The 55,406-nt window shown below is 71.5% G+C and carries 56 protein-coding genes (1 of these 56 running past the window's edge); 27 read left to right on the top strand and 29 right to left on the bottom strand.

The window, feature by feature from the left end; translation table 11 throughout:
* Positions 1-1,048 carry the 5' portion of a GGDEF domain-containing protein gene (locus NGF19_RS24340; RefSeq protein ID WP_252427416.1) on the bottom strand. The gene continues 92 nt to the left of window position 1, outside the view, so 1,048 of the gene's 1,140 nt are visible here — the first part of the coding sequence; its start codon is at positions 1,046-1,048; the stop codon falls past the left edge of the window.
* Positions 1,049-1,151: 103 nt separating this feature from the next.
* Positions 1,152-1,958 carry an enoyl-CoA hydratase/isomerase family protein gene (locus NGF19_RS24335; protein ID WP_252427415.1) on the bottom strand — a complete coding sequence of 269 codons (807 nt, stop codon included), beginning with the start codon at positions 1,956-1,958 and terminating at the stop codon, positions 1,152-1,154.
* A 229-nt stretch (positions 1,959-2,187) separates the two neighbouring features.
* On the opposite strand from NGF19_RS24335, the gene NGF19_RS24330 reads away from it, so the two are divergent.
* Positions 2,188-2,784 (top strand): hypothetical protein, encoded by a 597-nt coding sequence (locus NGF19_RS24330; protein ID WP_252427414.1) that lies wholly within the window; start codon positions 2,188-2,190, stop codon positions 2,782-2,784.
* Between the two features lie 43 nt (positions 2,785-2,827).
* Here NGF19_RS24330 and NGF19_RS24325 read toward each other — a convergent pair whose 3' ends face one another.
* Both NGF19_RS24325 and NGF19_RS24320 read right to left on the bottom strand, forming a co-directional pair.
* Positions 2,828-3,970 carry an adenylate/guanylate cyclase domain-containing protein gene (locus NGF19_RS24325; RefSeq protein ID WP_252427413.1) on the bottom strand — a complete coding sequence of 381 codons (1,143 nt, stop codon included), beginning with the start codon at positions 3,968-3,970 and terminating at the stop codon, positions 2,828-2,830.
* 180 nt (positions 3,971-4,150) lie between these two features.
* Positions 4,151-5,029, bottom strand: coding sequence for a biotin--[acetyl-CoA-carboxylase] ligase (locus NGF19_RS24320; RefSeq protein ID WP_252427412.1), 879 nt, complete (start codon positions 5,027-5,029; stop codon positions 4,151-4,153).
* A gap of 146 nt (positions 5,030-5,175) precedes the next feature.
* Here NGF19_RS24320 and NGF19_RS24315 point away from each other — a divergent pair, with 146 nt between their 5' ends.
* From NGF19_RS24315 to NGF19_RS24305, 4 genes are all read left to right on the top strand, one after another.
* The gene (locus NGF19_RS24315) at positions 5,176-6,759 is read left to right on the top strand and encodes an acyl-CoA carboxylase subunit beta (RefSeq protein WP_252427411.1); all 1,584 of its coding nucleotides are present in this window, start codon (positions 5,176-5,178) and stop codon (positions 6,757-6,759) included.
* 24 nt (positions 6,760-6,783) lie between these two features.
* Positions 6,784-6,993 (top strand): acyl-CoA carboxylase epsilon subunit, encoded by a 210-nt coding sequence (locus tag NGF19_RS24310; protein ID WP_252427410.1) that lies wholly within the window; start codon positions 6,784-6,786, stop codon positions 6,991-6,993.
* Between the two features lie 137 nt (positions 6,994-7,130).
* Positions 7,131-7,259 (top strand): morphogenic membrane protein MmpB, encoded by a 129-nt coding sequence (gene mmpB, locus NGF19_RS30800; RefSeq protein WP_289737066.1) that lies wholly within the window; start codon positions 7,131-7,133, stop codon positions 7,257-7,259.
* A 37-nt stretch (positions 7,260-7,296) separates the two neighbouring features.
* Entirely contained in the window at positions 7,297-7,917 is a 621-nt protein-coding gene (locus NGF19_RS24305) for a Maf family protein (protein ID WP_252427409.1), read from the top strand.
* Positions 7,918-7,928: 11 nt separating this feature from the next.
* On the opposite strand, the gene NGF19_RS24300 is transcribed toward NGF19_RS24305, so the two are convergent.
* A complete protein-coding gene (locus tag NGF19_RS24300) occupies positions 7,929-8,405 on the bottom strand; it encodes a hypothetical protein (RefSeq protein ID WP_252427408.1) in 477 nt (158 codons plus the stop codon).
* Between the two features lie 353 nt (positions 8,406-8,758).
* Here NGF19_RS24300 and NGF19_RS24295 point away from each other — a divergent pair, with 353 nt between their 5' ends.
* Positions 8,759-10,531 (top strand): acetyl/propionyl/methylcrotonyl-CoA carboxylase subunit alpha, encoded by a 1,773-nt coding sequence (locus NGF19_RS24295; protein ID WP_252427407.1) that lies wholly within the window; start codon positions 8,759-8,761, stop codon positions 10,529-10,531.
* A gap of 94 nt (positions 10,532-10,625) precedes the next feature.
* On the opposite strand, the gene NGF19_RS24290 is transcribed toward NGF19_RS24295, so the two are convergent.
* Both NGF19_RS24290 and NGF19_RS24285 read right to left on the bottom strand, forming a co-directional pair.
* Positions 10,626-11,591: a DeoR/GlpR family DNA-binding transcription regulator gene (locus NGF19_RS24290; RefSeq protein WP_308288526.1), complete on the bottom strand. Its 966-nt coding sequence runs from the start codon at positions 11,589-11,591 to the stop codon at positions 10,626-10,628.
* 144 nt (positions 11,592-11,735) lie between these two features.
* Entirely contained in the window at positions 11,736-13,184 is a 1,449-nt protein-coding gene (locus NGF19_RS24285) for an NAD(P)H-quinone dehydrogenase (RefSeq protein ID WP_252427406.1), read from the bottom strand.
* 95 nt (positions 13,185-13,279) lie between these two features.
* On the opposite strand from NGF19_RS24285, the gene NGF19_RS24280 reads away from it, so the two are divergent.
* The 3 genes from NGF19_RS24280 (at position 13,280) to NGF19_RS24270 (ending at position 16,562) form a co-directional block, all read left to right on the top strand.
* Complete coding sequence (locus NGF19_RS24280) at positions 13,280-13,756, top strand: gamma-glutamylcyclotransferase family protein (protein ID WP_252427405.1); 477 nt, start codon at positions 13,280-13,282, stop codon at positions 13,754-13,756.
* 247 nt (positions 13,757-14,003) lie between these two features.
* Complete coding sequence (locus NGF19_RS24275; RefSeq protein ID WP_252427404.1) at positions 14,004-14,828, top strand: purine-nucleoside phosphorylase; 825 nt, start codon at positions 14,004-14,006, stop codon at positions 14,826-14,828.
* 87 nt (positions 14,829-14,915) lie between these two features.
* Complete coding sequence (locus NGF19_RS24270; RefSeq protein WP_252427472.1) at positions 14,916-16,562, top strand: phospho-sugar mutase; 1,647 nt, start codon at positions 14,916-14,918, stop codon at positions 16,560-16,562.
* Between the two features lie 61 nt (positions 16,563-16,623).
* Here the strand turns inward: NGF19_RS24270 and NGF19_RS24265 are convergent, their stop codons facing one another.
* Complete coding sequence (locus tag NGF19_RS24265) at positions 16,624-17,286, bottom strand: PH domain-containing protein (protein ID WP_252427403.1); 663 nt, start codon at positions 17,284-17,286, stop codon at positions 16,624-16,626.
* A 217-nt stretch (positions 17,287-17,503) separates the two neighbouring features.
* Between NGF19_RS24265 and deoC the strand changes: the two genes are divergently transcribed.
* From deoC to NGF19_RS24245, 4 genes are read left to right on the top strand one after another with little or no spacing between them, the layout of a single operon-like run.
* Positions 17,504-18,463, top strand: coding sequence for a deoxyribose-phosphate aldolase (gene deoC, locus NGF19_RS24260; RefSeq protein ID WP_252427470.1), 960 nt, complete (start codon positions 17,504-17,506; stop codon positions 18,461-18,463).
* Positions 18,464-18,468: 5 nt separating this feature from the next.
* The gene (locus NGF19_RS24255; protein WP_252427402.1) at positions 18,469-19,905 is read left to right on the top strand and encodes an aldehyde dehydrogenase family protein; all 1,437 of its coding nucleotides are present in this window, start codon (positions 18,469-18,471) and stop codon (positions 19,903-19,905) included.
* Positions 19,898-20,800, top strand: coding sequence for an aldehyde dehydrogenase family protein (locus NGF19_RS24250; protein ID WP_252427401.1), 903 nt, complete (start codon positions 19,898-19,900; stop codon positions 20,798-20,800). The genes NGF19_RS24255 and NGF19_RS24250 overlap by 8 nt, the downstream gene beginning before the upstream one ends.
* Before the next feature lie 15 nt (positions 20,801-20,815).
* The gene (locus tag NGF19_RS24245) at positions 20,816-21,082 is read left to right on the top strand and encodes a DUF397 domain-containing protein (RefSeq protein ID WP_308288525.1); all 267 of its coding nucleotides are present in this window, start codon (positions 20,816-20,818) and stop codon (positions 21,080-21,082) included.
* Here the strand turns inward: NGF19_RS24245 and NGF19_RS24240 are convergent.
* Together NGF19_RS24240 and NGF19_RS24235 are read right to left on the bottom strand one after the other, a co-directional pair.
* Complete coding sequence (locus NGF19_RS24240) at positions 21,012-21,410, bottom strand: DUF6463 family protein (RefSeq protein WP_252427400.1); 399 nt, start codon at positions 21,408-21,410, stop codon at positions 21,012-21,014. The genes NGF19_RS24245 and NGF19_RS24240 overlap by 71 nt on opposite strands.
* Before the next feature lie 2 nt (positions 21,411-21,412).
* Positions 21,413-21,907: a DUF3995 domain-containing protein gene (locus NGF19_RS24235; protein WP_252427399.1), complete on the bottom strand. Its 495-nt coding sequence runs from the start codon at positions 21,905-21,907 to the stop codon at positions 21,413-21,415.
* A 67-nt stretch (positions 21,908-21,974) separates the two neighbouring features.
* On the opposite strand from NGF19_RS24235, the gene NGF19_RS24230 reads away from it, so the two are divergent.
* A complete protein-coding gene (locus tag NGF19_RS24230; protein WP_252427398.1) occupies positions 21,975-22,571 on the top strand; it encodes a TetR/AcrR family transcriptional regulator in 597 nt (198 codons plus the stop codon).
* Between the two features lie 87 nt (positions 22,572-22,658).
* On the opposite strand, the gene NGF19_RS24225 is transcribed toward NGF19_RS24230, so the two are convergent.
* Entirely contained in the window at positions 22,659-23,045 is a 387-nt protein-coding gene (locus tag NGF19_RS24225; RefSeq protein ID WP_252427397.1) for a hypothetical protein, read from the bottom strand.
* Between the two features lie 156 nt (positions 23,046-23,201).
* Here NGF19_RS24225 and NGF19_RS24220 point away from each other — a divergent pair, with 156 nt between their 5' ends.
* Positions 23,202-23,846 carry a uridine kinase family protein gene (locus NGF19_RS24220; RefSeq protein WP_252427396.1) on the top strand — a complete coding sequence of 215 codons (645 nt, stop codon included), beginning with the start codon at positions 23,202-23,204 and terminating at the stop codon, positions 23,844-23,846.
* Positions 23,847-24,047: 201 nt separating this feature from the next.
* Here the strand turns inward: NGF19_RS24220 and NGF19_RS24215 are convergent, their stop codons facing one another.
* Complete coding sequence (locus NGF19_RS24215; protein WP_252427395.1) at positions 24,048-24,860, bottom strand: SigE family RNA polymerase sigma factor; 813 nt, start codon at positions 24,858-24,860, stop codon at positions 24,048-24,050.
* 270 nt (positions 24,861-25,130) lie between these two features.
* On the opposite strand from NGF19_RS24215, the gene afsQ1 reads away from it, so the two are divergent.
* The 5 genes from afsQ1 to NGF19_RS24190 all read left to right on the top strand — a co-directional run bounded on the left by afsQ1 (position 25,131) and on the right by NGF19_RS24190 (position 29,033).
* The gene (gene afsQ1 / locus NGF19_RS24210) at positions 25,131-25,808 is read left to right on the top strand and encodes a two-component system response regulator AfsQ1 (protein WP_252427394.1); all 678 of its coding nucleotides are present in this window, start codon (positions 25,131-25,133) and stop codon (positions 25,806-25,808) included.
* Positions 25,706-27,460 carry an ATP-binding protein gene (locus NGF19_RS24205; RefSeq protein WP_372505763.1) on the top strand — a complete coding sequence of 585 codons (1,755 nt, stop codon included), beginning with the start codon at positions 25,706-25,708 and terminating at the stop codon, positions 27,458-27,460. Before afsQ1 ends, NGF19_RS24205 begins: the two co-directional genes overlap by 103 nt.
* Complete coding sequence (locus tag NGF19_RS24200) at positions 27,457-28,062, top strand: hypothetical protein (RefSeq protein WP_252427393.1); 606 nt, start codon at positions 27,457-27,459, stop codon at positions 28,060-28,062. Before NGF19_RS24205 ends, NGF19_RS24200 begins: the two co-directional genes overlap by 4 nt.
* Positions 28,063-28,179: 117 nt before the next feature.
* Entirely contained in the window at positions 28,180-28,734 is a 555-nt protein-coding gene (locus tag NGF19_RS24195) for a VanZ family protein (RefSeq protein ID WP_252427392.1), read from the top strand.
* Positions 28,735-28,823: 89 nt separating this feature from the next.
* Positions 28,824-29,033, top strand: coding sequence for a PspC domain-containing protein (locus tag NGF19_RS24190; protein ID WP_252427391.1), 210 nt, complete (start codon positions 28,824-28,826; stop codon positions 29,031-29,033).
* A gap of 279 nt (positions 29,034-29,312) precedes the next feature.
* Here NGF19_RS24190 and NGF19_RS24185 read toward each other — a convergent pair whose 3' ends face one another.
* Complete coding sequence (locus NGF19_RS24185) at positions 29,313-29,663, bottom strand: ATP-binding protein (protein ID WP_252427390.1); 351 nt, start codon at positions 29,661-29,663, stop codon at positions 29,313-29,315.
* A gap of 129 nt (positions 29,664-29,792) precedes the next feature.
* The gene (locus NGF19_RS24180; RefSeq protein ID WP_252427389.1) at positions 29,793-30,947 is read right to left on the bottom strand and encodes an adenosine deaminase; all 1,155 of its coding nucleotides are present in this window, start codon (positions 30,945-30,947) and stop codon (positions 29,793-29,795) included.
* A gap of 204 nt (positions 30,948-31,151) precedes the next feature.
* Here NGF19_RS24180 and NGF19_RS24175 point away from each other — a divergent pair, with 204 nt between their 5' ends.
* Positions 31,152-31,913: a prolyl oligopeptidase family serine peptidase gene (locus NGF19_RS24175; protein ID WP_252427388.1), complete on the top strand. Its 762-nt coding sequence runs from the start codon at positions 31,152-31,154 to the stop codon at positions 31,911-31,913.
* A gap of 40 nt (positions 31,914-31,953) precedes the next feature.
* Here the strand turns inward: NGF19_RS24175 and NGF19_RS24170 are convergent, their stop codons facing one another.
* Positions 31,954-32,907 carry a LysR family transcriptional regulator gene (locus NGF19_RS24170; protein WP_252427387.1) on the bottom strand — a complete coding sequence of 318 codons (954 nt, stop codon included), beginning with the start codon at positions 32,905-32,907 and terminating at the stop codon, positions 31,954-31,956.
* A 62-nt stretch (positions 32,908-32,969) separates the two neighbouring features.
* Between NGF19_RS24170 and NGF19_RS24165 the strand changes: the two genes are divergently transcribed.
* From NGF19_RS24165 to NGF19_RS24155, 3 genes are all read left to right on the top strand, one after another.
* Positions 32,970-34,235, top strand: coding sequence for an MFS transporter (locus tag NGF19_RS24165; protein WP_252427386.1), 1,266 nt, complete (start codon positions 32,970-32,972; stop codon positions 34,233-34,235).
* A 110-nt stretch (positions 34,236-34,345) separates the two neighbouring features.
* Positions 34,346-35,488 carry a DNA polymerase III subunit beta gene (dnaN, locus tag NGF19_RS24160; protein ID WP_252427385.1) on the top strand — a complete coding sequence of 381 codons (1,143 nt, stop codon included), beginning with the start codon at positions 34,346-34,348 and terminating at the stop codon, positions 35,486-35,488.
* 108 nt (positions 35,489-35,596) lie between these two features.
* The gene (locus NGF19_RS24155) at positions 35,597-36,613 is read left to right on the top strand and encodes a sigma-70 family RNA polymerase sigma factor (RefSeq protein ID WP_252427384.1); all 1,017 of its coding nucleotides are present in this window, start codon (positions 35,597-35,599) and stop codon (positions 36,611-36,613) included.
* On the opposite strand, the gene NGF19_RS24150 is transcribed toward NGF19_RS24155, so the two are convergent.
* Entirely contained in the window at positions 36,497-36,883 is a 387-nt protein-coding gene (locus NGF19_RS24150) for an STAS domain-containing protein (RefSeq protein ID WP_252427383.1), read from the bottom strand. The two genes, NGF19_RS24155 and NGF19_RS24150, sit on opposite strands and share 117 nt — an antisense overlap.
* A gap of 24 nt (positions 36,884-36,907) precedes the next feature.
* Between NGF19_RS24150 and NGF19_RS24145 the strand changes: the two genes are divergently transcribed.
* On the top strand, positions 36,908-37,828 hold the full coding sequence (locus tag NGF19_RS24145) for an AEC family transporter (RefSeq protein ID WP_252427382.1): 921 nt from the start codon (positions 36,908-36,910) through the stop codon (positions 37,826-37,828).
* Between the two features lie 7 nt (positions 37,829-37,835).
* Here NGF19_RS24145 and NGF19_RS24140 read toward each other — a convergent pair whose 3' ends face one another.
* From NGF19_RS24140 to NGF19_RS24085, 12 genes are all read right to left on the bottom strand, one after another.
* A complete protein-coding gene (locus NGF19_RS24140; protein WP_252427381.1) occupies positions 37,836-38,420 on the bottom strand; it encodes a Uma2 family endonuclease in 585 nt (194 codons plus the stop codon).
* A 95-nt stretch (positions 38,421-38,515) separates the two neighbouring features.
* On the bottom strand, positions 38,516-39,793 hold the full coding sequence (locus tag NGF19_RS24135; protein ID WP_252427380.1) for a thymidine phosphorylase: 1,278 nt from the start codon (positions 39,791-39,793) through the stop codon (positions 38,516-38,518).
* 154 nt (positions 39,794-39,947) lie between these two features.
* Positions 39,948-40,328: a cytidine deaminase gene (locus NGF19_RS24130; RefSeq protein WP_252427379.1), complete on the bottom strand. Its 381-nt coding sequence runs from the start codon at positions 40,326-40,328 to the stop codon at positions 39,948-39,950.
* 26 nt (positions 40,329-40,354) lie between these two features.
* On the bottom strand, positions 40,355-41,647 hold the full coding sequence (locus NGF19_RS24125; RefSeq protein WP_252427378.1) for an ABC transporter permease: 1,293 nt from the start codon (positions 41,645-41,647) through the stop codon (positions 40,355-40,357).
* On the bottom strand, positions 41,644-42,798 hold the full coding sequence (locus NGF19_RS24120; RefSeq protein ID WP_252427377.1) for an ABC transporter permease: 1,155 nt from the start codon (positions 42,796-42,798) through the stop codon (positions 41,644-41,646). The genes NGF19_RS24125 and NGF19_RS24120 overlap by 4 nt, the downstream gene beginning before the upstream one ends.
* Entirely contained in the window at positions 42,795-44,420 is a 1,626-nt protein-coding gene (locus NGF19_RS24115) for an ABC transporter ATP-binding protein (protein ID WP_252427466.1), read from the bottom strand. The genes NGF19_RS24120 and NGF19_RS24115 overlap by 4 nt, the downstream gene beginning before the upstream one ends.
* Before the next feature lie 214 nt (positions 44,421-44,634).
* Complete coding sequence (locus NGF19_RS24110; RefSeq protein WP_252427376.1) at positions 44,635-45,696, bottom strand: BMP family lipoprotein; 1,062 nt, start codon at positions 45,694-45,696, stop codon at positions 44,635-44,637.
* 145 nt (positions 45,697-45,841) lie between these two features.
* Positions 45,842-47,098, bottom strand: a complete 1,257-nt coding sequence (locus NGF19_RS24105; RefSeq protein WP_252427464.1) for an amidohydrolase — start codon at positions 47,096-47,098, stop codon at positions 45,842-45,844.
* 160 nt (positions 47,099-47,258) lie between these two features.
* Positions 47,259-48,362, bottom strand: coding sequence for a hypothetical protein (locus NGF19_RS24100; RefSeq protein ID WP_252427375.1), 1,104 nt, complete (start codon positions 48,360-48,362; stop codon positions 47,259-47,261).
* 47 nt (positions 48,363-48,409) lie between these two features.
* On the bottom strand, positions 48,410-49,348 hold the full coding sequence (locus NGF19_RS24095; RefSeq protein ID WP_252427374.1) for an N-acetylneuraminate synthase family protein: 939 nt from the start codon (positions 49,346-49,348) through the stop codon (positions 48,410-48,412).
* Positions 49,349-49,361: 13 nt separating this feature from the next.
* Positions 49,362-50,615, bottom strand: coding sequence for an N-acylneuraminate cytidylyltransferase (locus NGF19_RS24090; protein ID WP_252427373.1), 1,254 nt, complete (start codon positions 50,613-50,615; stop codon positions 49,362-49,364).
* 44 nt (positions 50,616-50,659) lie between these two features.
* Positions 50,660-52,012 (bottom strand): DUF6716 putative glycosyltransferase, encoded by a 1,353-nt coding sequence (locus tag NGF19_RS24085; RefSeq protein ID WP_252427372.1) that lies wholly within the window; start codon positions 52,010-52,012, stop codon positions 50,660-50,662.
* A 199-nt stretch (positions 52,013-52,211) separates the two neighbouring features.
* Here NGF19_RS24085 and NGF19_RS24080 point away from each other — a divergent pair, with 199 nt between their 5' ends.
* Complete coding sequence (locus NGF19_RS24080; RefSeq protein ID WP_252427371.1) at positions 52,212-53,198, top strand: glycosyltransferase family 2 protein; 987 nt, start codon at positions 52,212-52,214, stop codon at positions 53,196-53,198.
* Positions 53,198-54,544, top strand: coding sequence for an alpha-2,8-polysialyltransferase family protein (locus tag NGF19_RS24075; protein WP_252427370.1), 1,347 nt, complete (start codon positions 53,198-53,200; stop codon positions 54,542-54,544). The genes NGF19_RS24080 and NGF19_RS24075 overlap by 1 nt, the downstream gene beginning before the upstream one ends.
* 28 nt (positions 54,545-54,572) lie before the next feature.
* On the opposite strand, the gene leuE is transcribed toward NGF19_RS24075, so the two are convergent.
* Entirely contained in the window at positions 54,573-55,226 is a 654-nt protein-coding gene (gene leuE, locus NGF19_RS24070; RefSeq protein ID WP_252427369.1) for a leucine efflux protein LeuE, read from the bottom strand.
* Positions 55,227-55,406 lie beyond the last annotated feature (180 nt).

The raw sequence follows: 55,406 nt of genomic DNA, 5'->3' as shown, positions 1-55,406 counted from the left end.
CCGCGACCACGGGCTTCGCGGCGCCCAGGGCCTTGGCCCGGTACTGGGCCGCGTCCGCGAGGCGGAACAACCGGCGGCCCGAGCGGACCGGCCCGATGGGGTCCAGGGTCGAGGCGACCCCGCAGGCGACGCCGTCGCCCAACTCCAGTTCGGCCGCGCGACGGCAGACCTCGTCGGCGATCCGGACGACCTCGTCGGCCGACGGACCGACGGCGAGGAGACAGAACTCGTCCCCGCCGAGACGGGCGACCAGGGTCTCCGGCAGCATGGCGCCGCACAGCGAGAGCACGGACCCGAAGCGCTCCAGCAGCCGGTCGCCCACGGCATGGCCCTGGGTGTCGTTGACCCGCTTGAGCCCGTTGAGGTCACAGACGACGAGCGAGACGCCGACCCCCTCCTCGCGGTGCCGCTCGATCGCCTCGTCCAGGCGGACGTCGACGGCGCGGCGGTTGGCGAGCCCGGTGAGGGAGTCGGTGAAGGCCAGCCGCCGCGCCTCCTCCAGGCGTTCGGTCTGGGCGATACCGGCGGCGACGACCGAGGCGAGGACGGTCGCGAACTCGGCGTCGGCGGGGTCGAAGACGGGCGCACCGGCCGGGCGGGCCACATACAGCTCGCCCCAGGCGCGGCCGTGCAGCACCAGCGGCGCGACGACGCAGCAGCCGCGCCGACGCCGACGCAGGGCGGCCACGCGCTGGTGGCAGTACCCGGCGTGCTCGGCGGCCTGGCCCTCCGCGGTCTCCACCCAGGCGCTCGCCCCGCCGCCGCCCGCCCAGCGCTCGTGCAGGAACTCGGTGATCTCCGGGAACTGGTGGACGGGGTACGCCTCGTGCTCCGGGAACTCCTCCTCGCCCGGCGCCAGCTCCCCCACGTTGGCCAGGACCCGCAGCCGCCCCAGGTCGCGCTCCCACACGGAGAGCGCGGCGAAGTTCCCGGCGAGCGCCCGGCACGCGCCGAGCGCGGCGGCCTGCCAGGACTCGCGCGGAGCCTGCGCGGCGGCCATCCCCTGCGCCAGCGCCACCACGGCCCTCAGCCGACTGTCCTCACCCATTCCTCCAGGCTAGGGACGTTCCGGGCGATACGGGACATCGATGCGCCGTACGGCTCTCCCGCCGCCGCACCCATGTCCGAGCGGCCTGGCGAGTGGCAGAGGGCTACTCGCCCGGCCACTGCGGGCTGCGCTTCTCGTTGAACGCCGCCACTCCCTCCGCCCGGTCCCCGGAGAACGCCACCGAGCGCCACGCCGCGTCCTCGACCTCGAGACCGGCGCGCAGGTCCAGGCCGTGCCCCAGCCGCAGGGCGCGCTTCGCGGCGCGCAGGCCCACCGGGGAGTTCGCGGCGATACGGGCCGCGAGGGCGAGCGCCTCGGCGCGGTCCCGGCCCTCCGCCACGAGGTCGTCGACCAGGCCCAGCTCCCGCGCCTCGGCGGCCTCCAGGCGCCGCGCGGTGAAGATAAGCTCCGCCGCGCGCGCCGCGCCCACCCTGCGGGGCAGCAACTGGGTGCCCCCGCCGCCGGGGATCACGCCGACGGACACCTCGGGCAGCCCGACCACCGCCGTGCGGTCCGCCACGATCAGGTCGCAGGAGAGCGCCAGTTCGAAGCCGCCGCCGAGCGCGAAGCCGTGCACGGCGGCGATCGTCGGCATCGGCAGCTCCAGGACGCCCGTGTAGGCGGCGCGCGCGAGGGGCCGCTGGCGCATCAGGTCGGCGTCCGTGAAGGAGTTGCGCTCCTTCAGGTCGGCGCCCACGCAGAAGGCCCGCTCGTGCGTCGACGTCAGCACGGTCACCCGCGCGTCCCGGTCGGCGGCCAGATGCGTGCACGCCTCCGTCAGCGAGCGCGCCATCTGCGTGGACACCGCGTTCATCGCCTTGGGCCGGTCGAGCGCCAGCTCCGCGACATACCCGTGCCGTCGTACGACGACGTGTTCGCCGAACCGCCGCTCGTCGCCCTGCTCCGCCATGACACCCTCCCGGTTAACGCGGGTTAACAACCTGTGCGTCGATCATCGCAGCCGAAGCCGCCCCGGCGGAAGCCTCCTGGAGTTCCCGTGAGAGGGAACCGCACACCCCCGTTCGGGTGATATCCGGGCCGTCTCCGCCTTCCCGGCCGCCCCCGGCTCATAGCCTGCGCACCGTCATGACCCACATGACCCGTGGCGGGGAGTGCGGACACACCGGGGAAGGGCGACCATGACGGACACGGCCACCACGCCGACGACGCACGACGCTCCTCTTCGACGCCGGTCCGCGGGCCGGCACCGCAAGCCCCGCCCCCGGCGCATGGCCCGCACCGTCGGCGGGCTGGCGCTCGCCGCCGGGGCGTTGAGCCTCGTACGCCTGGCCTCCCCGTCGGCGACGGGCGGCAGCCAGACCGTCGAGACCGAGCCCCGGATCGACCCCACCGGCGTTGCCACCAGCGCGGCGGACACGCTCGCCGCCACGCCGCCCCCGCGTCCGGCGAGCCGCTCCGCGACCGCCGTACCGGGCAAGGTGAGCGCGAGCCCGAGCCCGAGGGCTCGCACCACCCAGCGGCCCGCCTCGTCGGCCCCGCGACCGAGCGACCCCGCGACCGGTATCCCCGAGGCACCCTCGACCCCCACGGCCGCACGGACCCGCGGCCTCCCGAGCCCGACGACACCCGCGTCGCCGCGGCCCGTACCGTCCCCCACCACGACCACCCGCAACCCGGCCCCGGCGCCGGTCCCCGCCCCGCACCCGAGCACCTCGGACCTGTGCGTCCCGGTCATCGGGCTGTGCGTCACCGACCTGTCCGCGTCGAACGGTTGAGGGAGCAAGTCGAACGGTCGAGGGAGCGAGGAGGGAGGACGGGCTACGACGGCGTCCCGTCCCGCCGCGCCAGCAGCCAGGGTTCGATCACGCCGAGGCCGCGCACCGGGCGCTGCCACATGGGCTGGAGCGCGAACCGGTAGGAGGGCGGTTCCTCGCCTTCCTTCTCCGCGGTGGTCACGGCCTCGGCGGCCTCCGCCTCGGAGGCGGGCGCCTCGGCCGTACGGATCAGCTCCTCCGCGAACGCGCCGTCGACCAGGACGGCGTCCCGCGGGGCTATCGAGGTGAGCCGGCTCGCCAGGTTCACCGTCGTACCGAAGACATCGCCCATGCGGGTGGTCACCGTGCCGAAGGCTATGCCCACGCGCAGTTCCGGCATGGTCTCGTCGTGCGCCATCGTCTCGATGAGCCGCAGGGCGATCTCCCCGGCCGTACCGGCGTCGTCCGCCACGTACAGCACCTCGTCGCCCAGGGTCTTGATCAGCCGTCCGCCGTGCGCGGCGACCAGATCGGCCGCGGTCGTCTCGAACGCCTCGACGAGTTCGCCGAGTTCCTCTTCCTCCAGGCGGCGGGTCAGGCGCGTGAAGCCCACGAGGTCCGCGAAGCCGACCGCGAGCCGGCGGTCGACCATCTCCTCGTCGTCCGCGGCCTGGACGACCCTGCCGGTCGAGGCGGCGAGCTGGCGCCGCCAGACGTAGACGAGGAACTCCTCCAGCTCCGGCAGGAGCAGTTCGACCAGGGGGTACGTCACCTCGGTACGGGTCATGCCGGGCTCAGGGGGCTCGGTGAGGCCCTCCAGGAAGGAGTCGATCTGCCACTCCGCGAGCCGGGCGGTGGTCTGCCCCGTCGAACGGGCCACCTGCACCGCCATCGCCTCGCTCAGCAGGCCCGCCTCGACCAGACCGGCGAGGCGGCGCAGCGCCAGCACGTCGGCCTCCGTGAGCGCCTTGGCCTGGCCGATGTCCGCGAAGCCCATCGCCCGCCAGAACCGGGACGCCAGCTCCATCGAGACGCCCGCGCTGCGGGCCGCCTGGAAGGGGGTGTACCGGCGCTCGGCGCCCAGGATGAGCTGTTCCAGGCGGAGCGCGAGAGGGTTCTCGTCGGATTCGGCCTGTGCGTCCCGCCCCGGCTCACCGTCGGGGGCGAGGGGTCCGCCCGTGCCCGAGCCCGTGTCGTCGACGGTCACGCGTGCTGCCCTTCCGATCTGCCGCGGTCAGGTATCGACCGCGGTCAACTCTACGGCAGGTGTGCGGTAGCTCACTCCTCAACCGGTTGCCTCCGGCAGCCCTACGGCTCCCGGGCACCCGGCACCGGGGCCGCACCGTTTGCCGAGGTGGCCGCGTTCCGGGGCCGCGCCGCCGCCGGACTACGCCAGCCGCAGATGCACGATGTCCCCCGCGCCCACCGGCTGCTGCACCCCGTCCGCGGTCGCGAGCACCAGGCGGCCGTCGCCGTCGATCGCGACCGCCTCTCCGGTGAGGAAGCGGTCGCCGGGCAGCTCCGCGCGCACCTGGCGGCCCAGGGTCGCGCTGCCCGCCGCGTACGTCTCCTGGAGGCCGCTGGCCACCGGGTCGCCGCCCGCCGCGACCCAGCGGCCGTACCAGTCCTCGAGGGAGCGCAGCAGGGCCCGCAGCAGCGGGTCGCGGTCCGTGGTGCGGGCGCCCGCCAGGGCCAGCGAGCCCGCCGTGGGCACCGCGAGTTCCTCCGCGCGGACGGAGACGTTGATGCCGATGCCGATCACGATCCCGTGCTCGCCCGCGCGCTCGGCGAGGATTCCGCCCGCCTTGCGCTCCTCCCCGGCCACAGTGACGAGGAGGTCGTTGGGCCACTTGAGTGCCGTGTCCACGCCCGCGGCCCGCGCGAGCCCGGTCGCCACCGCCACCCCGGTCAGCAGCGGCAGCCAGCCCCAGCGGGCGACCGGCACCCCGGCCGGTTCGAGGAGCACCGAGAAGAAGAGACCGGAGCGGGGCGGAGCCGTCCAGACGCGGTCGAGCCTGCCGCGGGCGGCGCTCTGCTCCTCGGCGACCAGGACCGTGCCCTCGGCGGCGTCGCCGGACGCGGCGAGGGCGACGAGATCGGTGTTGGTGGAGCCCGTGCGGGGCACCACCTCGATACGGGTCCACAGTCCGCCCTCCCGCACCAGCGCCCGGCGCAGCGCGGTGGCGTTCAGGGGCGGTCGGTCCAGGTCGGACCAGCGGCCGGGGCCGCCGGATTCGTTCGCGTCAGAGGCGTCTCGGGGCGTCATGCAAGCCACCCTAGGTGTGTTGAACACCGCACTGCTGATCGGTAGGCACAGCACTACGCTACGGATGAGTAACCGTTCGCCCTTCTGAGCATTCTCCTAGCACCTCACCCCTCGTCCCCCATGAGCAAGCAGGGAGCCGCATCCCGATGGCAGAGCCGGAAGAGATCGACATCCACACCACCGCGGGCAAGCTGGCGGACCTCCAGCGCCGGGTCCAGGAAGCTACGCACGCCGGCTCACAGCGCGCCGTCGAGAAGCAGCACGCCAAGGGCAAGCTGACGGCCCGTGAGCGGATCGAACTGCTGCTGGACGAAGGCTCGTTCGTCGAGCTGGACGAGTTCGCCCGGCACCGTACGACCAACTTCGGACTGGAGAAGAACCGGCCGTACGGCGACGGGGTCGTGACCGGTTACGGCACGGTCGACGGCCGTCCGGTCGCCGTGTTCTCCCAGGACTTCACGGTCTTCGGCGGTGCCCTCGGCGAGGTCTACGGCCAGAAGATCGTCAAGGTCATGGACTTCGCGCTGAAGACGGGCTGTCCGGTCATCGGCATCAACGACTCCGGTGGCGCGCGGATCCAGGAGGGCGTCGCCTCCCTCGGCGCGTACGGCGAGATCTTCCGCCGCAACACCCATGCCTCCGGCGTGATCCCGCAGATCAGCCTGGTGGTCGGGCCGTGCGCGGGCGGCGCGGTCTACTCCCCCGCCATCACCGACTTCACGGTGATGGTCGACCAGACCTCGCACATGTTCATCACCGGCCCCGACGTGATCAAGACGGTCACCGGTGAGGACGTCGGCTTCGAGGAGCTGGGCGGCGCCCGTACCCACAACACCGCCTCCGGTGTGGCCCATCACATGGCCGGGGACGAGAAGGACGCCATCGAGTACGTCAAGCAGTTGCTGTCGTACCTGCCGTCCAACAACCTCAGCGAGCCTCTGGTCTTCCCGGAGGAGGCGGACCTGTCGGTCACCGACGAGGACCGCGAGCTGGACACGGTCGTCCCGGACAGCGCGAACCAGCCGTACAACATGCACACGGTGATCGAGCACGTCCTGGACGACGCCGAGTTCTTCGAGACGCAGCCGCTGTTCGCGCCGAACATCGTCACCGGCTTCGGCCGGGTCGAGGGCCACCCGGTGGGCATCGTCGCCAACCAGCCGATGCAGTTCGCCGGGTGCCTCGACATCGACGCCAGCGAGAAGGCCGCGCGCTTCGTGCGGACCTGCGACGCGTTCAACGTTCCCGTGCTCACCTTCGTCGACGTGCCCGGGTTCCTGCCCGGCGTCGGCCAGGAGCACACCGGCATCATCCGCCGCGGCGCCAAGCTGATCTTCGCCTACGCCGAGGCGACGGTCCCGCTGATCACGGTCATCACCCGCAAGGCCTTCGGCGGCGCCTACGACGTCATGGGCTCCAAGCACCTGGGCGCGGACCTGAACCTGGCCTGGCCGACCGCCCAGATCGCCGTCATGGGCGCGCAGGGCGCGGTCAACATCCTGCACCGCCGCGCGATCGGCGAGGCGGACGAGCCGGAGGCGACCCGCGCCCGGCTGATCCAGGAGTACGAGGACACGCTGCTCAACCCGTACATCGCGGCCGAGCGCGGCTATATCGACGCGGTGATCATGCCGTCCGACACCCGCCGCCACATCGTCCGCGGGCTGCGCGGGCTGCGGACGAAGCGCGAGAACCTGCCCCCGAAGAAGCACGGCAACATCCCCCTGTAGGCCCCCTGAGCTGTGGGAGCTGAGATGACGATCAAGGTCGTACGGGGCAATCCGACCCCGGAGGAGCTGGCCGCCGCACTGGCGGTGGTCCGAGCGCGCGCCGCGGCGGCGGCCTCCGTGCCGCCGGGCGCGGCGCGCACACCGGACGCCTGGGCCGACCCGGCGCGCATCGCGGGCCGCCGACTGCCCCAGCCGGGACCGGCGTCCTGGTCGCGCACCTACTGGCCGAGCTAGCGCCTCGGCAGGCACCAGAGCACACCGAGGGGGGCGTGGGCGGGACCGTCCGCGCCCCCTGCGCGCGCTCGGGCGCAGGTCAAGTTGAGTACGCGTACTCAGGCGCCGGGGTGCCTCGCCGGGTCACGATCGACGGCATGCTGTGGTCCGACCCCGAGAACGAGCCGCCCGACGAACTCCGTCGCGCTCAGGACATGTTGCGGCGGCTGGGGGTCCTCATGGCGCTGGCCATGGTGCTGGCGATGATCGTCATCGGCACCCGATGAGGGGCGCGCGACCGAGGGGCGCCGATACGCTGAGCACATGACCGTTCAGCCCCGCCGCCGTCTCGTGCTCGCGTCCCAGTCCCCCGCCCGGCTCGGGCTCCTCCGCCAGGCCGGATTCCGGCCCGAGGTCGTGGTGAGCGGGGTCGACGAGGACGCCGTCACCGCCCCCACCCCCGCGGAACTCGCGCTCGCGCTGGCCGAGGCGAAGGCCTCCGTCGTGGCGGCGAAGCCCGAGCTCATGGGCGCGCTGGTGATCGGCTGCGACTCGGTGCTCGAACTGGACGGCGAGGCCCTCGGCAAGCCCGCGGACGCGGAGGAGGCGACGGCCCGCTGGAAGGCGATGCGCGGCCGTGCGGGCACGCTCCAGACCGGCCACTGCGTCTACGACACGGTCAGCGGCCGGTACGCGTCCGCCACCGCGTCCACCGTGGTCCGCTTCGGCGAGCCGACGGACGAGGAGATCGCCGCGTACGTCGCCTCCGGTGAACCCCTGTACGTGGCCGGGGCGTTCACGCTCGACGGCCGCTCGGCGCCCTTCATCGACGGCATCGACGGCGACCACGGCAACGTCATCGGCATCTCGCTGCCGATGGTGCGCCGACTGCTCGCCCAACTGGGCGTCCAGATCACGGAGTTGTGGGCCACTGGCGAGGAGTGAGCCGGTAGGCGTCAGGGGGCGACCGCCTCGGTGCCGCCGCTTCCCGGGGTCTTCGGGGCGTCGCTGTCGCCCGGCTCGGCGGTGCGCGCCGGGCGGTCGTACGTCATCAGGGTAAGCAGGATCAGCCCGAGCACGAGCATCATGCACGCGAACGCGCCCCAGCCGAGCAGGCCGATCGCGAAGGCCCCGAGCAGCGCGTGCACCACGGCGGCGGTGACCAGCAGCACGCGCCAGAAGCCGGACGGAGCGCGGTCGCGCACGGCGACCAGCAGCGCGGCCAGGGCGCACAGCGCGAAGTAGAGCCCGAAGACGACACCGGCCGCCTTCGACGACACGGACATCGTGTGCGGGTCGAGCCCGGCCAGGGACATGTCCTGCCGGTCGACGACCACACCGAGGAACCAGTTCACGAACGCGAGGCCGAGCGCCTCCACGAAGAGGACGGCCGCCACGACCCCCGCCACCGGCCTGCGGACCACCGACCCCACCCACCTTCGCGCGCGCCACGTGTTACCGCGAGTAGTTTTGAGATGCTCCGAACGCTACTCATGGGTAAACCACGGGGCAAGGGGTTCGGCGAAGGCAAAGAATCGTTGGGCCATTAGTAGGGACTCCACAAAGAAACACGAGCTGCGGCGGGACTACTTCATAGAGACCTCGACCACGTCGGAGGGCTAGGGTTTTCCGCAGGATCCCCATGTGCGGCGGCGCGACAAGGGATTTCACAGCTTGAGTGAGCCTGGTTTCACGCTCCGTGTGGGCAAGCTCACCACTGGGGACGGGTCGAAACCTCGTGTCGGCAGTCCCTAAACTCGGCTTGTTTCAAGGAGAGGGAGCCATCGTGCGCAAGGTGTTGATCGCCAACCGTGGCGAAATCGCTGTCCGTGTCGCCCGGGCCTGCCGTGACGCCGGGATCGCGAGCGTGGCCGTGTACGCCGACCCGGACCGGGACGCCCTGCACGTCCGTGCCGCGGACGAGGCGTTCGCCCTGGGCGGTGACACTCCGGCCACCAGCTACCTGGACATCGAGAAGGTCCTGCAGGCCGCCAAGGACTCCGGCGCGGACGCCATCCACCCCGGCTACGGCTTCCTCTCCGAGAACGCGCACTTCGCCCAGGCGGTGCTGGACGCCGGGCTGATCTGGATCGGCCCGCCGCCGCAGGCCATCCGGGACCTCGGTGACAAGGTGGCCGCCCGGCACATCGCCCAGCGCGCCGGTGCCCCGCTGGTCGCCGGTACGCCCGACCCGGTCTCCGGTGCCGAGGAGGTCGTGGCGTTCGCCGAGGAGAACGGCCTGCCGATCGCCATCAAGGCCGCCTTCGGCGGTGGCGGGCGCGGTCTGAAGGTCGCCCGCACGCTGGAAGAGGTTCCGGAGCTGTACGAGTCGGCGGTCCGCGAGGCCGTCGCCGCCTTCGGCCGCGGTGAGTGCTTCGTCGAGCGCTACCTCGACAAGCCCCGCCATGTGGAGACCCAGTGCCTGGCCGACCAGCACGGCAACGTGGTCGTCGTCTCCACCCGTGACTGCTCGCTCCAGCGCCGCCACCAGAAGCTGGTCGAGGAGGCCCCGGCGCCGTTCCTGTCCGCCGAGCAGACCGCCGAGCTGTACCGCGCGTCGAAGGCCATCCTCAAGGAGGCCGGCTATGTGGGCGCGGGCACCGTGGAGTTCCTCGTCGGCGTGGACGGCACGATCTCCTTCCTGGAGGTCAACACCCGTCTCCAGGTGGAGCACCCGGTCACCGAGGAGGTCGCCGGTATCGACCTCGTCCGCGAGATGTTCCGTATCGCCGACGGCGAGGAACTCGGCTACGGCGACCCCGAACTGCGCGGCCACTCCTTCGAGTTCCGCATCAACGGCGAGGACCCGGGCCGTAACTTCCTGCCCGCCCCCGGCACCGTGACCACCTTCGCCCCGCCGACCGGGCCCGGTGTGCGTCTGGACGCCGGGGTGGAGTCGGGTTCGGTCATCGGCCCGGCCTGGGACTCGCTCCTCGCCAAGCTGATCGTGACCGGCCGTACCCGCGAGGAGGCTCTCCAGCGGGCCTCCCGTGCCCTGGAGGAGTTCCAGGTCGAGGGCATGGCCACCGCCATCCCGTTCCACCGCGCGGTCGTCAAGGACCCGGCCTTCGCGCCGGAACTGACCGGCTCCGCCGAGCCGTTCACGATCCACACCCGCTGGATCGAGACCGAGTTCGTCAACGAGATCAAGCCCTTCACGGCGACTGCTGAGGCGGAGGCCGAGGAGGAGGCGGGCCGCGAGACGGTCGTCGTCGAGGTCGGCGGCAAGCGGCTGGAGGTGTCCCTGCCCTCGTCGCTCGGCATGTCCCTGGCGCGTACGGGGCTGGCGGCGGGCGCCAAGCCGAAGCGGCGGGCGGCCAAGAAGTCCGGCCCCCTCGCCTCCGGTGACGCCCTCGCCTCGCCCATGCAGGGCACGATCGTCAAGGTCGCCGTGGAGGAGGGCCAGGAGGTCAAGGAGGGCGACCTGGTCGTCGTCCTGGAGGCGATGAAGATGGAGCAGCCGCTGAACGCGCACAAGACGGGCACCATCAAGGGCCTGGGCGCCGAGGTCGGCGCGTCCCTCACCTCCGGCGCGGTCATCTGCGAGATCAAGGACTGACCGAGATCAAGGACTGACGCAGACGTAGGTGGTACGAGGCGCCCGGCGGACCCGCACAGAGCGGGTGCGCCGGGCGCCTCGCGTGGTCCCGCGGTCAGCGGCGGCGCAGATCCGCCACGCGCGCGCGTTCTCCCGTGGGCGGCTCCCCGAGGACCGTCGCGCTGCGCAACTGCGGACCGCCCCCGGGACCCTGGCTGCGGCGCTGGCCGGGCAGGGGCACGTCCCGGCGCCGGCGGCGCTCCGTGGGAACGGGGTCGCCGCCGACCGTACCGCCGCCCGCCGCTCCGGCGACCGCGATCTGGACGCCCTGGTCGGCCAGGGCCTGGAGTTCGGTGGCCGCACGGTCGTCGTGCGCGGGCGGGTCGTCCGTCACCAGATGCGTGATGACGTCCGTGGGCACGGTCTGGAACATCGTGTCCGCACCGAGCTTGGTGTGGTCGGCGAGGACGACGACCTCCGCGGCGGCCTGCACCAGCGCGCGGTCGACGGACGCCGAGAGCATGTTGGACGTGGACAGGCCGCGCTCGGCGGTGAGCCCGCTCCCGGACAGGAAGGCTCTGGAGACCCTCAGCCCTTGGAGGGACTGCTCCGCACCGCTGCCGACCAGGGCGTAGTTGGAGCCGCGCAGGGTGCCGCCGGTCATCACGACCTCCACGCGGTTGGCATGGGCCAACGCCTGGGCCACCAACAGGGAGTTGGTGACCACGGTCAGCCCCGGCACCCGGGCGAGCCGGCGCGCCAGTTCCTGCGTGGTGGTACCGGCCCCGACCACGATGGCCTCGCCTTCTTCGACGAGGCTCGCGGCGAGGTCGGCGATGGCCGTCTTCTCGGCGGTCGCGAGATGCGATTTCTGCGGAAAGCCGGACTCTCGCGTGAACCCGCCCGGCAGTACCGCACCGCCATGCCGGCGGTCGAGGAGTCCTTCTGCCTCCAGTGCACGCACGTCCCGCCGTACGGTCACTTCGGAGGTCTGGACGACGCGGGCGAGCTCACGGAGCGACACGGCACCGTTCGCTCGCACCATTTCGAGGATCAATTGGCGACGTTCTGCAGCGAACACGAAACTGACAGTAACGCCGACGACCGTCTGGTTTCAGCAGTTTGCGCCGAATAACAGAAGTTGTTCGCAACGGAGGGCGGGAGATGATATAGGAGCCTCTCCCGCCCGAACGTCACCGGAACGTCACCCGGGCCGCGGCTGGACTCAGGACTCGGCCGTGAGCTTCCGGGTGTGCAACTGCCGTGCCACCTCGGCGATCGAGCCCGACAGGGACGGGTACACGGTGAAGGCGTTCGCGATCTGTTCGACCGTCAGGTTGTTGTCGACCGCGATCGAGATGGGGTGGATCAGCTCCGAGGCACGCGGCGCGACGACCACACCACCGACCACGATCCCGGTGCCGGGGCGGCAGAAGATCTTGACGAAGCCGTCGCGGATGCCCTGCATCTTGGCGCGCGGGTTGCGCAGCAGCGGCAGCTTGACGACCCGGGCGTCGATCTTGTCCGCGTCGACGTCCGCCTGCGTGTAGCCGACGGTCGCGATCTCGGGGTCGGTGAAGACGTTCGAGGAGACGGCCTTCAGGTCGAGCGGGGCCACCGCGTCGCCCAGGAAGTGGTACATGGCGATCCGGCCCTGCATGGCGGCGACGGACGCGAGGGCGAAGACGCCGGTGACGTCACCGGCCGCGTACACGCCCGGAGCCGTCGTACGGGAGACCTTGTCGGTGTAGATGTGTCCGGACTCGCGGAGCTTGACCCCGGCCTCTTCCAGGCCCATCCCGCTGCTGTTGGGGATGGCGCCGACGGCCATGAGGCAGTGCGAGCCCGTGATCACGCGGCCGTCGGAGAGGGTGACCTCGACCCGGTCGCCGACGCGCTTGACGGACTGGGCGCGCGAGCGGGCCATCACGTTCATGCCGCGCCGCCGGAAGACGTCCTCCAGGACAGCGGCGGCGTCGGGGTCCTCGCCGGGCAGCACGCGGTCGCGCGAGGAGACGAGGGTGACCTTGGAGCCGAGGGCCTGGTACGCCCCGGCGAACTCGGCGCCCGTGACACCGGATCCGACGACGATGAGTTCCTCGGGCAGCTCGTCGAGGTCGTAGACCTGGGTCCAGTTGAGGATGCGCTCGCCGTCCGGCTGGGCGTCGGGCAGCTCGCGCGGGTGACCGCCGGTCGCGATGAGCACGGCGTCGGCGGTGAGGGTCTCCTCGCTGCCGTCCGCCGCCCGGACGACGACCTTGCGCGAGCCGTCCAGGCCCTGCATGCCCTCCAGCCGGCCACGGCCGCGCAGGACGCGGGCGCCGGCGCGCGTGACGGACGCGGTGATGTCGTGGGACTGGGCGAGCGCGAGCCGCTTCACCCGACGGTTGACCTTCCCGAGGTCCACCCCGACGACGCGCGCGGTCTGCTCCAGCGGCGGGGTGTCGTCGGCGACCAGGATGCCCAGCTCTTCGTACGACGAATCGAAGGTGGTCATCACCTCGGCCGTGGCGATGAGGGTCTTCGAGGGCACGCAGTCGGTGAGCACCGACGCGCCGCCCAGACCGTCGCAGTCGACGACGGTCACCTCCGCCCCGAGCTGCGCGGCCACCAGCGCCGCTTCATATCCGCCGGGTCCGCCACCGATGATCACGATCCGAGTCACGTACCCCATTGTCCCGCACGTCCGGCGCAGTGCTCCCCCGGGGGAGGAGAGCGCCGCTTCCGACACCCCGGGGACGGGCGGGGTGCTGTCGTACCCTCGACTCCATGTCGCTCTATGCCGCGTACGCCGGCAACCTCGACGCCCGGCTGATGTCCCGCCGCGCACCCCACTCCCCGCTGCGCGCCACCGGCTGGCTGAACGGCTGGCGGCTGACCTTCGGGGGCGAGCAGTGGGGCCTGCCCTCCTCGACCGAGGTCGAGAGCGCGGGGGCCGCCTGGGACGGCGCGCTCGCGACGATCGTCGAGGACCCGCTCACCCAGGTCTTCGTCGCGCTGTACGACATCGCCCCCATGGACGAGGACTCCATGGACCGCTCGGAGGGCGTGAGCCTCGGCGTCTACCGCCGCCTGCGCGTCCGCGTGCACACGCTGGACGGCGAGGAGACGGCCTGGACGTACGCCCTGAACGGCTACGAGGGCGGCCTGCCCTCGGCCAGCTATCTGGGCGAGATCGCCGACGCCGCCGAGTCCGCGGGAGCACCGCACGACTACGTGATGGAGCTGCGCAAGCGACCCTGCTGACGGCCGGTCGTCGGTGAGCCGAAGCGGTGCCGGAAGCGGACGACGCGGAGTGGCGCCGGACAGCCGGACATCGCGGCGCGGCACCGGACAGCCGTACGACACGAGGTGGCGCCGGACAGCCGGACATCGCGAGGGGCGCCGGTCGGACGGACAACACGGGTGGCGCCGGAAACGACAACACAACGATCGCGTTGCCGTCACCTCCCTCATCTACGCGCGTAGGCACCGACCGGTTACTCTCGTGCGCGTGAACGCATCTCTTCTTCCGGACGACATCCAGGGCGACCCCTACGCCGCCGCCGACACCGCCGCCGCGCGCCTGCGCGAGCTGACGGGCGTCGAGACCCACGACGTCGCCCTCGTGATGGGCTCCGGCTGGGCCCCGGCCGTCGACGCCCTCGGCGCACCCGAGGCCGAGTTCCAGGTCACCGAGCTGCCCGGCTTCCCGCCCCCGGCCGTCGAGGGCCACGGCGGCAAGATCCGCTCGTACCGGATCGGTGAGAAGCGGGCCCTGGTCTTCCTCGGGCGTACGCACTACTACGAGGGCCGCGGGGTCGCCGCCGTGGCGCACGGCGTCCGCACCGCCGTCGCCGCCGGGGCCAAGACCATCGTCCTCACCAACGGCTGCGGCGGTCTGGGCGAGACCATGCGCCCCGGCCAGCCGGTCCTGATCAGCGACCACATCAACCTGACCGCGACCTCCCCGATCGTGGGCGCCAACTTCGTCGACCTGACGAACCTGTACTCGCCGCGCCTGCGCGCCCTGTGCAAGGAGGTCGACCCCTCCCTGGAGGAGGGCGTCTACGCGCAGTTCACCGGCCCGCACTACGAGACCCCGGCGGAGATCCGCATGGCCCGGGTCCTCGGCGCCGACCTGGTGGGCATGTCGACGGTCCTGGAGGCGATCGCCGCACGCGAGGCGGGCGCCGAGGTCCTCGGCATCTCCCTGGTGACGAACCTGGCCGCCGGGATGACCGGTGAGCCGCTGAACCACGAGGAGGTCCTCCAGGCGGGCCGCGACAGCGCGACGCGGATGGGCGGGCTGCTGGCGCAGGTGCTGGAGCGGATCTAGGGCCTCTCGTTCAAGGCCGCCGAGGACACCGAGACGGTCGTCGAAGACATCGAGCGTCTCTGACCACACAAGGAGAGGTTGACCCACGTGCACGACGAACTCATCGCACGGGCCAAGGCGTGGCTGGCCGAGGACCCCGACGCGGAGACCCGTGAGGAACTCGCCCAGCTCCTCGACGCCGGGGACCACGAGGAGCTCGCCGCGCGCTTCGGCGGCACCCTCCAGTTCGGCACCGCCGGGCTGCGCGGCGAACTCGGCGCCGGGCCCATGCGGATGAACCGCTCCGTGGTCATCCGCGCCGCCGCCGGGCTCGCCGCATATCTGAAGTCGAAGGGCCGGGGCGACGGCCTCGTGGTCATCGGCTACGACGCCCGCCACAAGTCGGCCGACTTCGCGCGGGACACCGCCGCCGTGATGACCGGCGCGGGCCTCAAGGCCGCCGTCCTCCCGCGTCCCCTGCCCACGCCCGTCCTCGCCTTCGCCATCCGGCACCTCGGCGCGGTCGCCGGTGTGGAGGTCACCGCCAGCCACAACCCGCCCCGGGACAACGGCTACAAGGTCTACCTCGGCGACGGCAGCCAGATCGTGCCCCCCGCGGACGCCGAGATCGCGGCCGAGATCGACGCCCTCACCACCCTCGACGCGATCCCCCGCCCGGACTCCGGCTGGGAGACGCTGGACGACAGCGTGCTCGACGCGTACCTCGCGCGGACGGACGCGGTCCTCGCGCCGGGCTCCCCGCGCACCGCCCGCACCGTCTACACGGCGATGCACGGTGTCGGCAAGGACGTCCTCCTCGCCGCCTTCGCCCGCGCCGGGTTCCCGGAGCCGGTCCTCGTCCCCGAACAGGCCGAGCCGGACCCCGACTTCCCCACCGTCGCCTTCCCCAACCCGGAAGAGCCCGGCGCCATGGACCTCGCCTTCGCGACGGCCCGTGCGGCGGACCCCGACCTGGTGATCGCCAACGATCCGGACGCCGACCGCTGCGCGGTGGCCGTCAAGGACGGCGGGAGCTGGCGGATGCTGCGGGGCGACGAGGTCGGCGCGCTGCTCGCCGCCCACCTGGTCGGGCGCGACGCGCGCGGCACCTTCGCCGAGTCGATCGTCTCCTCCTCCCTCCTCGGCCGGATCGCCGAGAAGGCGGGCCTGCCGTACGAGGAGACGCTGACCGGCTTCAAGTGGATCGCCCGGGTCGAGGGGCTGCGCTACGGCTACGAAGAGGCGCTCGGCTACTGCGTCGACCCCGAGGGTGTGCGCGACAAGGACGGCATCACGGCCGCGCTGCTGATCACCGAACTGGCCTCCGTGCTCAAGGAGTCGGGCGCGGCAGGGGGCGGCCGTACCCTCCTCGACCTCCTCGACGACCTCGCCGTGGAGCACGGGCTGCACGCCACGGACCAACTCTCGGTCCGGGTCGAGGACCTGTCGGTCATCGCGAACGCGATGCGCCGCCTGCGCGAGCAGCCCCCGGCCCGGCTCGCGGGCCTGGCGGTCACCCGCTGCGAGGACCTCAGCGCGGGCACGGACCGGCTGCCGCCCACGGACGGGCTGCGCTACACGCTCAACGGCGCCCGCGTGATCGTCCGCCCCAGCGGTACGGAGCCGAAGCTGAAGTGCTACCTGGAGGTCGTACTCCCGGTCGCCTCGCACGCCGACCTCCCGGCGGCCCGCACGCGGGCGACCGAGCTGCTGACGTCGATCAAGCGCGACCTGTCGGCGGCGGCGGGCATCTGACCTCCAGGCCTCTGGCCGAGGAACCGGCCGCCCCCGTTCTTCGACGGCGGCGGCGGCCGGTTCAGCCCACCGCGAGCAGGATCGCCAGGACCACCGCACCCGCCGCCGCGGGCCCCATCACCTCGTACGCCCAGCGCACCGTCGGCTCGCCCTGGGCGCGCTCGGACTTCTGGTGGAGGTCGGCCAGTTCACGCAGGTCGTGCATGATCTTGTCGCTCTGCGCGCGGATGGGCGCGTCCGAGGCCGCGGCGGACGAGCCCGAACGGCCCTTCTTCCCTGCCTGAGCGGCCTCCGCGGCGGCTCGGCTCTGCCGCCGCGCCGCCTTCTTGCGGGCGCGCAGCGAGACGGGGACCGCCCAGATCTGGAACTTGGCGCCGCTCGTGGTGATGACCTCGTTCGAGTAGCCGGAGCGGAGCGAGGCGACCGAGGACCAGGGCAGCACGATCACGCGGAACGGGTTGCGGATGCGCAGCCGCTCCTCGTTCGCGTACACCGCCGGGCGCAGGGTGAAGGCCATGATCAGCGGGATCAGCAGGATCAGCGCGGCGAGCGCCAGCCAGGGGGTGCGGCCGTGCCCCGAGACCAGCGCGTCGATGCCGAGCCAGAGCACGAGGCCGAGCAGCAGCACGCCGCCCACGATTCCGGCGGGCGACCGGTAGATGCGGTCCCGGGACTCGGGTGCCGAGGTGTCCGGCGCGGGCGACTGGCGATCGGGGGTCGTCATGGACTGATTCTGCACGACGGGTGCGAGGCGCTCCCCGGCCGGTCCGGTGCGAGGTGCTTCCGGGCTGGTCCCGGCTGGTACGCGACCGTGGCCCGCGCGGTGCCCGGCCGTGTCCGGTCACGCCCGCCCCCGTCCGGCGCCCGTCCGACGCCCCCTCCACGAGACCCTCCCCGGGGTGTACAGCCGCTACGCGCGTAGATATGCTCGCCTGGTGACCATGCCCCCTTCTGCACCCACTGCTGCACACGCACTCACGGACGTCACCGCGTCCGACAGCTCGCTGCGCCGCTTCCTCCATGGGCTGCCCGGCGTCGACGCGGTCGGCCTGGAGGCGCGCGCCGCCTCCCTCGGTACCCGTTCCATCAAGACCACCGCGAAGGCGTACGCCATCGACCTCGCCATCTCGATGGTCGACCTGACGACGCTGGAAGGCGCGGACACCCCGGGCAAGGTCCGGGCGCTCGGCGCCAAGGCGGTGCACCCCGACCCGACGGACCGTACGACCCCGACGACCGCGGCCGTCTGCGTCTACCCCGACATGGTGGCCGTCGCCAAGGAGGCCGTCGCGGGCTCCGGCGTGAAGGTCGCCTCGGTCGCCACCGCCTTCCCGGCGGGCCGCGTCGCGCTCGACGTGAAGCTGGCCGACGTGCGGGACGCCGTGGCCGCGGGCGCCGACGAGATCGACATGGTCATCGACCGCGGGGCGTTCCTCGCGGGCAGGTACATGAAGGTGTACGACGAGATCGTCGCCGTCAAGGAGGCCTGCGGGTCGGCCCGGCTGAAGGTCATCTTCGAGACCGGCGAGCTGTCGACGTACGACAACATCCGGCGCGCGAGCTGGCTCGGCATGCTCGCGGGCGCCGACTTCATCAAGACCTCGACCGGCAAGGTCGCCGTCAACGCGACCCCGGCCAACACCCTGCTCATGCTGGAGGCCGTACGCGACTTCCGCGCGCAGACCGGCATCCAGATCGGTGTGAAGCCCGCGGGCGGTATCCGTACCTCCAAGGACGCCGTGAAGTTCCTGGTCCTCGTCAACGAGACGGCGGGCGAGGACTGGCTGGACAACCACTGGTTCCGCTTCGGCGCCTCCTCGCTGCTGAACGATCTGCTGATGCAGCGTCAGAAGCTGGCCACCGGCCGCTACTCCGGCCCCGACTACGTGACGGTGGACTGATCACCATGGCATCCGCATTCGAGTACGCCCCCGCGCCCGAGTCCCGCTCGGTCGTCGACATCGCGCCGTCCTACGGCCTGTTCATCGACGGCGAGTTCACCGAGGCCGCGGGCGGCAAGGTCTTCAAGTCGATCAGCCCGTCCACCGAGGAGGTGCTCTCCGAGGTCGCCCAGGCCACCTCGGAGGACGTCGACCGGGCGGTCAAGGCCGCGCGCAAGGCGTTCGAGAAGTGGTCGGCGCTGCCCGGCTCCGAGCGCGCCAAGTACCTGTTCCGTATCGCCCGCATCATCCAGGAGCGCAGCCGCGAGCTGGCCGTCCTGGAGACGCTGGACAACGGCAAGCCGATCAAGGAGACCCGCGACGCGGACCTCCCGCTGGTCGCCGCGCACTTCTTCTACTACGCGGGCTGGGCCGACAAGCTGGATCACGCCGGCTTCGGGGCGAACCCCCGGCCGCTCGGTGTCGCGGGCCAGGTCATCCCCTGGAACTTCCCGCTGCTGATGCTGGCGTGGAAGATCGCCCCGGCGCTCGCCACCGGCAACACGGTCGTCCTCAAGCCTGCCGAGACCACGCCCCTGTCGGCGCTGTTCTTCGCGGACATCTGCCGCCAGGCGGGCCTGCCCAAGGGTGTCGTCAACATCCTTCCGGGCTACGGCGACACGGGCGCCGCGCTCGTCGCGCACCCGGACGTGAACAAGGTCGCGTTCACCGGCTCGACCGCCGTGGGCAAGGAGATCGCCCGTACGGTCGCGGGGACGAAGAAGAAGCTCACGCTCGAACTGGGCGGCAAGGGCGCGAACATCGTCTTCGACGACGCACCCGTGGACCAGGCCGTCGAGGGCATCGTGACCGGCATCTTCTTCAACCAGGGCCAGGTCTGCTGCGCGGGCTCCCGGCTGCTGGTCCAGGAGTCGATCCAGGACGAGCTGCTGGAGGCCCTGAAGCGGCGGCTCGGCACGCTCCGGCTGGGCGACCCGCTCGACAAGAACACGGACATCGGCGCGATCAACTCGGCCGAGCAGTTGGCCCGGATCACCGCGCTCGCCGACCAGGGCGAGGCGGAGGGCGCCGAGCGCTGGTCGCCGACCTGTGAACTGCCCACGTCCGGCTACTGGTTCGCGCCGACGCTGTTCACGAACGTCACGCAGGCGCACACCATCGCCCGGGACGAGATCTTCGGCCCGGTGCTCTCGGTCCTCACCTTCCGCACGCCGGAGGAGGCCGTCGCCAAGGCCAACAACACCCAGTACGGCCTGTCGGCGGGCATCTGGACCGAGAAGGGCTCCCGCATCCTGGCGGTGGCGAACAAGCTTCGCGCGGGTGTCGTCTGGTCCAACACGTTCAACAAGTTCGACCCGACCTCGCCGTTCGGCGGCTACAAGGAGTCGGGCTTCGGCCGCGAGGGCGGTCGCCACGGCCTGGAGGCGTACCTCGATGTCTGAGAAGACCGAAACCACTGAGCGACTCTCCGTCTTCAAGACCTACAAGCTGTACGTGGGCGGGAAGTTCCCGCGTTCCGAGAGCGGCCGGGTGTACGAGGTGACCGACGCAAAGGGCAAGTGGCTGGCGAACGCGCCCCTCTCCTCCCGCAAGGACGCCCGGGACGCCGTGGTCGCGGCGCGCAAGGCGTTCGGCGCCTGGTCGGGTGCGACGGCGTACAACCGCGGTCAGATCCTCTACCGCGTCGCCGAGATGCTGGAGGGGCGTCGCGAGCAGTTCGTACGCGAAGTCGCCGACGCGGAGGGCCTGTCGAAGTCGAAGGCCGCGGCGCAGGTGTCCGCGACGATCGACCGCTGGGTCTGGTACGCGGGCTGGACCGACAAGATCGCCCAGGTGGTCGGCGGCGGCAACCCGGTCGCGGGCCCGTTCTTCAACCTGTCGTCGCCCGAACCGACGGGCGTGGTCGCGGTCCTGGCCCCCCAGGAGTCGTCGTTCCTGGGCCTGGTCTCGGTCGTCGCCCCGGTGATCGCGACCGGCAACACGGCGGTCGTGGTGGCCTCGGAGAAGGCCCCGCTCCCCGCGCTCTCCCTGGGCGAGGTGCTGGCCACCTCCGACCTGCCGGGCGGCGTCGTGAACGTCCTCTCCGGCCGTACGGCGGAGATCGCGGCCCCGCTGGCCGCCCACCAGGACGTCAACGCGATCGACCTGGCCGGGGCCGACGAGGATCTGGCGAAGGAACTGGAGATCGCGGCGGCGGACAACCTGAAGCGCGTCCTTCGTCCACAGCCTGTGGACTACTCCGCGACGCCGGGCATCGACCGCCTGACGGCGTTCCTGGAGACGAAGACGGTCTGGCACCCGACGGGGTCGCTGGGCGCGTCGGGTTCGTCGTACTGAGAGTCCCTGTCAGCAGTGCCGCGCTTCCTCTCCGTCCGGCGGAGAGGAAGCGCGGCACTCGGCATAGACGATGCCGCGCCGCTCCCGCCGTGTGTCGTAGGCCGAAACCAGCAGGGGGATGCTTGCGTCGAAGTCTGCGACGACTTCCCCGGCACGGTCCCCGTCCGAGACAGCAAGAACACCACCGGCCCGCCTGTCCTCAGGAACGCGCTCACAGGCGGTAGTTGCCGACCGGGGGCGTCCGACGGTTCTCTCTCGCGCCGTCCTGCCGGGTCGCGATGAGGGCCAGCGCTCCGAGCACGATCAGTGCGGGTGCGCCGGAGACGGGACAGAGGATCTGCAGCGGCACACCGATGGCCAGCAGATACCAGCCAAGCTGTGCCGGGAGCCTGCCGGTGTCACGGACGAGCCGTTGGCTGAGGGTGCCCAGGGCGAGGAGGCAGAACCCCGCGAGGAAGAACCACATCTCGTACTCGCGCCGCGGCTCTCCGGAGACGGCGTTCCAGAATCCCTCGCGGGCCACATCGCCGAAGGTGCTCGAAGTGATCAGGGCAACCGCGAAGTGCACCGTGGCCAGTCCGATCACCAGTCGGGGAATCAACCGGGTCATCGTCAGCCTCCCCGATTCTCACGGCCCTTGAGCCCACTGACGGCATGTCGCCGCTCCGGGCGGCGAGGGGTGCGTGTGGAGGTGGCGACGTATGCCGTCAGCCCCCCGAGGGTCAGACACAGCGGGGAGTACAGCGACAGGTCCCAGCGTGTGAAATCGGTCGGCCTGCTGGTCAGACCGGAGGAGACCAGACCAGCCGCACCTCGCAGCAGCAGCACACCCGCGACGCCCCATACGCCCTGGCGCACCAGACGACGCGGCCGCACCTGTGGGACCAAATCGGCTTGGGCCGCGATCACATAGGACGCCGCCCCCAGTGCCGCCGCGACTGCGGCCGTCAACTCCGATGTGGGAAGCTCCTCTTCAGCGACCCCGACGACCGTACGGGCGAACTCGGCACGGTCGGCCAGCGGCCACGGAGAGAAGATCCAGATCCCGTGCAGCGCTCCGACCGCGCCGAGGCCGACTGCGGCCGTTCCACCAGCGAGTTTCGTCAACCTCATGCGGCTCCCCCAGCCTCTCCGTACACCCCTGTATGGACGGACCATACAATACTGTATGAACATGGCAAAAGGGCAGCTCACACCCCAGGACTGGTCGACGGCGGCGCTACGTGCGATGGCACGAGGCGGAGTGGCCGCGGTGTCGGTCAACGCACTCGCGCGCGAACTGGGAGCAACCCGCGGCAGCTTTTACTGGCACTTCAAGGACCGCGACGCACTCCTGACGGCCGCGCTGGACATGTGGGAGCAGAACACCACCACAGCCCTGATCTCGGAGCTGGGCGACATCACCGACCCCCGGCAGCGGCTGACGGCCCTGTTCACCGCCGCGCTGCGACGGGAAGGCATCAACGGCCTGGAGCCCGCGATCGTCGCCCACGCCGATCACCCCGCCGTCGCCCAGGTCCTGCGCCGGGTCACCGAGCGGCGGATCTCCTACCTCACGGACCTCTACGCCGACCTGGGCCTGGCCCCCGCCGCAGCCCGGCATCAGGCGGTCGCCACGTACGCGGCTTACCTCGGCTGGCACGAACTGCGCCACTCCGTCTGCGACATCGTGCCCGAAGTCGCCACCACCGGGGCCATCGCCACCGCCGCGCTCGAGCACCTCATCACCGCGCTGGCGGGACCCGCCACGCACCAGGCGGAGCCGGAATAGCGCGCGCCACCGCCCCGAGACCGCTCAGCACGAGAGCCGCGCCCCTCCACCGAGGAAGCGCGGCTCTCCGTACATCCGCCGCAGGGCTCAGTGCAGTGAGCTGAGGAGCTGGCCGACCACCGGCACACTGCCGATGGACGAGGCCTGGGCCACCGGGCGGGTCAGGGTCTGGGAGGTCAGGGGCTTGAAGTCGGAGAGTTGGGTGCCGACTCCGTTGTCGAGCGGGTCGACTCCCGTGCCCGCCAAGGGGTTCGGCTTGAGGTTCGCGAGCGGGCCGGTGACGTAGCCCACGGTTCCCGTCAGCGCCTGCAGGCCCGCCTGCGGGTCGGCCTGGCCGAGCGATGTGGACCGGGTCTCGGTTCCGGTGTCCGCCGAGGCGGCGCCCGCGCCCACCCCCAGGGCGACGCCCGTGGTCGCGAGGGCCACGAGGACGCGTCGGGCGGTGGGGGCGTGGGGGGAGGCGTGTCGTGCCATGGCTGTTGCCACCTTAGTGATTACTGGAGTGATTTCCGGTCGACTGGTCGCTTAGAGTAATGCATGCAACTCGTAGGGTAGTTGAGGTGTGATGTCCGCTCCAACGTCGACCCGCAGGGTCGGCTCGGGGCGCGCGATACGTCAGACTGGTGACTCGTGAGTTCCCAACCCTCAACCCCGGGCCCGGCCCGCGTCGTGCTGCTCTGCGGCCCCTCCGGATCCGGCAAGTCCCTTGTCGCCGCGCACTCAGGGCTGCCCGTGCTGCGGCTCGACGACTTCTACAAGGAGGGCGACGACCCCACGCTGCCGCTGGTGGCGGGGAGTTCGGACATCGACTGGGACCACCCGGGGTCATGGGACGCGGACGCCGCCCTCGCGGCCATCACCGAACTGTGCGCCAAGGGCCGTACGACGGTGCCCGTGTACGACATCTCGCTGAGCGCGCGGACGGGCGAGGAGGCCCTGGCCATCGACCGCTCGCCGATATTCATCGCGGAGGGCATCTTCGCCGCCGAGATCGTGGAGCGCTGTCGTGAACTGGGCGTCCTCGCCGACGCGTTGTGCCTCTCGCGGGGGCCCTTCACCACGTTCCGCCGCCGCTTCGTGCGCGATCTCAAGGAGGGCCGCAAGTCGGTCCCGTTCCTGCTGCGCCGCGGCGTGCGGCTGATGCGCACGGAGCGGTCGATCATCGCCCGGCAGACGGCCCTGGGCGCGTACGCCTGCGACCGGGACGAGGCGCTGGCCCGGCTGGCGGCGGCGACCACGGGGCGGCACATACCGCCGGTGAGCACGAGCGCGTAGACACGGGAAGACAGACACGGGAAGCGGGGCTGGACGGACCCCCCGGCCCTCCAGCCCCGCTGTGTTGCTCCCCCGTACTTCCCCCGTGTTCCCCGTGATTCCCCCGTTGTTCCCCCGTGAGCGCTCCCCCGCGCCCCCGTGGTCCCTCGCACTTCCCCCCGGTAGTGCTCCCCCGCACTTCCCCCGTGTCCCCCCGATCCCTCAGGCGACCAACTCCCCGAAGGACTCCTCCTCGTCACGGCCGAAGCTGAGGATCTCGTCCCCGCGCAGCCGGCGGAGCGACCGCCAGATGCTCGACTTCACCGTGCCGACACTGATGTCGAGGATCTCCGCGATCTCCGGGTCCGTGCGGCCCTCGTAGTAGCGCAGGACCAGCATGGTGCGCTGGAGTTCCGGCAGCCGGGCGAGCGCCTGCCACAGGACGGCGCGCAGCTCGGTGCCGCGCATCGCGTCCGTGTCGCCGACGGTCTCCGGCAGCTCCTCGGTCGGGTACTCGTTCAGCTTGCGGCGGCGCCACGCGCTGATGTGCAGATTGGTCATCGTCCGCCGCAGGTAGCCCCCCACCGCGGCCTTGTCCGTGATCCGGTCCCACGCCCGGTAGGTCGAGAACAGCGCGCTCTGCAGCAGGTCCTCGGCCTCGAAGCGGTCACCGGTCAGGTGGTAGGCGGTCGCGTACAGGGAGGCGCGGCGCTCCTCGACGTAGGCGGTGAACTCCGCCTCCGCCGCCGAGCGACGCTCCCCGTTGCCCTCCCCGTACGCGGCTCCCCCGTGAGCCTCTCCCCCGAACCCCCCGAGTGCGTCAACCACCACCATGTAGGGCGGACGCCCTTGCACGGATCCGGTGTGCTGACGCCCGGTACCGCGAGCGCACCCCCGCCCTCCCCCAAGCTCTCGGCTTCGCTCGAGCAGGGAGGTGCCCCCTCCAGCACCGGACTTCTCGTTCCGATCGTGCCGGGTCACATCATGCAGACGCGTGACCACTGCGCTCGTGCTGGTGCCGTGCAGCTTGTTCATCTCGCGCCCCCCGTCATGGAGTCCCGGTCCGACCGCCGCCCTGCGGAGGCGGCCTTGCTCATGTCGAAGAGCTTGCCGAAGCGACTTCATGGCGATGTCCGGCGACTGTCACAGGCCTGTCACAGCGGGCGTTCCACGTCACGTCGGAGCGTCACACAGAGGAGTTGTACGGCTACGGAGACGGGCCGGCGGGCCCCGGTCTGTGCGCGGGATGTGAGGGAGCGCTCAGGCAGTCGATACATGTCCGTGGTTTGAGCCAGAATGGCCCTCGTGCCTTCCCTGTTGCTGATCGAGGACGACGACGCCATCCGAACGGCCCTGGAGCTCTCTTTGACGCGCCAGGGTCATCGCGTGGCCACTGCTGCCACCGGCGAGGACGGTCTCAAGCTGCTGCGTGAGCAGCGCCCGGACCTGATCGTGCTGGATGTGATGCTGCCAGGCATCGACGGCTTCGAGGTGTGCCGGCGCATCCGGCGCACCGACCAGTTGCCGATCATCCTGCTGACCGCGCGCAGCGACGACATCGACGTGGTGGTCGGGCTGGAGTCCGGCGCCGACGACTATGTCGTCAAGCCGGTGCAGGGGCGGGTGCTGGACGCCCGGATCCGGGCCGTGCTGCGGCGCGGTGAGCGCGAGGCCAACGACTCGGCGACGTTCGGCAGCCTGGTCATCGACCGGGCGGCGATGACCGTCACGAAGAACGGCGACGATCTCCAACTGACGCCCACCGAGCTGCGGTTGCTGCTGGAGCTGAGCAGGCGGCCCGGTCAGGCGCTGTCGCGGCAGCAACTGCTGCGGCTGGTGTGGGAGCACGACTACCTGGGCGACTCGCGGCTCGTCGACGCGTGTGTGCAGCGGCTGCGCGCCAAGGTCGAGGACGTACCGTCGTCCCCCACGTTGATCCGTACGGTCCGTGGGGTCGGTTACCGGCTGGACGCTCCTCAGTGACGGATGCGCACGTGACGGATTCGCAAGTGGTCGGTTCTCAAGTGGCCGATGGGGAAGGAGCCGATACGCGCGTGGCCGACGCGCACGTGGCCGATGCGCAAGGAGCGCCCCGTGGCTGGGCGGCGGCCCGCAAGGTCGTGGCGTCCCGGCTGCGCTTCACGAGCCTCCGGCTGCGTCTGGTCGTGGTGTTCGGGCTCGTCGCGCTGACCGCCGCCGTGTCGGCGTCGGGCATCGCCTACTGGCTCAACCGCGAGGCCGTGCTCACCCGTACCCAGGACGCGGTGCTGCACGACTTCCAGCAGGAGATGCAGAACCGGGCGAGCGCGCTGCCCGCGCACCCGACGCAGGACGAACTCCAGCACACCGCCGGGCAGATGGCGGGCAGCAGCCAGCGCTTCAGCGTGCTGCTGGTCGCGCAGGACGAGCGCGGCAAGACGGTGGTCGGCAACTCCGAGCTGGGCACCTTCACCCTGCAGAACGTGCCGAAGTCCCTGCAGCGGGCGGTGAACAAGCAGCAGGCCGTGTCCTCGTCCAACAAGGACGCCTACCACCTGTACTGGCAGCGGATCGACGACCACGGCAAGCCGTATCTGGTCGGCGGCACGAAGGTCATCGGCGGCGGCCCCACCGGCTACATGCTCAAGTCCCTCGAACCGGAGGCCAAGGACCTCAACTCCCTTGCCTGGTCGCTCGGTATCGCCACCGCTCTCGCGCTGATCGGCTCGGCGCTGCTCGCGCAGGCCGCCGCGACGACCGTCCTCCGGCCGGTGCACCGCCTCGGCAGCGCGGCCCGGCGGCTCGGCGAGGGCAAGCTGGACACCCGGCTGCGTGTGTCCGGCACGGACGAACTGGCCGATCTGTCACGGACGTTCAACCGCGCGGCCGAGTCGCTGGAGAAGAAGGTCGCGGACATGAGTGGCCGCGAGGAGGCCTCCCGTCGCTTCGTCGCCGACATGTCCCATGAGCTGCGTACTCCGCTCACGGCGATCACCGCGGTCACCGAGGTGCTGGAGGAGGAGCTGGACGCCGAGACGGGCAGCGTCGACCCGATGATCGAGCCGGCCGTGCGCCTGGTGGTCAGCGAGACCCGGAGGCTGAACGACCTGGTCGAGAACCTGATGGAGGTCACCCGCTTCGACGCGGGCACGGCCCGGCTGGTCGTGGACGACGTGGACATCGCCGACCAGATCACCGCGTGCATCGACGCCCGCGCCTGGCTGGACGCCGTCGAACTGGACGCCGAGCGCGGCATCATGGCCCGCCTCGACCCGCGCCGCCTCGACGTGATCCTGGCGAACCTGATCGGCAACGCGCTCAAGCACGGCGGTTCGCCGGTACGGGTCCGCGTGCGCGAGGAGGGCGAGGACCTCCTCATCGCGGTGCGCGACCACGGCCCCGGTATCCCCGAGGACGTCCTGCCCCATGTCTTCGACCGCTTCTACAAGGCGAGCGCCTCGCGCCCGCGCTCCGAGGGCAGCGGCCTCGGCCTGTCCATCGCGCTGGAGAACGCGCACATCCACGGCGGCCGGATCACGGCCGCCAACTCGCCCGAGGGCGGGGCGGTGTTCACGCTGCGCCTGCCGCGCGACGCCTCGCCGCTCATCGAGGACGGGACGCGGGAGGCGAACGGCACCGAGGAGAACGCCCGATGACGCTACGCGGCGCCCATGCCTGGCTCGCCGTCCCGCTGCTGGCCGTCCTGCTGGCCGGCTGCGGCATCCGCCCGACCCAGGTGCCGACAGAATTCGGTCCCGCGCCCTCCCGGGTGCCCTGCGCGCTGTCGGGCACGGACCTGTCCGCGCAGAGCGCCCGCGGCCTGCCGGTCCAGGTCTTCCTGCTGTGCTCCTCGCAACTGGTCGCCACGGACCGCTCCGTACGCATCCCGGACGGACCGGCCGAGGGCCAGCGCCGGGTGCAGGTGGCCCAGGGGCTGCTCGACCAGCTCGCCGCGCAGCCGTCGGCCGGGGAGGCGCAGGCGGGCTACTCGACGGACGTGCTCGGCGGGATCCGGGTGAGCGGCCCGCGCGGCAAGGACCCGGAGGACACGTTCCGGCTCAGCACCCCGCCGGAGGACCTCGGCTCGTACGCCCTCGCGCAGATCGTCTGCACCTTCGCGGGCTCCGAGGCGACCGCCGCCGAGGACGGGACCGTCGTGCTCGGCGGCCCCGACCGGCCGGTGCGCCGCTACGAGTGCACGAGCCAGGTGCGCTCGCAGCCGGGCGCGGTGAAGCCGCCCTCCGGCAAGGTCGCCTGAGTCACACGCGCCCCGGCGCACCCGCCGGGGCGCGCACGGCTCGTACGTGCGCCGCTCCACTCACCCGTCCCGGTGCATTCCGGAACCGATCCCCCCGAGGCCCGCGTCTAGGGGGGCGTGCAGCGTCAAGGCTCAAACGGCGGCAGCGCCGCGAACCGCGTCCGTGTGGCAGGGGGTGTCCTCCTCGTCGCACACCTCGCGCTCGTCGCCTGGATCATGTTGCGCCCGCTGGACGTCCCGTGGGTCAGACCCGCCAATCTGCATCCGTTCGCCGGGATCAGGTCCGATCTCGCGCTCGGCTGGCCGCAGGCGACCCGTCGCGTCGGGAAGGGGCTCGCGCTGCTGGCACCGCTCGGGGTGCTGCTGCCCATGGCCGGGGGGCGGCTCGATGTCTCGCCGCTCGCCTCGCTGGCCCGTACGGTCGGCGCGGGCACCCTGATCTCCCTGGCGTTCGAGCTGCTGCAGACCGGGGTGCCCGGTCAGGTCGTGGACATCGACGCGGTGCTGCTCAACACGGTCGGAGTGGCCCTCGCGCATCTGCTGGTCGTGCCCGCGGCCCGCGCCCGGCTGCGGCGCCGGGCCCGGTGCAGGCAGCGGACCGCCGTACTCCACCCGGAGGAGCCGTCTCAGGGCCGCACCCCGACGATTCCCAGGGTGGGGATCGCTCCTTAGAGGGACGCTTGTCCCTCTTCGTCCTCGTAGCGTGGAACACGTCGACGCCACCTGTCGACTCCGCCCACGGTTCGCGAAGGAGCCCTCCCATGGCCGCACTTGCCCGCCCCACGCACGGACGGATGATCGGTGGAGTGTGCGCAGCGCTGGCACGGCGCTTCGGCACCTCCGCGACGACGATGCGCGTGATCTTCCTGGTGTCCTGTCTGCTGCCCGGCCCGCAGTGCCTGCTCTATCTGGCGCTGTGGATGCTGTTCCCGTCGGAGGAGCGCGCGGCGGCGGACGACATGCGCTGGTGACGTCCCTTCCGCTCGGCTCGTCCGCCCGCCGAGGTCGCAGAGATCGCCGAGGTCGCAGAGATCGCCGAGATCGCCGAGATCGCTGAGATCGCTGAGATCGCTGAGATCGCTGAGATATCGACATCCCGACATGCCGATGGGCGCCCCGGATCGGAGCGCCCATCGGTGCCGTACGAGCAGACGGCCGTCGTACGAGCGGGCGGCCGTCGTACGAGCGGGCGGCCGTCGTACGAGCAGCGGCCGTCGTACGAGCAGCGGCCGTCGTACGAGCAAGCCGTCTCAGCCCAGCGGAACGCCGTTCACCGGCAGGCCGTGGGTCGGCAGGCCCTTGACCGGCAGGCCGCCGAGCAGGCCGGTGACCGGCGCGGCCGGGCCGTCGGCGAGGACTCGCTGGGTGGCCGGCTGGGTGGCGGTCAGCGCCATGCCGAGCGCCCGCTGCCCCTGGCCGAGCGCCTCGCTCGCGCCCGGCAGCGACTGGGTGAGCTTGCCCGTCGGCAGCGCCTGGGTGGCGCCCACCGGCCCGGCGGCGGGCGGCGCGGCCGGGGCGGCGCTCGCGACGCCCGCGCCCGCGGCGGCGAAGGCGGCACCGAGAGCGGCGACACCGAGGGTCTTGGCAGCAGACTGCTTCATGCGATGCGTCCTTGGATCCGATGACGGGGAGCTGAGCGGTCCAAGACCGTAGACACGCCGGGGTGGGGGCCGCAAACACCCCGTGGCGGCCGGTCACGACGTTCCCGGCCGCCACGGACAGGGGGCTTCTCAGCCCTCGGAGTCCACAGAACCGCTGGTCGAAGCGGTCTGCTGGAACAGCCATGCGGACTTCAGCTCGGCGTAACCGGGCTTGATGACGTCATTGATCATCGCCAGTCGTTCATCGAAAGGAATGAACGCCGACTTCATCGCATTGACGGTGAACCACTGCAGGTCGTCGAACGTGTAGCCGAACGCCTCGACCAGGTGCACGAACTCCTGGGTCATGCTGGTGCCGGACATCAGCCGGTTGTCGGTGTTGACCGTGGCCCGGAAGTGCAGCCGCCGCAGCAGCCCGATGGGGTGGTCGGCGTACGAGGCGGCGGCGCCGGTCTGAAGGTTGGAGCTGGGGCACAGCTCCAGCGGGATGCGCTTGTCCCGTACGTACGAGGCCAGGCGGCCGAGCCGCACCGAGCCGTCCTCGGCCACCTGGATGTCGTCGATGATGCGCACCCCGTGCCCGAGCCGGTCGGCGCCGCACCACTGCAGGGCCTGCCAGATCGAGGGCAGCCCGAAGGCCTCGCCCGCGTGGATGGTGAAGTGGTTGTTCTCGCGCTTGAGGTACTCGAACGCGTCGAGGTGCCGGGTGGGAGGGTAACCGGCCTCGGCACCCGCGATGTCGAAGCCGACGACCCCGAGATCCCGGTAGCGGTTGGCGAGTTCGGCGATCTCCAGGGCGCGGGCCGCGTGCCGCATGGCGGTGAGCAGGGCGCCCACGCGGATGCGGTGGCCGTTCGCCCGCGCGCGCCGCTCGCCTTCCCGGAAGCCCTCGTTGACCGCCTCGACGACCTCTTCGAGGGTGAGCCCGCCCTCCAGGTGCTGCTCGGGCGCGTAGCGCACCTCGGCGTAGACGACGCCGTCCGCGGCGAGGTCCTCCGCGCACTCGGCCGCCACGCGCACGAGCGCCTCGCGGGTCTGCATGACGCCGACGGTGTGGGAGAAGGTCTCCAGATACCGCTCCAGGGAGCCGGAGTCGGCGGCCTCCCGGAACCAGATGCCCAGCTTCTCCGGGTCGGTCTCGGGGAGTTGTGCGTAGCTGGTCTGCCGCGCGAGTTCGACGATCGTGGCGGGGCGCAGGCCGCCGTCCAGATGGTCGTGCAGCAGGACCTTGGGTGCCCGGAGGATCTGCTCCCGGTTCGGGGTGTTCTGGTGCTGACTCGTCATTTTCGCACCCTAGCCCCTACGCGCGTAGATGTTCAGTCGGGGGGTTGTGTCGATATCCAAAGGTGATCCACCGGACGGTTCTCTACCCGAGCGCTTCTGACACTGTTCTGGGTGACTCCGCTCCAGTAGGTCCGCTCCAGTACGACAGGCCAGGGAAGCATTCCCCCACCGGCCGAGGCCGGTGGTCCCCTCACTAGGAGACTGATGGCACAGCAAGCGACGCCGGTTCGCAGAGCCCGGCTGGGCAGAGCGCTCGGTCCGGAGCCGAGGGCGGTGAGCGGCGCGGTGCTGCTGCTGCCGGGTGGCGAGGAGGCCTCCACCCGCGGGCCGTCCCCCTGGACGGCGACCACCTCCGTGCGCGGGCTCGGCCGCCGTCTCGCACGCGCGGGGCACCGCGACGGTCTCGTCAGCCACGCGGTGCACTACCGCTACCGGGGCTGGAACGACGACGAGGCGCACCTGGCGCAGGACGCCACCTGGGCCGCGGACGAGGTCGTACGGCGCTACGGGGACGTGCCGGTCTGCCTCGTCGGCCTCGCCATGGGCGGCCGGGCGGCGCTGCGCGCGGCCGGGCACACGGCCGTCACCTCCGTGCTGGCGCTGGCGCCCTGGCTGCCCGAGGACGGCAGGGCGGCGACGCTCGAACCGGTCAAGCAGCTCGTCGGGCGGCGGGTCATGATCGTCCACGGCACCAGCGACACCCGCGCGGACCCGGAGCGGTCGTTCCGGCTGGCGGCGCGCGCGAAGAAGACGAACCGCGACATCTGCCGCTTCGAGGTGCACTCCGACGGGCACGGGCTGCGCCACTACCGGTCCGAAGTGCACGCGCTGGCCGAGAACTTCGTGCTGGGCGCGCTGTTCGGGCGGGCCTTCGCCCGGCCGGTGGAGGACGCCCTGGCGGCCCCGCCGCCGCTGGGGTTGCGGATGCCGCTCGCGGCGGGGTTCGGGCGGACGCTCAAGAAGTGAGGGGCCCCCGCACGCGCCCTCGACCGGGCAGCAGGCGTCATCAGCCGGGCAGCAGCCGTCCCCGTCTCGACAGCAGGAACTTCTTGAACGCGGCGACCGGCGGGGTGTCGACATGTCCCTCCAGCCATGCCACCCCGATCTCGCGCACGGCCCGCGGCGCCGTGACCGTCAGTTCCACGACGCCGGGGCGCGGCACCGCGGGCGGCGGCAGCAGCGCCACGCCGAGCCCCGCCGCGACCAGCCCGCGCAGCGTCTCCGCCTCCTCGCCCTCGAAGGCGACCCGGGGGACGAACCCGGCCTGGCGGCAGAGGTCGTCGGTGATGCGCCGTAGTCCGTAGCCGGGTTCGAGGGTCACGAAGGCCTCCTCGGCGGCCTCGGCGAGCCGGATGCGCTTGCGGCCCGCGAGCCGGTGGTCGGCGGGCACCACGAGCCGCAGCTTCTGCTCGTCGATCCGGCGGGCGACCAGACCGGGGGCGTCGGGCACCGGGGAGGTCAGGCACAGGTCCAACTCCCCCGCGCGCAGGCGCTCCAGCATCGCCTCGCCGTAGTTCTGCACGAGGCTGAAGCGCACGCGCGGGTGGTCGGCGCGGAAGGCGTGGATCAGCGAGGGCACGGTCTCGGCGCCCATCGTGTGCAGGAAGCCGAAGGCGACCTTCCCGGCGGCCGGGTCGGTGTCCGCGCGTACCTCCTCGGCGGCCCGCTCGATCTCCGCGAGGGCACGCTCGACGGCGGCGAGGAACGTCCGGCCGACCGGGGTGAGCGCGACCGTCCGGCCCCGGCGGGCGAACAGCTCGACGCCCAGGTCCTCTTCGAGCCGGACGAGCGCGCGGGACAGCGTGGACTGCGGGACCTGCATCTCCTGCGCGGCACGTGTGACGTGCTCGGTACGGGCCACTCCGGCGAAGTACGCCAGGCGTGGCGCGAGCAGCGCGACGATGTCTTCTGTGTCACCGGACGGTGACAGGCGGGCCGCTGGCCTCTGCTGATGCATCATGGGAATGATTATGCGGATTCTGTGCATTGGACGCATGAGCGGCGGGTCCGTACGTTCTAAGCATGCCTGCCGCTGATACCAAGGCGTCCACTCCCGTGGGCGCCGACCCCGTCCCCTCCGTCGACTCCCGTATGACCCCGGGCGGCCCCGGTTACCGCCGGATGAGCCTCGCCCTGTTCCTGGCGGGGGTCGCGACCTTCGCCCTCCTCTACTCCACGCAGGCCCTGCTGCCGCTCGTCTCCCGCGACTTCGGGGCCACGGCGAGCGCCGCGAGTTGGACGGTGTCGGGCGCGACGGGCGCGCTGGCCCTGTTCGTCCTCCCCATGAGCGCCCTGTCCGAGCGCTTCGGACGGCGCACGCTGATGACGGCGTCGCTGGCGGTCGCGGTGACCGTCGGTCTGCTGGTCCCCTTCGCCCCGACGCTGGGCACGCTGATCGCGCTGCGGGCGGTGCAGGGCGCGGCCCTCGCGGGACTGCCCGCGTCGGCGACCGCGTATCTGGCCGAGGAGGTCAGCCCGCGGGCCCTGATCACGGCGATCGGCCTGTTCGTGGCGGGCAACAGCGTCGGCGGGATGAGCGGCCGGATCATCACCGGCTGGGTCGCGCAGGAGTGGGGCTGGCGGGTGGCCGTGGGTACCGTCGGGGTGATCGCGGTCGGCTGCGCGGTGGCCTTCCGCCTCCTGCTGCCGACGCCGAGGCACTTCGAGCCGGGCTCGCTGCGCCCGCGCGTGCTCGCCCGCTCGGTCCGTGACCACCTCTCCGATCCGCTGCTGCGCAGGCTGTACGCGATCGGGGCGCTGTTCATGATGGTGTTCGGCGGGGTCTACACGGTGATCGGCTACCGCCTCACCGAGGCGCCGTTCTCCCTGCCGCAGGGCATCATCGGCTCGATCTTCCTGGTGTATCTGGTGGGCACGGTGTCGGCGTCGACCGCCGGTCGGCTGGTGGGCCGTCTGGGCCGCCGCGGCGCGCTCTACCTCGCGGGCGGTACGACGACGGCGGGCCTGCTGCTCTCCCTGGTGCCCGTGCTGCCGCTGGTGCTGCTCGGTCTGGTCCTGATCACGGCGGGCTTCTTCGCGGGCCACGCGGTCGCGTCGTCGGCGGTCAGCCACACGGCGAAGCGGGGCCGCGCCCAGGCCGCCGCCCTCTACCAGTCGTCGTACTACATCGGCTCCAGCGCGGGCAGCACGCTCGGCGCGGTCGCCTTCCACGCCTCCGGCTGGGCCGGAACGGTCGGCATGGGTCTGCTGGCGGTGGCCGGTGTCGTGACGATCACGGTGCTGGGGTCGAGGGCGGCGCGAGCCGAGCGGTGCCTCGCGACGGCCTGATCCGAAGCGACGGCCTGATCCGATACGGCATTCCCCCTGGTCGGCGCCTGTTGTCAGTGGTCGCGTATAGCGTCCGCCCGAACGACTGGGCCGAGCAGGGGGTTTCGTACATGCAGTTCCGGATCGATCGCGGCGATCTCACCGAGGCCGTGGGGTGGGCGGCCCGTGTGCTGCCCGCGCGGACGACCGTGCCGGTGCTGGGCGGGCTGCTCCTCGAGGCGGCCGACGGACGGCTGAACGTCTCCGGGTTCGACCTGGAGACGGCGGCGTGCGTCGAGACCGAGGCGGAGACGACGGTCGGCGGACAGGTGATCGTCCTCGGGCGCAGACTGCTGGACATCTGCCGGGTCCTGCCCGCCGGGCCGGTCAGTTGCGCCCTGGAGGGCAGCCGGTTCACGGTGGAGGCGGGCGGTACGCGCTTCGGGCTCTCGACGCTGCCGCGGGAGGAGTACCCGACGCTGCCGACGGCGCCGCAGCCGTACGCGAGCGTGGACGCCGCCGCGTTCGCGACCGCCGTCGCCCAGGTAGCCGTCGCCGCGGGCCGCGACGACACGCTGCCCGCGCTGACCGGGGTCCAACTGACCCTGGACGGCGGGACGATGACGCTGGCCGCGTCGGACCGCTACCGGTATGCCGTACGGCGGCTGGAGTGGAAGCCGGAGGCCGCCGCCGGCGACGACCCGGTGGAGGCGCTGCTGCCCGCGCGCCGACTGCTCGACGTGACGCGGTCGTTGTCGCGCTCCGGGCGGGTGCACATCGGGCTCGACGGGGGTCTGATCGGCTTCGCCGGGGGCGACATACGGGCGACGGTGCGGCTGCTGGAGGGGCGACTGCCGCGCTACGGCTCGCTGTTCGACATGGCGGGAGCCACGGTCGCCGAGGTGGCGTGCGAGGAGCTGGTGGAGGCCGTGCGACGGGTCGCGGTGGTGGCGGAGGCCAACAGTCCGGTGCGGCTGGACTTCTCGGCGGACGGGTCCGTGCTGCTGGGGGCGGGCTACGGGGACGACGTCGCCGCGCAGCGGTTGCCCGCCACGCTGAGCGGCGCGGAGGAGGCGTCCGTGGCCTTCAATCCGGCGTATCTGCTGGACGCGTTGGGCTCCTTCGAGACGCCGCGGGTGCGGATGGAACTGCTGGGGGTGGGCCAGCGGGCGCTGCTCACCGGGCTGGGGTCCGAGGCGGACGGTGACGGCGGTGGCAGCGGGGCGCGCCCGGTCCACCAGCATCTGCTCATGTCCGTACGGCAGTTGGGCTGACCTGGGCATTCCTCTGCTTCGGGGGCCGTTGTCAGTGGCCTGTTGTAGGTTCCGAAGTGCTGGGGCGCGACGGGCGCGAGCGAGTACGGCCACAGGGGTGGGTGGACCATGAGTGACGGTACGGCGGCGGTGGAGGACCTCGACGTCCGGCTGGAGAAGCACCGGACCGAGCTGACGGGGTACTGCTACCGGATGCTCGGGTCCTCCTTCGAGGCCGAGGACGCGGTGCAGGACACGATGGTCCGGGCCTGGCGGAGCTATGAGAAGTTCGAGGGCCGCTCCTCCCTGCGCTCCTGGCTGTACCGCATCGCGACCAACGTCTGTCTGGACATGCTGAACGCGGGCAACAAGCGGGCCCGCCCGATGGATCTGACGGACGCCACGCCGCTGGCCCAGGCCGCCCTCACCCCCCGCCCGGACCACACGTGGCTGGAGCCGATGCCGGACGCGCGCGTGCTGCCGACGGTGGGCGACCCGGCGGAGGCCGCGGTGGCGAAGGAGTCGGTGCGGCTCGCGTTCATGGCCGCCCTGCAGCAACTGCCGCCCAAGCAGCGGGCGGTGCTCATCCTGCGCGAGGTGCTGGCGTGGAAGGCGAGCGAGGTCGCCGAGCTGCTCGGCACCTCGGTCGCGTCGGTCAACAGCGCGCTCCAGCGGGCCCGCGCGACGCTGGCCGAGCGAAACGAGCAGGGCGCCGACGCCGCCGTGTCCGACTCCCTGGACGAGGAGCAGCGGGGGCTCCTGGAGCGCTATGTGGCGGCCTTCGAGGGGTACGACATGACGGCGCTGACGGCGCTGCTGCACGAGGACGCGGTGATGACGATGCCGCCGTTCGACCTGTGGCTGCGCGGCACGCCGGACATCACGGGGTTCATGACCACGCTCGGTTCCGCCTGCGCGGGCTCGCGTCTGCTGCCCGTGGAGGTCAACGGCCTGCCGGGCTTCGCGCAGTACAAGCCGGACCCGGAGACGGGTGGTCTCACGGCGTGGGCGATCCAGGCCCTGGAGACCTCAGAGGGCAGGATCACCGGGCTCCACTGCTTCCTCGACACCCAGCGGTGGTTCCCGCTGTTCGGCCTGCCCCTCCAGTTCGAAACGGAGGCCGACGAGGTCCAGCAGGGCGAGTAGCCCGGGGTCGGGGCCGCGGAGCAGGACGCGGCCCCCGGCCCGCCGCGCGGTGAGCCGCACCCTCGCCAGCAGCTCGACGGCGCCCAGGCAGGGCGGTCCCAGCCCGGCCACATCGCACACCACGGCCCCGGCCCGGCTCGCTCGCAGCAGCCCGCGCACATCGTCGCACCGCCTCCTCACCTCCTCCCGGGTAGGGGGTCCTGTGAGCACGAGCACGGCGGGTGTTCCGGTCTCCACGATCCCTAGACCGACGCGTCGGGCGTAACTCATCGGAATCGGAGGCGAGGGGGCCGCGTGCAGGGGGTGTTGACCGGGTTCGCGGTGATCGCGGTCGTGATCGGGGTCGGCTACGCGCTCGGGCGGCGCGGCTCACTCGGCGGCCAGGGCGGCGAGGTGCTGACCCGGCTGGCCTTCCAAGTGGCGACCCCCGCCCTGCTGTTCACCACGCTGGCCCGGGCCGATCTGTCGGTGGTCTTCTCCAGCCGCCTGCTGGTGACGGCGCTGAGCACGGCGGCGGCCGGGGGCGTCTTCGTGGCGGTCGGCACCGTCCGCCGCTGGGGCGTGGGCCGTACGACGATCGGCGCGCTGTGCTCCGGCTACGTCAACTCCGGCAATCTCGGCATCCCGATCGCCGCGTACGTCCTGGGCGATGCCTCGCTGGTGGCGCCGGTCCTGCTGTTCCAGCAGATCGTGGTCACACCCATCGCCCTGACGGTCCTCGATCTCTCCGGCGCGGGTGCTCGACTCCCGCTGTGGCAACGCCTGTTGACGCCGCTGCGCAACCCGATCGCGGTGGGCGCGCTGAGCGGGGTCCTGATCTCGGCGAGTTCACTGCATGTCCCCGAGCCGGTCATGGAGCCTCTCACCCTGATCGCCGACATGTCCGTCCCGGCCGTCCTGCTGGCCTTCGGCATCGCCCTGCACGGCAGCGGAACCCCTGGCCGGGGCGGCGACCGCCCGCTGGTGCTGCTCTCGGTCGCCCTGAAGTCGGTGGGCCAGCCCCTGGCGGCCTGGGCCCTGGCAACGACCGCGTTCGGCCTGCACGGCGCCCGACTGCTCGACGTGGTGGTCACGGCAGCCCTGCCCGCGGCCCAGAACCTCTTCACCTACGCGAGCCGCTACCGGGTGGGCGAGTCCCTGGCCCAGCAGTCGATCCTGCTGTCGACGCTGCTGTCGGTGCCGGTGCTGGTGGGGGTGGCGGCGTGGCTGGGGTGAGGGGCCGTCAGCCGACGGGGAACTCTTCGGTGTCGATCACGAGGTCGAAGGGGGCGGGGAGCTCGATGGGGTCGCCGAACTTGCCTGCGCGCAGAACCCGGTAGACATCGCCCTTGGGCTCGCCGTACAGCGTGACCGTAGGCCCACCGGGGGCCCAGTTGTCGACGAGGAGGTAGAGGGGGATACCCGCAGTCGCGTAGGCGACGGCCTTGCTGACGCGATCGTGGCGGGCGCTGGCACGCGACGTCACTTCGACGACGAGTTCAGCGAGGCCTGCTGGGATGTGGGTATCCACCTTTGCATCATCCGGTAGCGGGGTCACCACGAGGTCCGGCATCAGCATGCCCAGACAGGAGGGCACAGCGATCGCCAACCTCTGGAAGATTCCCCAGTCTTCAGGAATCACCGAGTAGAGGCGACGCTGGATGTCGGACGCGATCAAGTTGTGCCGACACGCCGGAGCAGGTGACACGGTGATGATCCCCTCGATGATCTCCACCTTGTTGCCCTCGGGCCACTCCATGTCCTCCCAGAACGGGACGAGGTCGCCCCAGCTCTGGTCGGGCTTCTCGCTTACGGTCAGTGTCCTCATGGCAGTCTCCCCTCGGTGCATCACGGATCCCAACACACCGAACGGGACCGGTGGCAGTCCACCGATCCCGTTCACCCGAAAGGGGAAGTGCCTGGTCAGGCGATACGTTCCAGCACCACCGGCGACGCCGTGAAGTCCGTGCCCGGTGCCGCGATGTCGTACGAAGCCTCCAGCGACTCAAGGGCGTACGCGAAGCGCTCGGGGGTGTCCGTGTGCAGGGTGAGGAGCGGCTGGCCCGCCGTCACCTGGTCGCCCGGCTTGGCGTGCATCTCGACGCCCGCCGCCGCCTGCACCGGGTCCTCCTTGCGGGCGCGGCCCGCGCCCAGGCGCCAGGCGGCGACGCCGATGTCGTAGGCGTCCAGCCGGGTCAGGACACCCGACGACGGCGCGGTGATCACATGCTGCTCGCGGGAGGTGGGCAGCGGCGCGTCCGGGTCCCCGCCCTGGGCGGAGATCATGCGGCGCCACACGTCCATGGCCGAGCCGTCGGCGAGGGCCTTGGCCGGGTCCGCGTCCTTGAGCCCGGCCGCGTCCAGCATCTCGCGCGCGAGGGCCAGGGTCAGCTCGACCACGTCCGCCGGGCCGCCGCCCGCCAGGACCTCCACCGACTCGCGGACCTCCAGCGCGTTGCCCGCCGTCAGGCCGAGCGGCGTCGCCATGTCCGTGAGCAGCGCGACCGTCCGCACCCCGTGGTCCGTGCCCAGGCCGACCATCGTGGAGGCCAGTTCGCGCGCGTTCTCGATCGTCTTCATGAAGGCGCCGCTGCCCACCTTCACGTCGAGGACCAGCGAGCCCGTCCCCTCCGCGATCTTCTTGGACATGATGGACGAGGCGATCAGCGGGATGGCCTCCACCGTGCCCGTGACATCGCGCAGCGCGTAGAGCTTCTTGTCCGCGGGCGCGAGCCCGTCGCCCGCCGCGCAGACCACCGCACCGGTGGTGTCGAGGACGTGCAGCATCTCCTCGTTCGACAGCAGCGCGCGCCAGCCGGGGATCGACTCCAGCTTGTCCAGCGTGCCGCCGGTGTGGCCGAGGCCGCGGCCCGACAACTGCGGGACGGCCGCGCCGCAGGCGGCGACCAGCGGGGCGAGCGGCAGCGTGATCTTGTCGCCGACGCCGCCCGTGGAGTGCTTGTCGGCCGTCGGGCGGGACAGCGAGGAGAAGTCCATGCGCTCGCCCGAGGCGATCATGGCGGCGGTCCAGCGGGCGATCTCGCGCCGGTTCATGCCGTTCAGCAGGATCGCCATGGCCAGCGCGGACATCTGCTCGTCGGCGACCTCGCCCCGGGTGTAGGCGTCGACGACCCAGTCGATCTGCTCGTCGCTCAGCTCACCGCGGTCCCGCTTGGTACGGATGACGGAGATGGCGTCCATGGCATTCCTTCCGGCAGGTTCACAACTACGTACACAACTGCGCACAACAACTACGTACGGGACTCTACGCGGACTCTACGCGCATAGAGACAGGAGGCGGAACGGCCCCTCCACAGCGCAAGTGGAGGGGCCGCGACGCTACTTCGGAGGGGCGTTACTTCAGGTGGTCGGGGCCGAAGGCCTGCGGGAGCATCTCCGACAGGGGCAGGATGCCCGCCGGGGTCTCCAACAGCAGCTCCGGGCCGCCGAATTCGTACAGCAACTGGCGGCAGCGACCGCATGGCACCAGCACCGCGCCCTCGCCGTCGACGCAGGTGAAGTGCGTCAGCCGCCCGCCACCGCTCAGTTGCAGCGCCGAGACCAGACCGCACTCGGCGCACAGCCCGAGACCGTACGAGGCGTTCTCGACGTTGCAGCCGGTGACCGTACGGCCGTCCTCGACGAGCGCCGCCGCGCCGACCGGATAGCCGGAGTACGGGACGTACGCCCGGGACATCGCCTCGCGGGCCGCCTCGCGCAGCGGCTTCCAGATCATGGGCTCGATCATGGGCTCGCTGGAGGTCACTTGCCCTGTCCCTTCCGGTAGCGCATGCCGTCCGCCTTGGGCATCCGCAGGCGCTGCGCCGACAGCGACAGCACCAGCAGCGTGACGACGTAGGGGGTGGCGCCCACGAAGTCGCCGGGCACCTCCTTCGTCAGCAGGTACCAGACCAGGATCAGTGCGGCGATGCCCGCGGTGATCGCGCCCTGCCACAGTGCCTTGCGATACAGCTTCCACAGGGCGAGCAGCGCCAGCAACACGAAGAGCAGGAGCAGCAGCGCGTGCACGGTCTCGCCGCCGTTGCGCAACTGGAGCGCGTCGGAGAAGCCGAACAGGCCCGCGCCCATGGCCACTCCGCCGGGCCGCCAGTTACCGAAGATCATCGCCGCGAGACCGATGTAGCCGCGCCCGCCCGTCTGGCCTTCCAGATAGGTGTGCGAGGTGACCAGCGCGAGGAAGGCGCCGCCGAGCCCGGCGAGACCGCCGGAGACGGCGACGGCCGCGTACTTGTACGAGTAGACGTTGACGCCGAGCGACTCGGCGGCGATCGGGTTCTCACCGCAGGAGCGCAGCCGCAGGCCGAAGGCCGTGCGCCACAGGAGCCACCAGCTTCCGACGAACAGCACCAGGGCGAGGAGGGTCACCACGGAGACGTTGGTGACCAGGCCGCCGAGGATGCCGGCGAGGTCGGAGACGAAGAACCAGTGGTGCTTCTCGATCGAGGCGAGTCCGTCGGACAGCCCCGGCACGGTGACGTCGGGCAGGCTGTCGACGGGCGGGGACTGCTTGGGGTTGCCGCCCTTGGTCGCCGACGTGCCGTCCGCGAAGAAGAGCTTGGCGAGGTACTGGGTCGCGCCGAGCGCGAGCAGGTTGACGGCGACACCGGAGACGATGTGGTCGACGCCGAAGGTGATGGTGGCGACGGCGTGCACCAGACCGCCGAGGACACCGAAGCCGATACCGCAGAGCAGACCGAGCCAGGGGTTGGTCTGCCAGCCGAGCCAGCCCGCGCCGAAGGTGCCGAGGATCATCATGCCTTCAAGGCCGATGTTGACCACACCGGCCCGCTCGGACCACAGACCCGCGAGACCGGCGAGACCGATCGGCACGGCGAGCCCGAGCGCGGCGCCGATCTGGCCGCCGGAGGTGAGCTGGTCGGCGCCCGTGACGACACGGATGGCGGCGACGAGGATCAGGGCGCCCATGATGATCAGCAGGATCTGGGCGAGCGAGAAGCGGGAGCCCTTGGGCTGCTGCGCGCCGCTCGCCTTGGCCGCCGCGGGAGGCGGCGTGTCGGTCATCGTGGCAGTCACTTCGCCACCTCCTGGTTCTCGGTCGAAGCGGCGGCCGGGGCCTGGGCCGGGGCGGCGGCCTGCGCCGCGAGTTCCGCGCCGACGCGGTGCTGCTGACGCATGAGGCCGTAGCGGCGTACGACCTCGTAGGCGATGACGACGCACAGCACGATGACGCCCTGGATGACGCCCAGGATCTCCTTGTCGTACCCCTGCATCTCCAGGTGGTTCGTGGTGCGCTCCAGATAGCCCCAGAGCAGGGCGCCCAGTGCGATGCCGACCGGGTGGTTGCGGCCGAGCAGCGCGATCGCGATACCGGTGAAGCCGATACCGACCGGGAAGCTGTTGTCGAACTGGTGGCTGTCGTTCAGCAGCGTCGGCATGCCGATCAGACCGGCCACCGCGCCCGAGATGAGCATGCTGGTGGCGACCATGCGCTTGACGCTGACGCCGCTCGCCGACGCCGCGCTCTCGGACTGGCCGACGGTCCGCAGGTCGAAGCCGAAGCGGGTGCGGCCGAGCACGAACCAGTAGGCGAGGCCGACGATCACGGCGACCACGATGAAGCCCCACACCGTGCCCGCCGGGCCCGCGTCGACGGTGAAGAACCAGGAGCCCTCCGGCAGCGGCTTCGTGGAGACGAGGGTGCCGCCCTGCTGCAGTTCGCCGAGCCGCTCGGGCTGGAGGAAGTAGCCGATGACCGCCGTGGCGATGGAGTTCAGCATGATGGTCGCGATGACCTCGCTGACGCCGCGGGTCACCTTGAGGATGCCCGCGATGGCCGCCCACAGGGCGCCGACGCCCATCGCGCACAGGATGATCAGCGGGATGGCGATGAACCCGGGCAGGGTCAGCGCCCCGCCGAGGACGGCCGCGATGAACGCGGCGAGCCGGTACTGGCCGTCGACACCGATGTTGAACAGGTTCATCCGGAAGCCGATGGCCACCGCGACGCCCGCGAGGTAGTACGTGGTCGCCTTGTTCAGGATGTAGACCTGGCTGTCACTGGCGGAGCCGTACGTGACCATGTCGCTGAAGGCGGCGAACGGGTCCTTGCCGGTGCTGAGGATCACCAGGGCGGTGACGACCAGCGCGGCGACGACCGCGAGCAGCGGCGCCGCGATGCCCAGGAGCAGGCGCTCCTTGTCGATCCGTGAGGTCAGCTTGTTCATCGGGCGGCGTCCTTAGCGTGCTCCGGGTCCGTGGGGGCCTCCAGGTGGCCGGTGGCCGCACCCGTCATGGCGGAGCCCAGCTCCTCGGGGGTGATGGTGGCGGGGTCGGCGTCGGCGACCAGACGGCCGCGGAACATCACCCGCAGGGTGTCGGAGAGCCCGATCAGCTCGTCCAGGTCGGCGGATATCAGCAGCACCGCCAGGCCGTCGCGGCGCGCCTCGCGGATCTGGTCCCAGATCTGCGCCTGCGCGCCGACGTCCACGCCGCGCGTGGGGTGGGCGGCGATGAGCAGCTTGGGGTGGTGGCTCATCTCGCGGCCGACGATCAGCTTCTGCTGGTTGCCGCCGGACAGGGACGCGGCGGTCACGTCGATGCCGGGGGTGCGCACGTCGTACTCGCGCACGATGCGCTCGGTGTCGGCGCGCGCGGCCTTGATGTCGATCAGGCCGCCCTTGGAGTTGGGCCGCTCGGTGACATGGCCGAGGACGCGGTTCTCCCACAGCGGGGACTCCAGCAGCAGGCCGTGCCGGTGCCGGTCCTCGGGGATGTACCCGATGCCGCCCTCGCGGCGCCTGCGGACCGGTGCCTTCGTGATGTCCGCACCGTCCAGGGTGATCACCCCGGCGTCCGGCGTGGTCATGCCCATGAGCACTTCGATCAGCTCGGTCTGGCCGTTGCCCTCGACACCGGCGATCCCGAGGACCTCGCCCTTGTGGATCGTGAAGTCGACGTCGTCCAGCAGCAGTCGGCCGACCTGCGCCCCCTCGTGGCCGTAGGCGTCCTTGGGCGACTCCTTCGGTACGGGGGTCACCCCGGTCTCGGCGACGCGCAGGCCCTTGACCGTCAGCATCGGGACGTCCGTCACCGTCGACTCACGGGTCTCCGGCGACGGCAGTTCGCTGCCGACCATCAGCTCGGCGAGCTGCTTGGTGGTGGTGGTCTTCGGGTCGGCGTTGCCGACGGTGGTGCCGCGCCGGATGACGGTGATCTCGTCGGCGACGTGCAGCACCTCGCCCAGCTTGTGCGAGATGAAGATGACCGTGAGGCCCTCGGACTTGAGCTCGCGCAGGTTGTCGAAGAGCGCGTCGACCTCCTGCGGCACGAGGACCGCGGTGGGCTCGTCGAGGATGAGGGTGCGGGCGCCGCGGTAGAGGACCTTGAGGATCTCCACGCGCTGGCGGTCGGCGACGCCGAGTTGCTCGACGAGCGCGTCGGGCCGCACGTTCAGGCCGTACGCGTCCGAGATCTCGTTGATCTTCTTGCGGGCCTTGGCGCCGATGCCGTACAGCTTCTCCGCGCCGAGGACGACGTTCTCGAGGACGGTGAGGTTGTCGGCGAGCATGAAGTGTTGGTGCACCATGCCGATGCCGCACGCGATGGCGTCGGCGGGGTTGTGGAACGAGACCTGCGCACCGTCGACGGTGATGGTGCCCTCGTCCGGCTTCTGCATGCCGTAGAGGATCTTCATCAGCGTGGACTTGCCGGCACCGTTCTCCCCGCAGAGGGCGTGCACGGTGCCCTTGCGGACGGTGATGTCGATGTCGCGGTTGGCGACAACGCCGGGGAAGCGCTTGGTGATGCCGCGCAGTTCGACGGCAGCGGGAGGGCTGGACGCGTTGATGGCGCACTCTCCTCGGGGGAAAGGGGCTTCGGGGGAGGGCGGGCGTCGGCGACGCTAGCGCGGCAACTCGATGCTACACGCGTAGAGTTGACACATTGTTATGGCTCGGTGAGGGGGCGGGCGCCGCCCCTCTCACCGAGCCGTGGTCCGCCGGGACCGTCAGGTCACGGAAGGGTCCGCACGATCCCGTGCGCCGTCCCGCGACCACCGCGGGTCACGGGGTCGTCTTGACCTTGATCTTGCCGTCGACGATGTCCTGCTGAGCGGCGTCCAGCTTGGCCTTGAGGTCGTCGATGAAGCCGCCGCTGGTGGCGAGCGTGACGCCCTTCTCGGCGAGGGAGTAGCTGTTGGTGCCGGTCAGCGGCTTGCCGTCCTTGACGGACTTGATGAGGTCGTAGACGCCGACGTCGACGTTCTTGACGACCGAGGTCAGGATCGAGTTCTTGTACTTGGCCAGACCCGGGATGTTGTACTGGTCCGAGTCGACGCCGATGGCCCAGGCGCCCTTCTTGCCGCTGACGGCCTCGATCGCACCGTTACCGGAGGAACCGGCGGCGGTGTATATGACGTCGGCGCCCTTGTCGAGCATGCCCTGCGCGGCTTCCTTGCCCTTGTCGGGGGAGGCGAAGCCCGAGGTGTCCGAGCCGTGGCTCAGGTACTGGCGCTCGATCTTGATCTTCTTGTCGGTGTCCTGGACACCCTGGACGAAGCCCGCCTCGAACTTCTTGATGAGCGGGACGTCCACGCCGCCGATGAAGCCGACGTGGTGGCTCTTCGACTTCAGGGCGGCGGCGACACCGGCCAGGTAGGAGCCCTGCTCCTCGGTGAAGACGATGCTGTCGGTGTTCTTCGTGTTCACCACGGAGTCGACGATGCCGAAGGTGGTCTTCGGGTACTTCGCCGCGACCTTGGTCATGGAGTTCGCGTAGGCGTAGCCGACACCGATGATCGGGTTGTAGCCCGCGTCGGCGAGGTCCGAGAGACGCTGCTCGCGGTCGGCCTCGGTGTCCGAGGTCTTCGCGGTCAGCTCCTTGAGGGAGCCGCCGAACTCGGACTTCGCCTTGTCGGCACCGCGCGCGGCGGAGTCGTTGAAGGAGTGGTCGCCACGGCCGCCGACGTCAAAGGCGAGACCGATCTTGACACCGTTCTTGTCCGAGCCGGACGACTTGCCCGACCCGGAGTCCTTCTCGGACGACGTACTGCCACACGCGGTGGCGGAAAGCGCGAGGGCCGCGGTGGCGAGACACGCGGCAGAAATCTTGGCTACCCGGCGCAAGGGAGGCTCCTTCGACCTGACCGAAGCGCCACTTCTGGCGCTGGTTTCGCCGCATCGTAACGCGCGTAGATGCCAGATAAAGCCCTCTTCGGAAGCCGTTATCGGATTGACGCGAACAGGTCTTGAACGCCTGCGCGACCTCGGGTTACGAACGTGCCGCGTCCAGGAGCGCGGCGGCCGTGAACAGCTCGACACCTACCGTGATCGCGGACTCGTCCACGTCGAAATCGCCCTGGTGGAGATCGCGTACGGTGCGCTCGCCGGGGACGCGGACGCCGAGTCGGGCCATGGCGCCGGGGACCTGCTCCAGATACCAGGAGAAGTCCTCGCCGCCGAGGCTCTGTTGGGTGTCCTCGACGGAGTGCACCCCGCGCCGGGCCATCATCGCGTCCCGCAACAGCTCGGTGACCCCGGCTTCGTTGACGACGGGCGGCACCCCTCGGACGTAGTTGATCTCGGACTTGGCCCGGTAGATGCCCGCGATCTCGTCGATGGCGGCATGCACCAGGTCGGGCGCCTGCCGCCAGGCCTCGAGGTCGAGGCAGCGGACGGTGCCGGACAGCTCGGCGTGCTGCGGGATGACGTTGCAGGCGTGGCCCGACTCGATACGTCCCCAGGTCACCGCGAGCCCGGAGCGGGCGTCGATACGGCGGGCGACGAGCATGGGGACCTCGGTGGCGACCTTGGCGGCGGCGGTGACCAGGTCCGTGGTCAGATGCGGGCGGGCGGTGTGCCCGCCGGTGCCGTTCAGCGCGATCTCGAGGCGGTCGCAGGCGGAGGTGATGGGGCCGTTGCGCAGCCCGATCCGTCCGGCGTCCACGCGCGGGTCGCAGTGCACAGCGATGATCTTCCCCACGCCGTCGAGCACCCCGGACTCGATGGCGTCGGACGCCCCGCCCGGCAGGACCTCCTCGGCGGGCTGGAAGATCAGCCGTACGGGGCGCGGCAGGGCGCCCTGCCGCGCCAGCTCGGCGAGGACGAGTCCGGCGCCGAGGACGACGGTGGTGTGGACGTCATGTCCGCAGGCGTGGGCGCGGCCGGGGACCGTGGAGCGGTAGCCGCACTCGGACTTCGTGTCCGGAATGGGCAGCGCGTCGATGTCGGCGCGCATCGCGAGCATGGGCGCGGCCGGGCCGTCCGCCTCCTCACCGACCCCGATGTCGCACACGAGCCCGGTACCGATGTCGAGCACCCGCGGGGCGAGCCCGGCCCGCTCCAGCCGCGCCTTGATCGCGGCGGTGGTACGGAGCTCCTGGTGGCCCAGCTCGGGGTGCATGTGCAGATCACGCCGGAAGGCGACGAGCTCGGCCCGCAACTCCTCGGACAGCACACCGGGCAGGACAACAGGCAGCACGGCGTCCCCGGAATCCCCGGGCAGGTCGGCGTCGAACTCGCGGGACATCAGTTGGTTCACCCTTTGAAGGGTAGGCCTGAGGGGGATCAACTGCCGGGCGATCAAGAAAAGTTCAGCCGGATTGATGTAAGAATCCGGGCACGCGCCCGCATGGTGAGACGCGCAAAGGGGTAGGGGCCTTTCTTTACCCCTGTCTCCCCCTACGCCGTCACGCCGTCCCCGGCGTCACCGACCGCAGCCGGTGGGCGTCTCGGGCCGTGCCCGTCACCCCCGCCAGGAAGCCCTCGGCTCGGGGGGAGGCTGTGTCGGTGAGCCAGGTCGGGTCGATGTCGCAGACCGCGACGCGTACCCCCGTGCCGGTCAGGGCCAGGGGCAGGGTGTGGACGACCGTCGACGGGAAGCTCAGGATCGTACGGCCGATGGGGCCCCGGCGGGCGATCAGTTCCAGGGGCAGGTCCGGGCGGACCACCTCCAGGCCGGTCTCGACGGCCAGCCGGTGCAGCTTCTCGGAGCTTTCGCGGCGGTGGGCGAAGTAGCGGGCGACGCCGTGGGTGCGGGCCAGGGAGCGGACTGCTTCGAGATAGCGGTCCGGGTCGACCACCCCGGTCTCCACCAAGGAGGTGCCCACCAGGTCGGCGCCGCGCGCGACGCGGGGCGGGCCGAAGCGGGCGCGGGTCCAGGCGAAGTCGTTGACGGTGAGACGGACGCCGTCGGGGGCCGCCTCGATCGGCATGGCGGAGAACACCTCGACGCCGCGCCGCTCGGACGGCGTGAGGCGGCGCCGGGCCGCGCCGGAGACCGGGGCGAAGAGCAGATCGCGGGGTCCCGGGCGGCTGCCGCGCCGATGCCAGCGCACCAGCCGCTCGCCCCGCGCGAGCTGCGCCACGAACTCCATGGTCGCGGTGCCGTCGTCCACGACGACGAGGTCCGGCGCCGGGGTGATGGTCAGCAGGAGCTGTACGTAGCGGGAGAACGGGTCGCCGATGACGATCCGCGCGGCCTCGCGCAGCAGGGGCGCCAGGCCGCCGATCGTCCGGAACGGGGCCGTGGCGCCCCCGCGCGCCTCCTCCCAGCGCACCTCGTGGCCCTCGCCGCGCGCGAGTTCGGCCATGCGGCGCAGTTGACCCCGGGTCATGGGGTCGGTGGGCGACAGCACCACCAGGGTCAGGGGGTCCCCGGCCGGGCCGGCGGCTCCTGGCGCCCGGGTGTCTGCCCGGGTGTGCGCCCACTCCAGCACGTTCAGAAGCTGGACGGGGCTCTCGACGAAGGCGAGCGTGGAGGTGGGGCCGGTCGGCCCGACACGGGGACTCATGGTCGTACGACCGTTGCCTTTCGGGCGATGAGGGGGCGGGCGGACCGTCAGACCGCCACCGGCTCACCGGCCGCCGCGGCGATCTCCGCCTCGACGACCGCACCGGCGACACGGCGCAGCTTCTTCATCGGGCCCAGCTCGGAGTCGTAGACCCGCTTCACGCCGTCGCCCAGCGAGGTCTCGATGGTGCGGATGTCGCGGACCAGGCGCCGCAGGCCCTGCGGCTCCACCGACGCGGCCTGGTCGGAGCCCCACATCGCGCGGTCGAGGGTGATGTGGCGCTCGACGAAGGTGGCGCCGAGGGCGACCGCGGCCAGCGTGGTCTGCAGACCCGTCTCGTGGCCGGAGTAGCCGATCGGGACGTTCGGGAACTCGGCCTGGAGGGTGTTGATGACGCGGAGGTTCAGCTCCTCGCCCTTCGCCGGGTACGTCGACGTGGCGTGGCAGAGCAGGATGTTGTCCGAGCCGAGGACCTCGACCGCGTGGCGGATCTGCTTCGGGGTCGACATACCCGTGGACAGGATGATCGTGCGGCCGGTGGCGCGCAGGGTGTGCAGCAGCTCGTCGTCCGTCAGGGAGGCGGAGGCCACCTTGTGCGCGGGCACGTCGAACTTCTCCAGGAAGGCGACCGCCTCGGTGTCCCACGGGGACGCGAACCAGGCGATGCCCTTCTCCTTGCAGTACGCGTCGATCTGCCGGTACTCGTCCTCGCCGAACTCCACGCGGTGGCGGTAGTCGATGTAGGTCATCCGCCCCCAGGGGGTGTCGCGCTCGATGTCCCACTGGTCGCGCGGGGTGCAGATCTCGGGGGTGCGCTTCTGGAACTTGACGGCGTCGCAGCCGGCCTCGGCGGCCACGTCGATCAGCTCGAAGGCGTTCTCCAGCTCGCCGTTGTGGTTGATGCCGATCTCACCGCAGACGTACACCGGCATACCGGGGCCGGCCGTACGCGAACCGAGCTGGCGGAGACGGGAGTTGGTGCTCATGGCAAGAAGTTCCTTAACTGTGGAGGGAGTCGAGAGAAGGGCCGAGGATCCAGGTGGCGATCTCTCGGATCGCGCCGTCACCACCCGGGGCGGTGGTGACCGCGCGTGCGGCGCCGCGCACGACGTCGTGGGCGCTCGCGACCGCCACGGGCCAGCCGGCGAGGCCGAAGCACGGGAGGTCGTTGACGTCGTTGCCGACGTAGAGCACGCGCTCGGGCGCGATGCCCTGCTCCTCGCACCACTGCTTCAGTGCGAGGTCCTTGCGGTCGATGCCGTGCAGGACCGGGATCCGCAGCTTGCGGGCCCTGGCGGCGACGACCGGGTTCTGCTCCGTGGACAGGATCAGCAGCGCCAGGCCGCTGCGGCGCAGCGCGGCGATCCCGAGGCCGTCCCCGCGGTGCACGGAGACGAACTCGCGTCCGTCGGAGTCGATCAGCACCCTGTCGTCGGTCTGGGTGCCGTCGAAGTCGAGTACGACCGCGTCGAGGTCGGCGCGGGTGGGGAGCGCGCCGGGCCGGTGCGCGTCGAACAGCGGGGCCAGCGCGCGGGCGCGGGCCAGCTCGTGCGGGTCGTCGATCTCCAGCACCCGGGCCGGGTCGGTGCGCACGAGGTCGGTACGGCCGAAGAAGCGGTGCCGGTGCGCGCGCAGCCCGGCGGCGTCCATGGCGTACGCGGCGCCGGTCTCCAGCAGGTCCTCGGGGCGGTCCTGGCGGCGCGGCCGGAAGGACTTGTCGTGGTTGACGCCGTGACCGCCCCCGGCGGCCGAGGCGTCGGCGGTCGCGGCGTCGGCGGTCGCGGCGCGCCAGAGGAAGCCGTGGAAGGGGGCCACGGTCAGCGCGGTGTCCGCGCCGTTCTCGACCACGGCCGCGGCCACCCCGTCGATGTCCTCGCTGACGAGGAACGGGCTGGTGCACTGGACCAGCAGCACCACGTCGACCGGCGTCCCGTGCAGCGCCTCGTGGGCGTCCACGGCGTGCAGGACCGCGTCCTCGGAGGTGGCGGTGTCCCCGGCGATGGCGGCGGGCCGCCGTACGATCTCGGCTCCGGCCTCGCGGGCGGCGGCGGCGATCGCCGCGTCGTCGGTGGAGACCACGACGTCGGTGACCAGCCGGGCGGCCCGGCACTCGCGCACCGCGCGGGCGACCAGCGGCACACCGCCGACCGGGGCGAGGTTCTTCGCGGGCACGCCCTTGGAACCGCCGCGCGCGGGGATCACCGCGAGCACACGGCGCACCGGCGGCGCCTGTCCCGTTGCCGGGTCGGACATGAGGTCAACTCCTCGGAATTCTTCGGGTGTCGGGCTCGTCCCGCTCACAGCTCGCCCATCCGCCGGATCATGGGCGCCACGCGCTGCACGCCATGGCGGTAGGCGCCCCGCGCGGCGCGGCGGACGATCCGGCGCACCGGGCCGGGCGCGTGGTCGGCGGTCGGCGCGCCCGGCAACGGGCTGCCGTCCGGGGCGAGATGGTGGCGGGCGAGGATGCCGGGCAGATAGCCGGGCGCGGTGACGGGGGTGTAGTAGGGCCGCAGCGGCGGGAGTTCGGCGGCGGCGAGCAGTCCGGCGATCCGGGCGCGCGCCTCGTCGAAGGCGGCGGCGTGCGAGCCTCCCCCAGAGTGGGGACCCCCAGCCGCGACGCCCTGCCGGGCCACCCACCACGGGTCCGGCAACGGCTCGTGTCCGGCGTCGAGTTGGTCCCAGGAGGCCAGGCAGCCGGAGCCCACGAAGTGGTGGTTGCCGAGCGCCTCCCGCACCCCGAGGTCGGTCAGGACGACGGTGGGGACACCGCGGTGCAGCGACTCCAGGGCGGCGGTCGAACTGACCGTGACCAGCAGGTCGGTACGGTCGAGGACCTCGCCCATGTTCCCGTACACCAGGCGGAAGTTGGCGGGCAGATCCGGTTGCCGGGCGAGCTTCTGGTAGGGCAACTCCTCGATATGGGTGGTGTGTTCGCCCGGCTGGGAGCGGAGCTTGAGCAGTACCTCGCGCTCGGGGTGCCGGCGCGCGTGCCGGATCAGCCGGTCCAGCAGATACGTACGGTCCCTGCGGTTGTCCGGCACGGAGGGCTGTGCGGCGAAGACGACCGTGTAGGGGTCCTTCTTCTCGTAGGGCGCGCCGCCGAGGAAGGGCAGCGCCACCTCGGTCACCGACGAGGCGTCGGCGCCCACGCCTTCGTAGACGTCCCGGAAGCGGTCGGCGTCCTGGCGGGAGTTGGCGAGGACGAGGTCCGCGCCGTGCCGCAGCAGCAGGCCGTCGGCGAGCTTCTCGTAGACGACGCCGACATAGCCGGTGACGACGACGGGGCGCCGGGTCCGCCCCTGCCAGGCGTGGGCGAGGCCGTGCAGCACGGCCTGGACTCCCCCGCCGACCAGGGCGAGGACGAGGAGGTCGTACGGCTCCTTCGTCATCGTGTGCAGGAACTCGGTGGCGGTGACCTCGCGCAGGGAGTCCGCGCGGACACCGACCTCGTCGAGCTGGCGGGTGGTGGGGGTGGCGCGGCCTCGCAGGAGGAAGCCGTCCAGGACGGGGGCACCGGACACGCTCTCGCGCGGCTCGGCGTCCGGGTCCGCGGTGAGACGGTTCGCGGTCAGCGCACCCCATTTCCATCGGGTGTCGGAGTCCGCGAGCACGGCGATCCGCAGGGGCTTCGTATGACTGGCTGGCACGGTTCAAGACGCTAGGAATCAATTCCTAGGACGGAGCCAACCCCGATTCAACAATCAGTTAACAGCGGCGCACCGAGAGGCGAACTGGCCCGCCGCGGAGCGGAATGCGCGCGGGGTGCACCGATTCGACACGTCGAGTTCACTCTTCGTAGGCTCACCGGACAGTTCACCGGACGGGCGGCCCCCTAAGCTCCCCCAGGTGCCCAAACTTTCCGTGATCGTTCCCTTCTGCAACGTGCAGCGCTATGCGTCGGACACGCTGCGGAGCCTTCGCCTCAACGCCCGGTCGGAATTCGAATTCATCCTGGTCGACGACCATTCACAGGACGAGACACCGGCCATTGTCGAGCGGGCGGCCGAGGACCTTTCCCAGGTCGCCTCGGTACGTTTTATCCGCCGAAACGAGAATGGCGGGATAGCCGCCGCGCGCAACAGCGGCCTGGATGTGGCGCGGGGCGAATACCTGACGTTCCTGGACGGCGACGACTGGCTGGCCCCGGGCTATCTCGGCCGGCTCGTGACGGCCATCGAGGAGCTGGGCTGCGACTTCGTACGGACCGATCATGTGCAGGCGACCGCCCGCGCCCGTACCGTGCACCGGGTGCCTCTGGGACCGCGTGGGGAGGTGCTGAACCCGCGCGAGGCGATCCTTCCCGCCGAACGCTCGACCGCGGTCGACTACCCCTACTCCTGGGCCGGCGCGTATCACCGGCGCCTGCTCGAGAAGGGGCTGCTGCACTTCGACGCCGATCTGCGCACCGCCGAGGACCGGCCGTGGATATGGAAGCTGCACCGTGAGGCGGAGTCGTTCGCCGTACTGAGCCTGCTGGGCGTCTTCTACCGGCGCGGGGTGGCCACGTCGCTCACCCAGATCGGCGATGTGCGCCAGCTCGACTTCATCCGCGCCTTCGACCAGGTGATCGAGGAGACCGCGGCCGACCCCGAGGCCGACCGGCTGCTGCCGAAGGCGGTGCGCACGTACTGCGCGATCATCGCCCATCACCTGGCGGAGATCGACAAGTTCGAGCCGGGCGTGGCCCGGCAGTTCCGCACGATGAGCGGCGCGGCGATGGCACGTATGCCGCAGGACCTGCTCACCGACGTCCTCGACACCATGGACCTGGCCCGCGCCTCCCGGCTGCGCAGGCTGCGCCGTCGGGGCACCACTCCGAAGGTGGCCGCCTGATGTCCCGAACCACACGGATCTTCTGCGCCTCGACGCTGTACGGCGCCGCCACGCTGGCCGCCGCGATCGAGTCCGGCTGCTTCCCCGGCACGGAGCGCCGCCTGCTGCTGGTGTGCAACAACGCCACGACGCCGGAGACCGCCCCGGCCGTCGACGAGATGCCGGGCTTCGCCGCGCTGCGCGACCACTTCGATGCCGTACTGTCCTGGAACGACGCCATCCGGCCCTTCCACCCCGGAGCCTGGTCCCCGCGTTCCGACGACGTCCCGCTGATCGAGCGCTATCTGCGGCTGCTGTGGGACCTGGGCGACGACCGGGTGGCCCTGGTGATGGAATCCCTCCAGGTCAACCCGGCCCTGGCCATCGCCCGCTCGTTCACCGACGCGCCCATCGACGTCTATGCCGACGGGCTGATGAGCTACGGCCCCACCCGCAACAAGATCGACCCGCTGATCGGTACGCGCGTACGGCGGCTGCTCCACCTGGATCTGGTGCCCGGTCTGGCCCCGCTGCTGCTGACCGAGTTCGACGTGCCCGCGCGGATCGTGCCGACCGGCGCGTTCCTGAAGGTGCTCGACCGGCTCGGCGACGCCGTGCCGCGGCTTCCGACGCTGCCCGAGCGGCCCGCGGTCCTGCTCGGCCAGTACCTGTCCGCGCTGGACATCCTCTCCCCCGAGGAAGAGGAGGACCTGCATGTGCGGATGCTGCGGGGCGCGGTCGCCCGCGGGCACCGCGCCCTCGTCTTCAAGCCGCACCCGACCGCACCGGCCCGCTACAGCCGTGCGCTGGAGGCCGAGGCCGAGCGACTCGGCGTGGACCTCACCGTCCTGGACCTGCCCGTCCTCGCCGAGGTGCTGTTCGAGCGGGCACGGCCCGCGCTGGTGGTCGGCTGCTTCTCCACGGCGCTGTTCACCGCCACCGCGTTCTACGGCCTCCCGGTCGCCCGCGTGGGCACCGAGGCTCTCCTGGAGCGGCTGACGCCCTACCAGAACAGCAACCGCGTACCGGTCACCCTGACCGACGCGCTGCTGCCCGATCTGGAGGGCGACCCGAAGGGTGCGTCAGGAGGCGGGGCCCTGGCCGCCGAGCCGCCGGCCGGTCTGCTCACCGCGGTCGGCTTCACCATGCAGCCGCAGATCTACCCCGGCCTGCGCCCGGCGGCGCAACGCTTCCTCGCCGAGCACTACGGCCCCGGCACCCAGCGCTACTTCAAGCGCCGTCGGCTCACCGCGCTCGGCCTGCCGGGCGGCCTCCCGGACCGGCTGGCGTTCCTCCCCCGCAACTCCACCGCGCGCCGGGTCGCACGCCGGGCCCGCGCGCTCAGGCGCAGGGTGGCACGCGGCTGAGGACGGGCGGGGCGCACACCGGCCGCGGCTACGCGCTCGCGAGCGACAGCTTCACCGCGAAGCCCAGGAAGAGGGCGCCCGCGGCCGACGTCGCCCCCGCCGACAGCCGCTTGCGCCGACGGAAGGCCGCCGCGAGGCGGGTCCCGCTGAATATGAGGGCCGTGAGGTAGAGGAAGCTGGCGGCCTGGGCGAAGGCGCCGAGGACGACGAAGGAGAGCGCGGGGTAGGCATAGCCCGGGTCAACGAACTGAACGAAGAAGGCCACGAAAAAGAGGATGGCCTTGGGGTTGAACAGGCTGACGACGAACGCACGGCGGTAGGGCCGCTCCGAGCCGACGGCGTCGGCGGCCGGACCCTCCGTCACGGTCTGCTCCCGCCGCGCCCGCCACATCCCCCACGCGGCCCGCATCATGCCGATCGCGAGCCACGTCAGATAGCCGGCCCCCGCGTACTTCACGATCCCGAACAGCACGGCGTTCGTCTTGAGCAGCGAGGCGACTCCGGCCGCGGACAGCGTCATCAGCACGGTGTCCCCGCACCAGACCCCGGCCGCGGCCGTATACCCGGCCCGCACCCCGCGCCGGGCGGCTACCGAGAGGACGTACAGGGAGTTGGGCCCGGGGAGCAGGATGATGAGAACAAGGCCCGCCAGGTAGGTGGGGAGGTCGATGACGCCGAACATGGAGAGGAGTGTCGCACGGGGGTACGACACTCGGAATCCACGTTTCGCGGGACGAGACGGACAGCCCCCCGCGGAGCGCGCCAGTGAGCGGTTGTCGTCGTACACGTAAACGTGTGCTCTTAGAACTCCTAACGAAATGATCTTCGAGGTGGTTGGATCACTCCGGAACTGATGATCCGG

The sequence above is a fragment of the Streptomyces macrolidinus genome (assembly GCF_023887685.1).
GTDB lineage: Bacteria > Actinomycetota > Actinomycetes > Streptomycetales > Streptomycetaceae > Streptomyces > Streptomyces macrolidinus.
Note: the sequence above shows the minus strand (reverse complement) of the source record. Positions and strands in the feature narration are given on the sequence as shown.

What these genes read in the sequence shown, in the direction of transcription:
- NGF19_RS24315 (WP_252427411.1), top strand. Translation starts at nt 5,176, where the DNA reads ATGGCAGAGCCGGAAGAGATCGACATCCACACCACCGCGGGCAAGCTG.
- NGF19_RS24305 (WP_252427409.1), top strand. Translation starts at nt 7,297, where the DNA reads ATGACCGTTCAGCCCCGCCGCCGTCTCGTGCTCGCGTCCCAGTCCCCC.
- NGF19_RS24265 (WP_252427403.1), bottom strand. Translation starts at nt 17,286, where the DNA reads ATGACGACCCCCGATCGCCAGTCGCCCGCGCCGGACACCTCGGCACCC.
- NGF19_RS24250 (WP_252427401.1), top strand. Translation starts at nt 19,898, where the DNA reads ATGTCTGAGAAGACCGAAACCACTGAGCGACTCTCCGTCTTCAAGACC.
- NGF19_RS24140 (WP_252427381.1), bottom strand. Translation starts at nt 38,420, where the DNA reads ATGAGGACACTGACCGTAAGCGAGAAGCCCGACCAGAGCTGGGGCGAC.
- NGF19_RS24180 (WP_252427389.1), bottom strand. Translation starts at nt 30,947, where the DNA reads ATGACGAGTCAGCACCAGAACACCCCGAACCGGGAGCAGATCCTCCGG.
- NGF19_RS24190 (WP_252427391.1), top strand. Translation starts at nt 28,824, where the DNA reads ATGGCCGCACTTGCCCGCCCCACGCACGGACGGATGATCGGTGGAGTG.
- mmpB (WP_289737066.1), top strand. Translation starts at nt 7,131, where the DNA reads ATGCTGTGGTCCGACCCCGAGAACGAGCCGCCCGACGAACTCCGTCGC.
- NGF19_RS24170 (WP_252427387.1), bottom strand. Translation starts at nt 32,907, where the DNA reads ATGATGCATCAGCAGAGGCCAGCGGCCCGCCTGTCACCGTCCGGTGAC.
- NGF19_RS24105 (WP_252427464.1), bottom strand. Translation starts at nt 47,098, where the DNA reads ATGTCCCGCGAGTTCGACGCCGACCTGCCCGGGGATTCCGGGGACGCC.
- NGF19_RS24165 (WP_252427386.1), top strand. Translation starts at nt 32,970, where the DNA reads ATGCCTGCCGCTGATACCAAGGCGTCCACTCCCGTGGGCGCCGACCCC.
- NGF19_RS24255 (WP_252427402.1), top strand. Translation starts at nt 18,469, where the DNA reads ATGGCATCCGCATTCGAGTACGCCCCCGCGCCCGAGTCCCGCTCGGTC.
- NGF19_RS24130 (WP_252427379.1), bottom strand. Translation starts at nt 40,328, where the DNA reads ATGATCTGGAAGCCGCTGCGCGAGGCGGCCCGCGAGGCGATGTCCCGG.
- NGF19_RS24335 (WP_252427415.1), bottom strand. Translation starts at nt 1,958, where the DNA reads ATGGCGGAGCAGGGCGACGAGCGGCGGTTCGGCGAACACGTCGTCGTA.
- NGF19_RS24230 (WP_252427398.1), top strand. Translation starts at nt 21,975, where the DNA reads ATGGCAAAAGGGCAGCTCACACCCCAGGACTGGTCGACGGCGGCGCTA.
- NGF19_RS24310 (WP_252427410.1), top strand. Translation starts at nt 6,784, where the DNA reads ATGACGATCAAGGTCGTACGGGGCAATCCGACCCCGGAGGAGCTGGCC.
- NGF19_RS24175 (WP_252427388.1), top strand. Translation starts at nt 31,152, where the DNA reads ATGGCACAGCAAGCGACGCCGGTTCGCAGAGCCCGGCTGGGCAGAGCG.
- NGF19_RS24090 (WP_252427373.1), bottom strand. Translation starts at nt 50,615, where the DNA reads ATGTCCGACCCGGCAACGGGACAGGCGCCGCCGGTGCGCCGTGTGCTC.
- NGF19_RS24320 (WP_252427412.1), bottom strand. Translation starts at nt 5,029, where the DNA reads ATGACGCCCCGAGACGCCTCTGACGCGAACGAATCCGGCGGCCCCGGC.
- NGF19_RS24095 (WP_252427374.1), bottom strand. Translation starts at nt 49,348, where the DNA reads ATGAGCACCAACTCCCGTCTCCGCCAGCTCGGTTCGCGTACGGCCGGC.
- NGF19_RS24155 (WP_252427384.1), top strand. Translation starts at nt 35,597, where the DNA reads ATGAGTGACGGTACGGCGGCGGTGGAGGACCTCGACGTCCGGCTGGAG.
- deoC (WP_252427470.1), top strand. Translation starts at nt 17,504, where the DNA reads ATGCCCCCTTCTGCACCCACTGCTGCACACGCACTCACGGACGTCACC.
- NGF19_RS24330 (WP_252427414.1), top strand. Translation starts at nt 2,188, where the DNA reads ATGACGGACACGGCCACCACGCCGACGACGCACGACGCTCCTCTTCGA.
- NGF19_RS24280 (WP_252427405.1), top strand. Translation starts at nt 13,280, where the DNA reads ATGTCGCTCTATGCCGCGTACGCCGGCAACCTCGACGCCCGGCTGATG.
- NGF19_RS24135 (WP_252427380.1), bottom strand. Translation starts at nt 39,793, where the DNA reads ATGGACGCCATCTCCGTCATCCGTACCAAGCGGGACCGCGGTGAGCTG.
- NGF19_RS24215 (WP_252427395.1), bottom strand. Translation starts at nt 24,860, where the DNA reads ATGAACAAGCTGCACGGCACCAGCACGAGCGCAGTGGTCACGCGTCTG.
- NGF19_RS24225 (WP_252427397.1), bottom strand. Translation starts at nt 23,045, where the DNA reads ATGGCACGACACGCCTCCCCCCACGCCCCCACCGCCCGACGCGTCCTC.
- NGF19_RS24285 (WP_252427406.1), bottom strand. Translation starts at nt 13,184, where the DNA reads ATGGGGTACGTGACTCGGATCGTGATCATCGGTGGCGGACCCGGCGGA.
- NGF19_RS24100 (WP_252427375.1), bottom strand. Translation starts at nt 48,362, where the DNA reads ATGAGTCCCCGTGTCGGGCCGACCGGCCCCACCTCCACGCTCGCCTTC.
- NGF19_RS24185 (WP_252427390.1), bottom strand. Translation starts at nt 29,663, where the DNA reads ATGAAGCAGTCTGCTGCCAAGACCCTCGGTGTCGCCGCTCTCGGTGCC.
- dnaN (WP_252427385.1), top strand. Translation starts at nt 34,346, where the DNA reads ATGCAGTTCCGGATCGATCGCGGCGATCTCACCGAGGCCGTGGGGTGG.
- NGF19_RS24150 (WP_252427383.1), bottom strand. Translation starts at nt 36,883, where the DNA reads ATGAGTTACGCCCGACGCGTCGGTCTAGGGATCGTGGAGACCGGAACA.
- leuE (WP_252427369.1), bottom strand. Translation starts at nt 55,226, where the DNA reads ATGTTCGGCGTCATCGACCTCCCCACCTACCTGGCGGGCCTTGTTCTC.
- NGF19_RS24075 (WP_252427370.1), top strand. Translation starts at nt 53,198, where the DNA reads ATGTCCCGAACCACACGGATCTTCTGCGCCTCGACGCTGTACGGCGCC.
- NGF19_RS24120 (WP_252427377.1), bottom strand. Translation starts at nt 42,798, where the DNA reads ATGAACAAGCTGACCTCACGGATCGACAAGGAGCGCCTGCTCCTGGGC.
- NGF19_RS24240 (WP_252427400.1), bottom strand. Translation starts at nt 21,410, where the DNA reads ATGACCCGGTTGATTCCCCGACTGGTGATCGGACTGGCCACGGTGCAC.
- NGF19_RS24200 (WP_252427393.1), top strand. Translation starts at nt 27,457, where the DNA reads ATGACGCTACGCGGCGCCCATGCCTGGCTCGCCGTCCCGCTGCTGGCC.